We start from the raw sequence: 55,529 nt of genomic DNA on the forward strand, positions 1-55,529 counted from the left end.
CTACTGGCTGCCGCGCCTGGCAGACGGCACCGAAGTGCCTTGCTTCGGGCTCACCAGCCCCGAAGCGGGCTCGGACGCGGCCTCGATGACCGACACGGGCGTAGTGTGCCGCCAGGTGATCGACGGCCAGGAAGTGCTGGGCATCAGGCTGAACTGGCACAAGCGCTACATCACCCTGGGGCCGGTCGCCACGGTGCTGGGCCTGGCGTTCAAGCTGTACGATCCCGACGGCCTGCTCGGCGGGCCCGCCGACGTCGGTATTTCGGTGGCGCTGGTGCCCACGGATGCGCCGGGCGTCACGATCGGCCGCCGGCACCTGCCGTCCATGCAGGCGTTCCAGAACGGCCCCAACCAGGGCAAGGATGTGTTCGTGCCCATCGATGCCCTGATCGGCGGGCCGGCCAAGGCGGGGCAGGGATGGCAGATGCTGATGAGCGCGCTGGCGGCCGGGCGCGGCATTTCGCTGCCGTCGCTGTCGGCCGCGGCGGCCGTCTATTGCGCGCATGTCAGCGGCATGTATGCCCGCGTGCGGCAGCAGTTCGGCATTGCCGTGGGCCGCTTCGAAGGCGTGCAGGAGAAACTGGCCCGCCTGGCAGCCAACGCATACCAGGTCGAGGCGGCGCGCCGCCTGACGTGCGCCGCCCTGAACCAGGGCCACAAGCCGGCCGTGGTGTCGGCCATCATGAAATACCACGCCACGGAACGCATGCGCGAGTCGGTCAACGACGCCATGGATATCCATGGCGGCAAGGCCGTCATCGACGGCCCGTCCAATTACCTGGGCCCGTTGTACCGCGCCGTTCCTATCGCCATTACCGTCGAAGGGGCCAATATCCTGACCCGTTGCCTCATCATCTTCGGTCAGGGCGCCGTACGGGCGCATCCGTACCTGATGCGCGAAATCATGGCGCTGGGCGATAGCGACGAGGCCCGAGGCGCCCAGGCGTTTCACGAGGTTTTCTGGAAACACCTGGCCCACGCCGCATGCAATGCGTTGCGGGCCTGGGGGCGCGCCTGGACGGGCGGCCTGCTGGCGCGGGCGCCCGCCACCGGTCCCACGGCGCGCCACTACCGGCGGCTTGGCCGCTATGCGTCCGCCTTCGCGCTGCTGGCCGACGCGGCCCTGGGGTCAATGGGCGGTGCGCTCAAGCGCCGCGAGATGCTGTCGGCTCGGCTGGGCGACATCCTGTCCGAGCTCTATCTGCTTTCGGCCGTGCTCAAGCGCTGGGAAGACGAGGGACGCCGCCATGCCGACCTGCCGCTGGTGCACTGGTGCATGGATGACGGCTGCGCGCGGCTCGAAGCCCGCATCGACCAGGTGCTGGCCAACCTGCCGGCGCGGCCATTGGCGTGGCTGCTGCGCGCCATGGTGCTGCCGGTACGGCTGAATCGCGGCCCCGGCGACGCACTGACGCGCGAATGCGCTGACCTGCTGCTGGCGCCATCGCCCACGCGCGACCGCCTGGCGGCCGACCTGCAGCGCGGCGACGGGGCCGACGTGCTCGCCCAGCTCGAAAGAGCCTTCTCGCTTGTCAATGCCGTCCAGCCCCTGCACGACCGGCTGCGCCGCGAGGGCGTGCGCGACTGGCGCGATGCCCATCGCGGCGGCGCGATCACCGATGAGCAGGCGCGCCAGATCCAGGCCGCCGAAGAGGCGGTGGCGCAGGTGGTGGCGGTGGATGATTTCGCGCCAGGCGAATTCGCGCGGGCGGCGCCCACGCAAGCCTAGCTTCGTCATGCCCGGGGCCGGGCATGACGCGCCGGCCGGTCAATCGTCGCGGTTCGGGTCCATGCCCGGGAACAGTATTTCGGTAAACCCGAACTTCGAAAAATCTTCGATGCGCGACGGATACAGGCGACCGATGAGATGGTCGCATTCGTGCTGCACGACGCGCGCATGAAAGCCTTCGGCCTCGCGGTCGATGAGGTTGCCGTGGGGGTCGCGGCCGGTGTAGCGGATGTGCCGGTAGCGCGGCACCAGGCCGCGCAGGCCCGGCACCGACAGGCAGCCTTCCCAGCCTTCTTCGCGCTCGTCCGATAGCGGGGTGATGACGGGGTTGCACAACACGGTCTGGGGCACGGGCGGGGCGTCGGGATAACGCTCGTTGTGCTCGAACCCGAAGATCACCAGTTGCAGGTCGACGCCGATCTGCGGCGCCGCAAGGCCCACGCCTTGCGCATGCACCATGGTTTCGAACATGTCGGAGACCAGCGTATGCAGCTCGGGCGTGTCGAATTGTTCGACAGGCTTGGCGACCCGCAGCAGCCGCGGGTCGCCCATCTTGAGGATGGTGTGGATCATCGCGGTCGGCCGTGTGCTCAGTCGTTGCGGCCTTTGCGCTGGATGAACTCGATTTTGTAGCCGTCGGGGTCTTCTACAAAGGCGATCACGGTGGTGCCGTGCTTCATGGGGCCGGCTTCGCGCGTCACCTTGCCGCCTTTTTGCTTGACCTTTTCACAGGCTTCGTAGGCGTCTTCGACTTCGAGCGCGATGTGGCCATAGCCGTTGCCGAGGTCGTAGGTATCGGTGTCCCAGTTGTGGGTGAGCTCGATGACGGCGCCTTCGCTTTCGTCCTGGTAGCCCACGAAGGCCAGCGTGAACTTGCCTTCGGGGTAGTCTTTGCGGCGCAGGACGCGCATGCCCAGCACGTTGGTGTAGAAGTCTAGCGATCGGTCCAGATTGCCGACGCGCAGCATGGTGTGCAGAAGTCGCATGGGGAATTCCTTGTGTTGCTCGATGAGGCCAGGCATGGCCACAATGCCAGGCCACATCGTAGCAAAACCGCGGCGCCTTCCCGCGCGGGCCGGCTCAGTTCGCCGTGGCGCCGGAGGCTTCGACCGCCTTGGCCCAATTGGCGATTTCCTGCTGGATGAACTCGCCGAACGCCTGGGTGTTCAGGCTGGCGGCCTCGGCGCCTTCTTCCAGGAGACGCTGGCGCACCTGTTCCGACGCCAGCGCCCGGGAGAACGCCTGGTTCAGCGTGTCGACGACCGACGCGGGCGTGCCGGCAGGCGCCACGATGCCGTGCCATGAAATCGCCTGGAAGCCCGGCAGCCCGGATTCGGCCATGGTGGGCAGTTCGGGCAGGGCCGGCGAGCGGCGCGGCGACGTTACCGCCAGGGCGCGCAGCGTGCCGGCCTTGATGTTGGGAAGGGCGCCCGGAATCGTGGTGAACAGAAACTGCACCTGGCCGCCGATAAGATCGGCGATGGCAGGGCTGCCGCCCTTGTAGGGCACGTGGACGAATTCAAGGCCTGCGCGCTGCTTGAACATTTCGCCCGCCAGGTGGCCGGGGGTGCCGGCGCCCGCCGAGGCCATGTTGAAGCGGTCGCCGTCGGCCTTGATTTCCGCGATCAGGCCCGGCACGTCGGCAGCCTGTACCTGCTTGCCCACGACCAGCACGTTGGGCACGGTGGCCAGCAGCGTGATGGGCGCGAAGTCCTTGATGGCGTCGTATTGCAGCTTTTTGTACAGCGCCGGGTTGATGCCGTGGGTGCTGGCGGTGGCCAGCAGCAGGGTGTAGCCGTCGGGCGCCGAGGTGGCCACCGACTTGGCGGCGATGGAGCCGTTGGCGCCGCCTTTGTTGTCGACCACGATAGTCTGGCCCAGCGTCTTTGCCGCTTCGGTGGCCAGGGTGCGCGCCAGGATGTCGGAAGTGCCGCCGGCGGAGTGCGGCACGACCAGGGTGATGGAGCGTTCGGGAAAGGCCTGGGCCGCGGCAGCGCCCGGCATACAGAGTCCGGCCGCCAGCGCCGCTGCGAAGGCGGCCCGGGTCAGGGATGTTGTCATGGGGAGTCTCCAGTGTTGCAGTAAGAATGCGCGCCCGCCTGCGCGGACGCGGCGGTCAGTCGGCGCCCAGCTTCAGGGGATCGGGCTGGCGTTTTTCGATGGACCATTTCAACAAGGCCGCGCTGCGGTAGATGCCGTGCGCGAACTTGCCGTAGGGCAGTGTCAGGAACAGGGCCATCACCACGCCCAGATGCACGGCCAGCATCAGGCCCATGGCGCGGGTATCGCGCAGCGCAAGCAGCAGCAGCCCGGTCAGGCTGACCAGGAACAACAGCACGATGAAGCCGCGGTCCATGGGGCGCTGCGCTGCGTCGCCATGCTCGGGGTGGCGTTTCAGGTTCAGCCACAACAGGCCCGCCGGACCGATGAGCAGTCCGATGCCGCCGACGGTGCCCAGCATGACGGGCAGGCTCAGCACCGGGTACGGCGCGGGCCAGCCGAACGCATAGTGGTACAGCGTTGCCACGCAAGTGGCGGCAAAGCAAAGCATGAACCCATAGAAGGTCAGGTGATGGAACCGCCGCCGCGCCAAGGTGTAGGCATCGTCGGCGTTGTTGCAGCCTTCTCCATGGCCGCCATCCAGGTACTTCAGGCGCAACGCGTCGTGCGTGGCTTCGGCCACGGCCGCGCCGCTGGCCCGGCCGGGCGACACATCGCGCCAGAAGCGCGCCACGCCCAGGGCCAGCGCCAGCATGGCAAAGCCGAATACCAGCCCGAACATCAGGGCCAGCGTGTTGTGCGGGAAGATCGCGTAGAAGTTGCCTGCCAGCGGTTCATGCAGCAGGCCGCCTGTGGCAGCGGCCGCCAGGACCAGGAAAAACGCCAACGCCGCCGCGCTGGCCAGCGCGAGCGTCAGGCCGTTGCGCTGGTACAGCTTGCCCAGCGCGGGCGGCCAGGCGTAGTCGGCGTAAGTCTGCACGCGCACGCGGGCCATGGCCTGGGGCACGTTGACGCCGAATTCGTGCGGCGGCGCGTACTGGCAGGCGTGCAGACAGGCGCCGCAGTTGTGGCACAGGTTGGCCAGGTAGTTGACATCGGCCTTGCCGAACTCCAGGCGGCGCGTCATGGCGGGAAACACCGCACAGAAACCTTCGCAGTACCGGCACGCGTTGCATATCTGCATGACGCGTGCCACTTCGGCTTCGTTGTCGCTCAGGGGCGCGGCGGGCTCGCTGGCGCGGGCATGCCAGTGCACGGGTTGTTCGGACGCCATGCGGGCGGCGGAAGGGGCGGCCGCGGCGCGGGCCTGGCGGGTCAGTACTTCAAGCTGCTTCATATTGTGCTCCGCAGGCGCGTTGGGCCAGCGCCGCCGCTGCGGCGCGCGTGCCGGCAATACGGCCGAAGGCAGTTCCGATGGACATGCCCACGCCCGCGGTGTACCCCTTGCCCAGTACGTTGCCGGCCATCATTTCGCCGGCCACGAACAGGTTGTCGCTGGGGCGGTCGCCAAAGCGCACGGCCGCGGTGTCGTCGACCTTCAGGCCCAGATAGGTGAAGGTGATGCCGGGGCGCAACGCGTAGCCATAGAACGGCGGCGTGTCGATGGGCCGGGCCCAGTGCGTCTTGGCCGGCTCGATGCCGACAGTGTGGCAATCGTCCAGCGTGGTGTGGTCGAAGGTGCCTACCCGGCATGCAGCGTTGTATTCGGACAGCGTTTGCATGAACCGGGCCTCGTCCAGGCCCAGCTTGCGTGCGAGCTCGGGCAGCGAGTCTGCCTGCACGCCCGGGAACACCGGGGGCATGAAGCGCCCCACGGCCTTGCTGTCGATGATGGAATAGGCGATCTGCCCCGGCTGCATGGCCGTCAGGCGGCCCCAGATGGCGTAGCGCTTGGGCCAGAAGTCTTCGCCTTCGTCGTAGAAGCGCCGTGCGTCGCGGTTGACCACCACGCCCAGCGATACGCAATCGATGCGCGTACAGATGCCGCCGTCGTACAAGGGCGCGCGGGCGTCGATGGCGACACAATGCGACTGGGACGGGTCGCCGATGATATCGGCGCCCGCGTCCATCATGAATTTCAGCAGCACACCCATGTTGAAGCGCGTGCCGCGGATCAGGAAGTTGTCGGCCGGCCATTCGCCGCGCTCGTTCTGGCCCCAGGCTTCGCGCAGCCACTCGCGGTTGGATTCGAAGCCGCCCGCGGCCAGCACACAGGCGCGCGCCGGGAAGCGCTGGCTGCCCGACCGCGCCGCCACGAAGCGGCCGTCGTCGAGTTCAAGCGAATCCACCGGCGTGTCATAGCGGATCTGTACGCCCAGCGCCTCGGCGCTGCGATAGTAAGCGTTGACCAGCGCCTTGCCGCCGCCCATGAAGAAGGCGTTGGTGCGCGCCACGTGCAGCGCGCCGGACAAGGGCGGCTGGAAGCGCACGCCATGCTTGCGCATCCAGTCGCGGCACGTGGACGATGCGCGAATGACCAGGCGCGCCAGGTGTTCATTGGTCAGGCCGCCGGTGACCTTGAGCAGGTCTTGCCAGTATTCTTCTTCGGGGTAGGCATCGACCAGCACGTCTTGCGGCGCGTCGTGCATGCAGCGCAGGTTGCGCGTGTGCTGCGAATTGCCGCCGCGCCATTCGCGCGGGGCGGCTTCAAGCAGCAAGACGCTGGCGCCCGCTTCGCGCGCCATCAGCGCGGCACAGAGCGCAGCATTGCCGCCACCTATGACCAGTACGTCGAACATCGGAACATCCCTAGAGTCGGTGCCCGACTATAGGGGGGCGCGGCGGGATCCCGCTACGCCCGGTTCGTCAATGGTTGTTCACGCTTTGTGAAGAGTGGCGCCCCGCCAGCCGCCGGACCTGACCAGTTCATGGGCCGTGCGGGCCAGCAGTACGCGGGCCGCCAGCGCGGCGGGCGACAGCTCGTCATCGGACAGGCTGACCAGCAGATTGCGGCGCCGCAGGTTGCGATCGGAAATCAGGCGCACCGCAAGGGGCTCGCCTTGCAGCCGTACGGTAGCCGCGCCGGGCTGGATGGTGGCGCCGAGCCCGTCGCGCACCAGGTCCATCAGCACGTCCAGGCCGTCGATCTCGGCCACGAGATCGGGTTCTACGCGCACGCGGTCGAAGCCGGCATCCACCAGCGCGCGCAGGCCGTGCGAGCTGCCCGGCAACAGGTAGGGCAAGTTGCCGATGTCGCGCATGCGCACGGGCCCTTCGGGGGGCAGGCCCGGCAGATCGGGGCAGGCGATCAGGAAGAGCCGTTCGTCCACCAGGGGCAACACGCTCCAGCGGCGAGCCGATTCCGCGCCGAACACAATGGCCAGGTCGAGCTGGCGCGCATTGAGCATGCTGGTCAGGTAGCCCGACAGCGTGGCCACCAGGCGTACGCGCACATCGGGATAGCGTTCGCGCATTGCGTTCATGAAGGGCCGCGCCAGCACCGTGGCAGTGGTGGCCGGCAGGCCGATACTGACCTGCCCCGTCAGCCGGGATTGTTTGGCGGCCTGCGCGGCGCCGTCGGCGTGACGCAAGGCCAACTGCGCCTGGCGCAGGAAGGCGAGTCCGGCGTCGGTGGGGGTGACGCCGGTGGACGTGCGCGTCAGCAGCCGCGTGGACAGTTCGCTTTCCAGGCGGCTGATCTGCTGGCTGAGCGCCGAGGTGACAACGCCCAGGTCGGCGGCGGCGCGGCCCATGCTGCCGCATTCGGCCACCTTGACGAAATAGCGCAGCTGCCGGAGTTCCATGGCGGCGGCCTAGAACTGCGGCAGCGCGGCCGGATCGTGCCGCCGCAGCACGTTCTTGGCGGCTTCGTAGTCGGGCATGATGTTGCCGACTTCGGCCCAGAAATCGCGGCTGTGATTCATTTCGCGCAGGTGGGCAAGCTCGTGGGCGATGACGTAGTCGATGATGGACGGCGCGAAGTGGATGAGCCGCCAGTTGAGCATGATGTTGCCGTCGCTGGTGCACGAGCCCCAGCGCGTGGCGGCCGACGACAGGCGCCAGCGGCGGATCTTCAGCCCGCTGACCTGCAGGAAGTGGGCCAGGCGGGATCCGAACACGGCGCCGGCGCGTTGTTGCAGCCAGGCCTGTGCGGCATCGCGCACCCGCGACTGATCCGCGTTGGCGGGCAAGGGCAGCCACAGCGTTGCGCCGTCGTGGGGAGCGTCGGCATCGCCGGAAATCGTGGCCTGGCGATGCTCGGCGCTCAGGGCGAGCACGATGCGCTTGCCCAGGTACGGCAGTTCGCCTCCGGCCTGCCAGCGGGTCTGGCCCATGGCCAGTTGTTCTTTGCGCGCTTGCCAGTCGCGCAGCTTGGCGAGTATCCAGCGCGATTTTTCGCGCACGGCGTCATCGATCTGGGCGAGCGTGACCCAGTTGGGCGCCGTGACCCGCAGGCCGTCGTCGGCCACTACAAAGCCGATGCTGCGGCGCCGGGAGCGCAGCAGCACGAAACCGATGGTTTGCTGCTCGGTGGCCACCTCGCGCCAGCGGGCCCCCGCCGGCAGTACGTCGGGGCGGGGCGTGGCAACCGTGGCGGGGGGGGCGGCGGGCGTGGTCAGCAAAGGCGCCGCCTCGGGCGCGCGGGGCGCGGGGGCGGCCGGTTCGGCGAACAGGAGTTCAAGCTGACCGTTGCTGGACATACCTTTCGGGATTGAGTTCGCGCATTTCGCCTTCGATCCAGGCCTGGACCTTGGCGTTCAGTTCTTCGGGCGTGTGTCCCGACGATTCTATCGCGGGCCCGATCGATACCGTGATCATGCCGGGCTTTTTGATGAAGGCGTTGCGGCGCCAGCATTCGCCGGCGTTGAGCGCCACGGGCACCACGACCGCCCCGGTGCGCACGGCCAGCAGCGCGCCGCCCATCTTGAAGCGCGCCGTGGCGCCGGGTGCGACCCGCGTGCCTTCGGGAAACAGCAGGGGCCAGCGGCCTTCCTGCAGGCGCAACGAGCCTTGTCGGATCACTTGCTCGAAGGCGTCGCGGCCCTTGGCGCGGTCGATGGGGATCATGCGCAGCAGCGCCAGGCCCCAGCCGAAGAACGGCAGCATGTGCAGCTCGCGCTTGTAGACGTAGCAGACTTCGCGCGGCATGTGGGCGGGAAAGAACAGGGTTTCCCAGGCCGACTGGTGCTTGGACAGCAGAATGCAGGGGCCGTCCGGCAGGTTTTCGGCGCCCTTGATCTGCCAGCGGATGCCGCAGAAGAACTTGGCCCCCCAGATGGCCAGGCGCGGCCAGCCGACAGTGAGCCTGTAGCGCCAGTGCTGCGGCAGCGGCGCCCACAAAATGCAGGCAAAGGCGTACGGAATGACCGTGACGACCAGGAACACCATATACAAGAACGAACGCAGCCAGGCCATGGGATCAGGCATCCTGCAGCAAGGTATCGGCAACGGCCGACAAGTCGTTGGCAATGCGTGTGCCGGGCGGCAGTTCGCCCTGGCGGGTCTTGGCGCCGTTGCCGGTAAGCACCAGCCACGGCGAGCAGCCGGCCGCGGCGGCGGCCTGCAGGTCGCGCAGCGAATCGCCTACCGATGGCACGCCGGCCAGATTGGTGTCGTAGCGGTGGGCAATGTCGTAATACATGCCCGGCAGCGGCTTGCGACATGCGCAGCCATCGTCGGGCCCATGCGGGCACAGGAAAATGGCGTCGACCATGCCGCCCGCCTGGGCCACTTCACGGTGCAGCTTGGCATGGATGGCATTGAGCGTCGCCATGTCGAACAGGCCGCGCGCCAGGCCCGATTGGTTGCTGGCCACCACCACGGTATACCCGGCCTGCGACAGGCGGGCGATGGCGGCCAGGCTGCCGGGCAGGGCCACCCATTCATCGGGCGACTTGACGAAGGCCGCGCTGTCCTGGTTGATGACGCCGTCGCGATCGAGAATGATGAGCTTCACTGTGCCAGCCTGGAAATGTCAGCAACCTGGTTCATCAGGCCATGCAACTGGGCCAGCAGCGCCAGGCGGTTGGCGCGCACGGCGGGGTCGTCGGCCATGACCATCACATCGGCGAAGAAGGCGTCTACCGGTTCGCGCGCCTGCGCCAGCGTGCTGAGGCTGCCGGCGAAATCGCCGGCCCGCAGTTGCGCCTGCGCCTGGGGTTGCAGCGCCGCGACGGCCGCGGCCAGCGCCTGTTCGGCGGGCTCGGCCAGGCGCGCCGCGTCGACTGCGCCGATTTCGCCTTCGGCTTTCTTGAGCAGGTTGCCGATGCGCTTGTTGGCCGCGGCCAGGCTGGCCGCTTCGGGCAACTGGCCGAATTCGGTGACCGCACGTACGCGCGCGGCCACCTGGTGCAGGGGCGGGGCCACCGCTATGACGGCGTCGACGGCATTGCGGTCGAAGTCGCCGGCCAGTTGGTTGCGATAGCGTTCGTAAATGAAGGCGCGGACCTCGGGCACGGTGGCGGCCGGGATCTTGTCTGCCGCGAAGGTGCCGGCCGCCAGCGCCAGCAGGCCGTCCAGGGTGAGCGGGCCGTCGGCGCTGGGCGCCAGCATGCCGCCGGCGGCCAGCTGTTCGAACGCGCTGATCAGGCCCAGCGCGGCGCGCCGCAGGCCGAATGGGTCGCGTTCGCCGGTGGGCGCCAGCCCGATGCCCCAGATGCCGACCAGCGTTTCGGCGCGTTCGGCGATGAACAGCGCGGTCGCGGCCAGCGTGTCGGGCGTGACGGGCGCGTCCAGGCGGATGCGGTATTGCCCGCGCAGGGCCTGCACCACGGATTCGGGTTCGCCGTCGCCCGCGGCGTAATAGGCGCCCATGATGCCCTGCAGCTCGGGGAATTCGCCCACCATATTGGTGCCCAGGTCAGCCTTGGCCAGCAGGGCGGCGCGGTCGGCCGCGGCGGCGTCGCCGCCCAATTGCTCGGCCACGCCGCGCGCGATGGCGCGCACGCGCTCGACGCGTTCGAGCTGCGTGCCCAGTTTGTTGTGATAGACGATGCTGCCCAGCTGCGGCACGCGCGCGGCCAATGGCGTCTTGCGGTCGGTATCGAAGAAGAACTGTGCGTCGGCCAGGCGCGGGCGCACCACGCGCTGGTTGCCTTCGATGATGTTGGCCGGATCGTCGGTATGCATGTTGCTGACGATCAGGAAGCGATGCGTCAGCTTGCCGGTGGCCGGGTCGAACAGCGGGAAATATTTCTGGTTCAACCGCATGGTCAGGATCAGGCATTCCTGCGGCACCTGCAGGAATTGCTCGTCGAACTGCCCCACGTACACGGTGGGGTGTTCGACCAGGGCGGTGACTTCGTCGAGCAGCGCGGCCACTTCGGGGTCGTCGCCCAGCGTGGCGCCCAGCTGCGCGGCATGTTCTTGCAGCTGGCGGTCGATCTCGGCGCGGCGTGTCTCGAACGAGGCCACCACCCGGCCTTGCTCGGCCAGCGTGGTTTCGTAGGCATCGGCGTGCGACAACGTGATGGCGCCGTCTGCCATGAAGCGGTGGCCCTGCGTGTCGCGGCCTGCCGACAGCCCCAGCGCCGTCACGGGCACCACGTCGGCGCCGTGCAGCGCGACAAGGCTGTGCGCGGGACGCACGAATTTCACGGTGGTGACGCCGTCGGCCAGCTGATAGCGCATGACTTTGGGAATGGGCAGGCCATCGATGGCGGCCTGCAGGCCGTCTTGCAGGCCTTCGGCCAGTCGGGCGCCGGGCGCCGTGCCGCGCGCGACCAGATAGTCCTGTTTGCCATCGGATTCGCGGGCGAGCTGGGCAGGGTCGACGGTGTCGAGCCCCTTGGCCGCCAGCTTTTTCAGCAGCGCGGGCGTGGGCTTGCCGTCGGCGTCCAGGCCCACTTTGACGGGCATGAGCTTCTCGGCGTAGGCCTGGTCGGGCGCCTGGCCGCGCACCTGCGACAGCCGCACCGCCAGGCGGCGCGGCGTGGCGTAGGCGGCCACGTCGCAGCCATCGGCCAGCAGGCCATGCTTGTGCAGTGTGGCGCGCAGGCCTTCGGCAAATGCCTGGCCCAGTTTCTGCAGGGCCTTGGGCGGAAGCTCTTCGGTCAACAGTTCGACCAGCAGGGGGTTGAGGTTTGTTGTCATGTCAGTGTCCATGCTGCGCGGCGGCGTTCGCGTCGCGGGTAGCGTCGGGAATGGATTTCAGTTCAACGGCCAGCCAGCATGGGAAAGCCCAGTCGTTCGCGGGAATCGTAATAAGCCTGCGCCACGGCGCGCGACAAGTTACGGATGCGGCCGATGTACGCCGCGCGTTCGGTGACGCTGATGGCGCCGCGCGCATCCAGCAGGTTGAAGGTATGCGCGGCTTTCAGGGTGGCCTCGTAGGCGGGCAGGGCCAGCGGCACTTCCATCAGGCGCCTGGCCTCGGCCTCGTAGTCGTTGAAGTGCGAGAACAGCATGTCGGCGGACGCATGCTCGAAGTTATACGTGGACTGTTCGACTTCGTTCTGGTGGAACACGTCGCGATACAGCACCCGGTTGCCGTGCGCGCCTTCGGTCCAGACCAGGTCGTACACGCTTTCGACGCCCTGCAGGTACATGGCCAGGCGTTCGAGGCCGTAGGTGATTTCGCCGGTGGTGGGCGTGCAGTCCAGGCCGCCGACTTGCTGGAAGTACGTGAACTGGGTGACTTCCATGCCGTTGAGCCAGACTTCCCAGCCCAGGCCCCAGGCGCCCAGCGTGGGGTTTTCCCAGTCATCTTCGACAAAGCGGATGTCGTGGCGGGCCGGGTCGATGCCCAGCGCCTTCAGCGAACCGATGTACAGGTCGAGGATTTCGGGGGGCGCGGGCTTGAGCACCACCTGGTACTGGTAATAGTGTTGCAGGCGATTGGGGTTTTCGCCGTAGCGGCCGTCCTTGGGGCGGCGCGAGGGCTGCACGTAGGCCGCGCGCCAGGGCTCGGGGCCGATCGCGCGCAGGAACGTCGCGGTGTGAGAGGTGCCGGCGCCGACTTCCATGTCGTACGGCTGCAGCAGGGCGCAGCCCTGCTTGTCCCAGTAGTCCTGGAGCGTGAGGATGATTTGCTGAAAGGTGAGCATAGGATTCTTGGAATTCGGAGCACCGTGCGGAATCGGCCGCCGCACGGGCGTGCGGCAAGCCCGTGGCGCGGGAAACCGGCCATTTTAACTGGCCCGGGCCGGTGCGGGGTTGACGAAGGGCCTGCGGCTTGCGCGATGAGGATCGCGCCGCGGGCCGGCCGCCATAATCGCGCCATTCGCGCGCGGCCGCGGATTTTTCGTTGGCCAGGCGGCGGCGGGCCGGCTAGCATCGGAACTCGATCCATCAATGTGCAAGAGGTACGACACATGTCTTCAGCAATCAGCGCACGGGTCCAGGCGCTGGGCCTGGCCCTGGAGCCGGCCGGCAGCCCGGCCGCCAATTACGTGTCCAGGGTGCAGGTGGGCGACCTGCTGTTCATTTCCGGCCAGGTGCCGCGCAAGGGCGACCAGGCTGTCTGGCTGGGCCGCGTGGGCGACACGCTGACCGAGGATGAGGGCCGCCAGGCGGCGCGGCAGGCCGCCCTGGGCGTGCTGGCGCATCTGGCCGACGCGGTGGGCGACGACCTGGCGCGGGTGCTGCGCGTGGTGCGGCTGGGCGTATTCGTGGCGTGTACGCCGGAATTCAACCGGCAGAGCGCGGTGGCCGACGGCGCGTCCGACCTGATGGTCGAGGTGCTGGGCGAGGCCGGCCGCCATGCGCGCACCGCCGTGGGAGTCGCTTCGCTGCCGCGCGGCGTCGCGGTCGAGGTCGAAGCCATCATCCAGATCGAGTCCTAGCATGGGCGCGCGCCAGGCCGGCGTGTCCGACGCCGATGTCGAACGCCTGCGGCAAGCCACCCCGGGCGTGTCGAGCGTGGTGCATTTCAATCATGCGGGCGCCTCGTTGCCATCGGCGGCCACGGTGGACGCCATGGTCGAGCATTTGCGGCGCGAAGCCATACGGGGGCCCATGGAGGCGGCACAGGCCGTGCGAGACACGCTGGATGCGGCGCGCACCCGCGCGGCCCGGCTGGTTGGCGCTGGGCCGGACGAAATCGCCTTCGCCTCGGGCTGCTCGGACGCCTGGGGCCGCGCTTTCGCGGCCTTGGGCCCCTGGGCCCCGGGCGACCGCATCCTGACGGGGCGCCATGAATGGGGCGGCAACCTGGCCACGATGCAGCAGGTGGCGGGGCGCGCCGGCGCCCGCATAGAACCCATTCCTTGCGATGCCGATGGGCGCGCATCGCCCGAAGCATTGCTGGCCATGCTGGACGAACGGGTGAAACTGATTTCGCTGACCTGGATGCCCGCCAATGGCGGGTTGGTCAACCCGGCGGCCGAGATCGGCGCCATAGCGCGCCGCCACGGCATTCCCTATATCGTGGACGCGGCGCAGGCGCTGGGGCAGTGGCCGGTGGATGTTCGCGCCCTGGGCTGCGATGTGCTGGTGGCGCCGGTCCGCAAGCATCTGCGCGGGCCGCGCGGACTGGCACTGGCGTACGTGCGCGCCGAGACCGTCGCGCGCCTGACGCCGGCGTTCGTCGACACCCTGTCGGCGCCCGTGGGGCAGGATGGCGTGGCCGTGCCGCATGCCGGCGCCCGGCTCCTGGAAAGCAGCGAAAAGCCGGTGGCCCTGGTGTGCGGGCTGGCCAATGCGCTGCAAGAGGCGCTGGATGTGGGCGTGGACGCCATCCGCGCGCGCGTGGATGCCCATGCCGGCCTGTTGCGCGAGCGGCTCCGGGGCATTCGCGGGGTAACGGTGCATGACCTGGGGCCGGTGTGCTCGGGGCTGGTGTCGTTCAACATCGACGGCTGGATGGCGGCAGACGTAAGCCAGGCGTTGGCCTTGCAAGGTATCAACACGACTGCCAATGGCGTGCCGTACACACCGCTGGATATGCGGGCGCGCGGCCTGCACAGCGTGGCGCGCGCCTCGGTCAGCTACCTGACCACGCCAGCGGAAATCGACCGCCTGGCGGCCGCCGTGGGCGGGCTGGCGCGACGCTGAAGCAGGGCGCGCGCGGGGCGCCTGCCGCCACCCGTCGCGGATGGTCGTATGATTAGGCATCCCCCACTCTTATACATAACCGCGGGTACCCATGCCCGCCAGGAGCCCTGCATGTCCGAGCTGATCAAGGTGGAAGTGGTCGACGGTATCCAGATCATTACCATCAACCGTCCCGAAGCCAAGAACGCCATCAACCTGGAAACGGCGCAAGCCATGGCGGCCGCGCTCGATCAACTGGACAGCCGCGACGACATCCGCATCGGCATCCTGACCGGTGCGGGCGGCACGTTTTCGTCGGGCATGGATCTGAAGGCGTTTGCGCAGAGCCGCCAGCGTCCGCTGGTTGAAGGCCGTGGCTTTGCGGGCCTGAACGAGCGTCCGCCGCGCAAGCCGCTGATCGCGGCGGTAGAAGGCTACGCGCTGGCGGGCGGCTGCGAAATGGCGCTGGCCGCAGACCTGATCGTCGCGGCCAATAACGCCAAATTCGGCCTGCCCGAAGTCAAGCGCGGCCTGGTGGCCGGGTCCGGCGGCATGCTGCGCCTGCCGCGCCGTCTGCCGTACCACATCGCCATGGAAATCATCCTGACGGGCGATATGTTCAGTGCCGAACGCGCCCATGGGTATGGCCTGGTAAACCGCCTGACCGAACCCGGCAAGGCGCTGGAAGGCGCGCTGGAGCTGGCCCGGGTCATCGTCGAAAACGGCCCCCTGGCCGTGCAGACCGCCAAGAGCATCGTGTCGCAAGCCACCGACTGGGAGCAGGACGGCATGTTCGACCGCCAGCGTCCGCTGATCGCGCACATTTTCGAGTCTGCCGACGCCAAGGAAGGCGCCACGGCCTTTGCCGAAAAACGCAAGCCCGTGTGGCAGGGCAAATAACCGCTACGCGCAGCGGCCATAAAATAAGACGTTTGTCGCGGGCGGCCTGGCCGCCCGCCGGCCTTGCGCCGCTGCGCCTTTCCTTTACTTTTTTGATCCCGCCCTTATCGTCATGTCCGTCCTCATTAAAGAAGAAGACTTCATCCAGTCTATTGCCGATGGCATCCAGTTCATCAGCTACTACCATCCCGTCGATTACATCCGTCATCTGGCGCGCGCCTACGAGCGCGAAGAAAGCCCGGCGGCGCGCGACGCGATGGCGCAGATCCTGACCAACTCGCGCATGTGCGCCGAAGGCAAGCGCCCGCTGTGCCAGGACACGGGCATCGTGAACGTGTTCCTGAAAGTGGGCATGGACGTGCGCTTCGATACGCGCCGCACCTTGCAGGAACTCTGCGACGAGGGCGTGCGGCGCGGCTACACCAATTCCGACAACCCGTTGCGCGCTTCAGTGCTCGACGACCCCATCTTTGCGCGCAAGAACACGCGCGACAACACGCCCTGTATCCTGCACGTCGAGCTCGTGCCGGGCGACAAGGTCGACGTGCAGATCGCTTCCAAGGGCGGCGGCTCGGAGAACAAATCGAAGTTCGCCATGCTCAACCCCAGCGACTCGCTGGTCGACTGGGTGCTGAAAACCGTGCCCACCATGGGCGCCGGCTGGTGCCCGCCGGGCATGCTGGGCATCGGCGTGGGCGGCACGGCTGAAAAGGCCATGCTGATGGCCAAGCAGTCGCTGATGGAAGACATCGACATGTACGAGCTGCTGGCCCGCGGCCCGCAGAACAAGCTCGAAGAATTGCGCATCGAACTCTACGAGAAGGTGAATGCGCTGGGCATAGGCGCCCAGGGCCTGGGCGGCCTTACTACTGTGCTCGACGTCAAGATCAATACATTCCCCACGCATGCGGCGTCCAAGCCGGTGGCCATGATCCCGAACTGCGCGGCCACGCGCCACGCGCACTTCGTGCTCGACGGTTCGGGCGTCGCGCGGCTGGATCCGCCGTCGCTGTCGGAATGGCCCGAAGTGCACTGGGCGCCCGACTACAACAAGTCCAGGCAGGTAAACCTGGACACCCTGACGCCTGCCGAGGTTGCCAGCTGGAAGCCGGGCCAGACGCTGCTGCTGTCGGGCAAGATGCTGACCGGCCGCGACGCCGCCCACAAGCGCATCCAGGACATGTTGGCCAAGGGCGAGCCCCTGCCGGTGGACTTCACGAACCGCGTCATCTATTACGTGGGGCCGGTGGATCCGGTGCGCGACGAGGTGGTGGGCCCCGCCGGCCCGACCACGGCAACGCGCATGGACAAGTTCACCGACATGATGCTGGCCCAGACGGGCCTGATCGCCATGATCGGCAAGTCCGAGCGCGGGCCGGTGGCCATCGAGGCGATCCGCAAGCACAAGTCGGCCTACCTGATGGCAGTGGGCGGCGCGGCTTACCTGGTGTCCAAGGCCATCCGCGAAGCGCGCGTGCTGGCCTTCGAAGACCTGGGCATGGAAGCCATCTATGAGTTCGACGTGAAAGACATGCCGGTGACGGTGGCCGTCGATTCGGAAGGCACGTCGGTGCATACGACCGGGCCGCAGGAATGGCAGGCACGAATCGGCAAGATCCCGGTTGCCGTGGCCTGATGGCTTGATGGCGGGATTGGCGGGCGCCCTTGATGGGCGCCCGTTTTTTTGTTTGGTGCGAACGAGCCCGATCTGGCGAAATCGCGCACAATGGGGCGCCATGCCGCATCGGCTTGGCCGCGAGCGGCCATATGCCCTACCATGCCATATGGGTTTTCGGCCGGCGCATCGGCGCGTCCAGGCCGGATGCCTTGTGCCCTTCTTGATGGGGATGATCACATGGCAGACAAAACGTCTTCGCGCGCATCCGGGGCGGCGAAACCCGGCAAGCCGCCCAAGCTGTTGTCCGGCGGCAACCCGCAGATTCCCAAAGGCTACGGGGATGAGCCGGTCCAAGCCTATATCGCCGCGATGCCGGGCTGGAAGAGCGCGGTGGGCCGTCGCCTGGACGAGCTTATCGTGCGCGCGGCGCCCAAGGTCAGCAAGGCAGTGAAGTGGAATTCGCCTTTGTATGGCATGGAAGGGCAGGGATGGTTCCTGAGCATCCATTGCTTCAACAAGTACATCAAGGTGGCGTTCTTTCGCGGCGCGTCGCTGGATCCGGCGCCGCCCGTCGAATCGCGCATGGCCGAGACGCGCTATTTCCACATACACGAGGGTGAGGCGCTGGATGAAAAGCAGTTCATGAACTGGGTGCGTCAGGCCAGCAAGCTTCCGGGCGAGAAGATGTAGTGCTGACGTTTTGGTGTCAGACACCATGCGGGTGTCAGACACCTGGAACACCAGAAGATGTAGTGCTGACGTTTTGGTGTCAGACACCCTGCGGGTGTCAGACACCTGGAGCACCTGGAAATGGCCGAACGCCGTGTTCGGTGTCAGACTCCCGCAGGGTGTCTGACACCATCCCGTGCGTGATCCCTCAGGGTGCCTGACACCATGCCCTGCGTGACGGCCGCGCGGCGCTAGGCGGCCCGCGCTATGGCGGCAAGAAGGTCTTCGGGGTGCACCATCAAATCGCGGGCCTGCCGCAGCAATGGATACTGGTGCAATACGCAGCGCCATGCCGGCGTGTGCAGCAACAGGCGCCAGACCGGTTCCAGGGCGCTGGCCTCGACTGGCTGGCCCTGGGCCAGGCGGCCTGCGTAGTCCAGGCTGGCGGGCGCGGACAATAATTGCATGCGGCTGGCCGCGCTCAGCAGGCGCGCGCCGGCGTCGGCGGGGGCGTTGCAGCAATACAGCACGGTTGCGGCCAGAGTCTCGATGCCGGTGGGTAATGCGGCAAGCGAGCTGCCGCGCAAAGCCATCGTTCCTTGGCGGGTGGCGAAGGTATAGGTCGTGTCGGGGCGGGCTTCGGCCATCAGGCGCAGGCCGCGCAACAGCCGCGGCAGGTCCGTGGCCGCGGCGTCTGCCGACGCCTTGGCCTCCACCAGCACACATATGTCCCACGCCGAATCGGCGTGCGGCGCGCCGCGCAGCAACACCGCGTCCCATTCGCTCTTGGCGCGGCGGGCGCTGGCAGGCATCGAGGCGGGCACGCGCATCGAGGTCACGACGCGGTATGCGTTCTCATCGCGATTCAACAGATCGGCCAGCGCTTGCAGTGCGCGGGCGGCCAACGCTTCGACCTCGTCGCCACGTTGGCGCGAGGCCGCGCCCTGGGCCGCGGCCGCGGCGCTGCCTTGGGCGGGCCCGTTCTGGTCCCAAAGCTGCCGGTATCGCTGTACCTGGGGGGCGGCTTGCAGAGACTCCATGCGGCACAGCCGCGCCAGCGCAGGGTCGTCCAGCAGGCGGCCGAGCGCTTGCGAGATATGCGGATGCATCGAACTGGCGGGCATGGCGCGTACGGCGCGAGCCATGTCGGCCAACTGCGTCCATGTTGGCGCGGCGTGCAGGGCGGCCAGCGCGTCGCGCAAGGGCGTGTGCGCCATGCGCGCCAGGCGCGCCGGGTGTGCCACCGCATCTGCCGCGATGCGTATCGCTCGCCGGTCGCGCCGCGCCCGCGCCTGCAGCGACGCGTACTCCCGTACGGGTGCGGCGATGTGGCGCAGCACCAGGGCCTGGTATGCGGCGTCGCCCGGCGCATCGCCCATGGCTTCATCTATCAGCCTGGCCAGCGCGGCAACGAAGCCGCGCTGCAGATCGTCGTCGGGCGGCGCACCCGCTTCAACGGCAAGACGGGCGTTTTCGATGATGGCGGCCAACGCCGTCGAAGGCGGGGCATGCTGCCGCGCCGCCGGCGGCTGCATAGCGTGCGGCAGGCGGAAGCGCCGCTTCACGCTGCGCAGCACGCCTTCCAGGCGCGCGGAGGTCGTTGGTGGGCACATAGCGGCTAAGCATACGCCACGCGCCGGCCGCCGTGGCGGGCCCGTGCCGCTTCGCTATCCGCCCAGCCCCTGGCGTTTCAGCACCAGGACCTCGCTGCTGCCGTCCTGCGCGGTTTCGCCGCGCTGGTTGATCAGTCGCAGGCGGCGGTCGATGGCGCCGACGCGGGCGCTGGCGCCGGGGTTGACGGCCAGGATGTCCAGCACCAGGTGCAGCGTATCGCCCACCAGAATGGGTTTCAGGAATTTCCATTCACGCAGCGACAGCATGGCCACGACCGATCGGTGGAAGATGCCCAGCTCGTGCATCATGCCCGTGGCGATGGCGATGCCCAGGGCGCCGTGCACCAGCCGCTGGCCCGCCTTGGTGCCGGCGGCGTACACGGCGTCGGCGTGGATGGGGTTCCAGTCGCCCGAAATCATCGAGAACATCGTCAGGTCGGCCTCGGTGATGGTGCGGCCCCCGCTCTGGAAGCTCTGGCCGGGCTGAAAGTCTTCGTAGTACAGCGAATGGTCTGTCATGGCGTAGCGGTTCAGGCCGGGCGTCAGGCCGGCGTTTCCTGTCGCAGGCGTTCTTCGGCCATCTGGCGCAGGCGCACCCGCTGGATCTTGAACCCGTTGGCGCTGGCGGCCATGGGGAACTCATCTACCAGCCAAAGCCGGGCCGGCACCTTGAACGGCGCGAGCGTGGCGCGCAGGGGGGCCAGCAAGGCCTCGGGGTTGGTGTCCGCCTGCGCGATGACGAATGCCGCCGCCCGCGGCTGGCCGTCCAGCGTGATGCCCACCACCTGCGCGTTCTGTACGCCGGGCTGGCTGGCCAGCGCGTGTTCGATCTCGGCGGGGTCTACCAGGAAACCGCCCAGGCGCAATGCGTCTCCCATGCGCGCCAGATAGACGAAGCTGCCGTCAGGGCGCAGGTAGCCCAGGTCGCCGGTGCGGAAGTAGCCGTCCGGCGTCAGGGCAGCGGCGGTCGCTTCCGGGTTGTCCAGGTAGCCGATGAAATTGCCGGGCGCGCGGATTTCGATTTCGCCCTGCACGCCGGCGGCGCACAGTTCGCCCGTGGCCGGGTCGCGCACCCGCACTTGCGCGTCGCGCGCCGCGGGCATGCCGCCGCCCAGCGCCCGTTCGGCCACCGGCAGGTGCGCCGCCTGCAAGGCAAACAGGGCCTGCACCTCGCTGGACCCGTACAGGCCGCGCAGCGGCATTCCGCGTTGCTGCAGGGATTCGACCAGTTCGGCGGCGCCGGGGCTGAAGCTGGCAAAGCCGATCACGCGCGCGTGCGGAAACGGGCGTTCGTCGGGTAGGGCTTCGGCGATGCGGCGCATCATTTCGTCGCTGCCGAAGGTGTGCGTGATGCGCTCATCGCGCAGCAGGTTCGCGGCGCGGGGCGCGTCGAACAGGTCCATCATCACGATGGCCGCGCCGGCGTGCAGGGCGGCCAGCACCCCGTTCAGGCCGAACACGCCGCACAGCGGCAGCGCCGCCAGCAGGCGCGCGCCGGGCGCGCCCAGCTCGTAGGCGGCGGCAACGGCGACGTTGTGGGCCAGCAGCGTGGCGGCGCTGTGCATGACAAGCTTGGGCCCGCGCGTGGTGCCCGACGTGGTGAACAGAATCACGGGGCGCATGGGCTCGCGCGCAGCCGCGGGCGGCATGGCGTGCGTCTGTGCGTCGAGCCGGCACGCTACGGTGGGCAACCCCAGCACGGATACGGGGGTGTCGCCGCCGGCGTCAAGGACGGCCACGCTGCGAAGCTCGGGCAGCTTGCCGGTGTCTACGCCGGCCAGCACTGCCGGGAAATCGATCTTGCGGAATGACGGTTGCATGACAAGCATGCGCGCGCGCGAGCGGCCCAGGATGTATTCGAGCTCGCCGCTGCGATAGCGCGTGTTGACCGCCACCAGCGTGCCCCCCAGCCGGTCCAGCGCAAACAGCAGCGCCAGCCATTCGCGGCGGTTGGGCAGCCACACGGCCACCCTGTCGCCGGCCGCGATGCCTTGCGCGGCCAGCCATTGCGCAGTGCGGGCGGCCAGCGCGTCGAATGCGCGGTAAGTCAGCGGGCCGGTCTCGTCGATGAGTGCGACTTCGTCGGGCCGCATCCGCAGGTGTGTCTCATACAGATCCGCCAGGGCGGCGGCCGCTGGCGCGGCATCGGCCTGCATCAGTACAGCTCCATCAATTCCGCATTGTTGGCGAAATCGGCCGGCACGCCGCTGCGGATCAGCGCGCCGGATTTCATCACGATGACGCGATCGGCGATCTTGAGCGCCTCGCGCACATTCTGTTCCACGATCAGGATCGACATGCCGCGCTGTTGCTGCAGCGCGCGGATGGGCCCCATCAGGTCCTGGAACAGTTTGGGGGCCAGGCCGATGGAAGGCTCGTCCAGCAGCAGGCAGCGGGGCTGGCTGAGCAGCGCGCGGGCCAGCGACACCATCTGCTGTTGCCCGCCCGACAGGGTGCCGGCGCGTTGCCCGTAAAAATTGCGCAGCGCGGGCAGTACCTGCATGACCCATTCCAGGCGTTCGGCGTGGTCCGCCTTGGGTACGCCGGCAGACCACAGGCCCAGGCGCATGGTCTCGGCCACCGTCAGGCCGGGGAAGATCCCGCGGCCTTCCGGCACCATCGAGATGCCGGCGGCGGCCAGCCGGCGCGGATCCGGTCGCGAGACGGGCTGGCCGTCCAGCAGCACGCTGCCGCCTTCGGGAACGATCAGGCCGAACAGCGCTTTCAGCAGGGTCGACTTGCCGGCGCCATTGTGGCCGATCAGGCAGAGCACTTCGTTGGCGTCGAGCCGCATGTCCAGGCCGTCGAGCACGGGACGTTCGCCATAGCCGGCGCGCAGGCCGCGCGCTTCCAGCACCGGGGGCGTGGCGGCGCTCATGTGCGTTCTCCGAAGTAAATCGCGGCCAGGTCCGGGTCGGTGAGAATGTCGCCCGGATCGCCGCAGGCCAGCAGCTTGCCCTGATCCAGGAACGCCACCCGGTCGGACAGTTGGGTGACGAGGTCCAGGTTGTGTTCGATGATGCAGATGGTGATGCCGCGCGAGGCATAGTCGCGCAGCAGCGCCACGAAGCGGTCGAAAGAGCGGGGGTCCAGCCCGGATGCGGGCTCGTCCAGCAGCCATAGCGAGGCGTCGCAGGCCATGATGCGCGCCAGGCTCAGAAATTTGCGCTCGGCATAGGCAAGGTCGGCCGCGCGCTCATGCCGCTTGTCCCACAGGCCGGCGTCCTGCAGCACGGCCTGTATGCGGGCCGGATCGGTGCGGCGTTGCCACAGCCAGCTGCCGCGCTCGGTGACCGTGGCCACGTTTTCCTGCACGCTCATGTGGGTAAACAGCCGCAAGTCCTGGAAGGTGCGGCCGACGCCGCGCCGCGCAATCTGCCAGGGCGCCATGCCGGCCAGCGGCCTGCCGTGCAGGTGCACGGTGCCGGCGGTGGGCGGCAGATGGCCGGTAATGACATTGAAGAGCGTCGTCTTGCCCGCGCCGTTCGGGCCCACCAGCGTGGTGATCATTCCGGCCGGCAAGTCCAGGGTGACGTCGGTCAGGGCCTGCAGGCCGCCGAACCGCTTGGACACGCCCTGCATGCGCAGCAGCACCGGCGCGGCGCCGTCGGGGGCTGCCGCGCCCGCGGCCTGGGATACGTGCGGCGCCGCGCTCATGCCTTGCCCTCCATGCGGCGGCCGCCCACCAGGCCGCCGGGGCGGAACATCATCAGCAGCACCATGGTGGCGCCGTAGACAATCTGCTGCACAGTGCCCAGTTCAGACGGCGGCAGGAAGGGCAGGTAGGTCAGCGCGGCAGGCAGCAGCATCAGCAGCGCCGCGCCGATGATGGGGCCGGCGACGGTGCCGGTGCCGCCGATGATGACCATGGCCATCAGCAGGATGGAGGTCTCCAGCATGAAGCCCTCGACGTTGATGAAGCTCATGTAGAACGCATAGATGGCGCCCGCCACGGCCGCCAGCCCCGCCGACACTGCGACCGACAGGGTCTTGATGGCGGCCACCCACTTGCCGGCGGCCTGCGCGGCAGATTCGCTGTCGCGGATGGCCATCAGGCTGCGCCCGAAACTGCCCCGCAACAGCGCCGTGGTGATCAGCAGTACGGCCGCCAGGCCCGCCACGGCCAGGCACAGGAACGCCGCGGGCGTGGCGAGCGTGTAGCCGAAAAGTGTCGGCGGCGGTATGCCCACCAGCCCGCCCAGTCCGCCGGTGACGCCTTTCCATTCCGAAAAAATGGTCACGCCGATGACTTGCAGCCCGAGCGAGGCCGCCACGAAGTACTCGCCGCGCACGCGCAGGGCGGGCAGGGCCAGCACCATGGACAATGCGCCCGACACCAGCATTGCCGCGCCTATGCACAGCAGCAGGGAATCGCTGAAATGCATGGCGATGTTCGCGGCGGTGTAGGCGCCCACGCCAAAGAAAATGGCATGGGCCAGCGAGAAAATTCCCGCGTAGCCCATGATGAAGTTCAGCGTCACCGCCAGCATGGCGTTCACGCAGAAGAGCACGGCGATGTTCAGCAGATATGCCAGCATGGGGTTGCCTTGTTGACGTGCCTAGGACGTGATTGCGCGCCCATAGACGCCACCGGGTCGGAACAGGATGAACAGGAACAGCACCACGAATGTGACTGCCTCGCTCCATTGCGGGTCGATCCAGGCCAGCGACAGGTTCTCGGCCATGCCCAGCAGCAGGCCTGCGACGGCCGCGCCGCGCAGGCTGCCCACGCCGCCGACGATCGTGGCGGCGATGCTGATCAGCATGATGTGGTGTCCCATCGACGGATTCAGGCCCGAGGTCGTCGCCGTCAGGATGGCGGCAGGCACGGCCAGCAGCGAGCCGATCAGGAACACATACTGCGACAGGCTGCGCGGGGTGAGCCCGTAGACGCGCACCAGTTCGGGGTTTTCGCCCAGCGCGCGCAGCGCCAGCCCCAGGTTGGTGTGCGTCAGCAGCCAGTGCAGGGCGCCGAAGGCCAGGATGGCGCACAGCACGGCCACCGCCGCCATGGGCGCGACGTACAGGCCGGGTAGTACTTCCAGGCTCTTGCTCAGGGGCGTGGGCACGGTGACCAGCCCGCGGCCGAAGCCGATGGCAATCAGGTTCTGCACGACGATGGCAATGCCGAACGAGGCCACGAACACGGTGAAGAATGCGGCCTCGTGGCGCTGGATCACCGAATACACATAGCGGTCGACCAGCACGCCGAATGCGGCGGCCGCCAGCGCCGCGCCAGTGGCCGCCAACGGCCAGGCCCACCCCAGCACCGTATACAGCTCATAGAACACGAAGCCGGCAAGCGTGAACGTGGCGCCGTGGGCCACGTGGAAGACCCGCGTGGTGCCGAAAATCAGCGAGAAACCCGCGGCGATCAGCGCGTACAGCGCGCCCGTCTGTATGCCGTTGATGAACAGCTGGATGAACAGCATGGCCGGGCCGGGCGATTATTGGGCGGCGTCGGCAATGGGCTTGGCGCCGCCTTCGCCGATTTCGTTGATCTGTATGGGCGCCTGGATGGTGCCGTTATCGGCGAACGATACGGTGGCCCCCACGAAGTCGAAGGTCTTGGTGGCCTTGCGCTGCGCCAGCAGGTTTTCGCCGGTGACGGGCTTGCCGGCCTTTTCCAGCGCCGCGGCCAGCACACCGAAAGTACGTACGGCGTTGTAGTAGTTCAGCACGTACATATTGGGCTCTTTGCCATGCTGTTTCTTGTAGTCTTGCAGCATGCGCTTGGTGATGTCGTCGGCCTTTTCCCAGTCGACCTTCTGGCTGGTGAAGATCGCCCCCTTTGCTTCGGGAAGCGACAGCGTCGACGGGATGGCGAACGCCGAATAGCTGGCGATCTGCTGCGACACGCCGTTGTCGCGCAACTGCTTCACGATCTGCCCTTGCTGGCTGCCGTACGAGGCAATGTAGACGGCGTCGGGCTTGACGTCGCGCACGCGGGCCGCCACGCCTGAAAATTGCTGCGCCGTGGCGGGCACCGAGAAGCTGCCCACCAGTTCGCCTCCCACCTTGCCCAGTTCTTCCTGGAGTTCTTTCACCACCGACTGGCCCAGGGGGTCGTCCACGTATACCAGCGCGACGCGCTTGAGGCCGCGTTCCTTGACCAGGTAGGGCACGACGGCCCGCACTTCGAAGTCCACCAGCGGGATCGTGTTCCAGAAGTAATCGCCCAGCTCCGCCAGGTCGGGGCCCACGCCGCCGCCGTTGACCATCACCGTCTTCGAACGCGTGCCGATGGGCGCGATGGCTTTGGATACGCCGGTGAACGCGCTCAGCACGAACGGCACCTTGGTCACGTTGACCAGCTTGTTCATGCCGATCACGCCCTGCATGGGTAGCGCCTGGCTGTCTTCGTACACGATGGAAAGCTTGCCCGACAGCATCTTGTCGGCATTGATGTGCTCGACGGCCAGGTTGGCCCCGGAGCTGAAGATCTGCCCGTATTCGGCATTGCTGCCGCTCAGGGGGAACAGGGCGCCGATGGCAAGATCGGTTGCGTGGCCCAACGAGGACAGGGTAAGGCCTTGGCACAGAGCCAGTCCGGCGAGCAGCTTTTTCATTGATGTCTCCACACGTTGTCGTGGTTATTGTGCGCCGCAGCGGCAAGCAGGCGCCCGGCCGGCGGCTTCAAAAATGCTAGCGACACTCCATGATGCGACCTATTCGGATTTGCTTAACTGCGGGTTTTCCCTCCCGCGCCATTGGTCTGGCCTGCGGTTCTGCCCAGCACGTCGCGCAGGATCTCGGCGGTGTGTTGCCCCAGCAACGGCGGCGCGCTGCGATAGACGACGGGCGAGGCGGAAAAGCGCAGCGGGCTGGCCGTGACGCTGGCGGTGCCGCCCAGGGGGTGCGGCATTTCGCGGCGCAGCTGGCGCGCCTGGGCCTGCGGGTGGGCGAATGCCTGGGCGATGTTGTTGATCGGGCCGCATGGCACGCCGGCGGCTTCCAGCCTGGCGATCCAGTCGTCGCGCCGACCCTGCTTCATGATGCCGGCAAGCAGCGGAACAAGTTCGTCGCGGTGGGTGACGCGCAGCTTGTTGGTCGCAAAACGGGGGTCGTCGCCCAACTCGGGCGCGCCGATCGCATTGCAGTAGGCGCGGTATTGCGATTCGTTGCCGGTGGCCACGATCAGGTGCCCGTCGCTGGCCGCAAACACCTGGTAGGGCACGACGTTCTGGTGGGCGTTGCCCGCCCGGGCGGGCGCCACGCCCGACGTGAAATAGTTGGAATTCTGGTTGGCCAACATCGCCACGTGGCAGTCGAACAGGGCGATATCCAGGTGCTGCCCCAGTCCGCTGCGGTGACGCTCTTGCAGCGCAGCAAGAATCGCCACGCTGGCATACATGCCGGTAATGATGTCCGTGACCGCCACGCCGGCTTTCTGCGGGCCGCCGCCCGGCAGGTCGTCGCGTTCGCCGGTAATGCTCATCAGCCCGCCCAGGCCTTGGATCATGAAGTCGTAGCCCGGCAGGTGCGCGCAGGGGCCGTCCTGGCCGAATCCCGTAACCGAACAATATATGAGCCGCGGGTTGATCGTGCGCAGGCTTTCGTAATCCAGCCCGTACTTGCGCAGGCCGCCCACCTTGAAGTTCTCGACCAGAATGTCGCAGTGCGCCACCAAGTCGCGTACCAGGCCGGCGCCGGCCGGCGTGGCGATGTCGGCCTCCAGCGAGCGCTTGTTGCGATTGGCGCTCAGGTAGTAGGCAGCTTCCGCCGTGTCGTGGCCTTGCGGGTCTTTCAGGTAGGGCGGGCCCCAGTGGCGCGTGTCGTCGCCTGTGCCCGGACGTTCCACTTTGATGACGTCGGCGCCCAGGTCCGCCAGGTTCTGGGTGCACCAGGGGCCGGCCAGGATGCGGCTCAGGTCGAGCACGCGGATGCCATCCAGCGGTGGGGGTCGTGTAGCCATGGGTAGCCTGCTCTTTGCGCGGCGGCGCAGTCAAGGGGTAATGGTGGCCGTGCCGTGGCTCATGACCACGACGTCTCGCGCGGCGGCCCGTACGATGAATTGCAGCCCGGCGGACTCGCCGCGCCACATGTCGACCTGCAGCGTCTCGCCGGGGTACACCGGCGCCGAAAACCGCGCATTCAGGCTGGTGAGCCGCGCGGCGTCGTAGTCGCACCAGGTTTTCACGATGGCGTGGGCAGCCATGCCGTAGGTGCACAGGCCATGCAGGATGGGCTGCGGATAACCCGCGTCGCGCGCCACGTCGGGGTCGGCATGCAGCGGATTGCGATCGGCGCTCAGGCGATACAGCAGGGCGGCGTTGGGCGCCGCGGCCAGCGTGCAGCTGCGGTCGGGCGCGCGTGTGGGCGCGGCAGGCAGGGCGGGCGGGCTCGCATCGCCGTTTCCGAAGCCGCCGTCGCCCCGGCAGAAGGTGGTTTGCTGCAGCGTGGCCAGGTGCGCGCCGGCCTCGTCGTGCAGCGTGCGTTCGGTAATGACCAGCGCGCCCTTGTCCGCCCCTTTGTCGATGACGTGTGTGACGCGGCTCTTGCCTATTACCGTGCCGCTGGCCGGCAGCGGGGCGTGCATCGTCAGGCGCTGTTCGCCGTGCACCAGCCGCACCCAGTCGATGCCCGCGCGCGGGTCGCTCATCCAGAAGCCGGGGTAGCCCAGCACCGTGGCCTGGGTGGGAAAGCACTGCAAGTCCTTCTCGTAGACGTAGCGCAGCTGCCCTGCGTCCAGCGGGTCTTGCCCCAGCCCGATGCCCAGGGCATAGAGCATGGTGTCTTTCTCGTCGTAGCGATGGCGGACATCGTCGAACCGCCAGTTCTTGATGGTGGCGTAATCCATGTGGCGCGGCCTCAGATGGGGTCCCAGTCGATGACGTCCGGCGAGCGCTCCAGTGCATAGAACTGCTTGCGCATGGCCGGAATGGCGATGTCGGCGATGAGTTCCGGCGTCCAGCCCTCGCTCTGGTGCACGCTGCGCACCGGGCGCGGCTGGCTGAAAAGCATGATTTCGTTGGCGCGCACGGCGAAGATCTGCGCCGTGACCTCGCTGGCTGCGTCGCTGGCCAGGTATACCGCCAGCGGGGCAACCTTGCCCGCCTCCATTTTCTTGAGTTTTTCGACGCGCGCTTTTTCGGCGTCGGTCTCGGCGGGGATGGAGCTGGTCATGCGGCTCCAGGCGAACGGCGCGATGCAGTTCGAGCGCACGTTGTAGCGCGCCATGTCCAGGGCGATGGACTTGGACAGTGCCACGATGCCCAGTTTTGCCGCGGCGTAGTTGGCCTGGCCGAAGTTGCCGATCAGGCCCGAGGTGGACGTCATGTGCACGAAAGCGCCCGATTCCTGCTCGCGGAAATAGGGCGCCGCCGCGCGGCTCATGAAGAAGGTGCCGTTCAGGTGCACGTCGAGCACCTGCCGCCATTCTTCTTCGCTCATCTTGTGAAACACCCGGTCGCGCAGGTTGCCGGCGTTGTTGACCACCGCGTCGATGCGGCCATAGGTGTCGACCGCCGTCTTGATGATGTTGTGCGCGCCTTCATACGAGGCGACACTGTCGGTGTTGGGGCATGCCTGGCCGCCTGCGTCCAGGATTTCCTGCGCCACCGACTGCGCGGGGCCCGCGCCCCCGCCTTCGCCCTGCAGCGATACGCCGATATCGTTGACGACCACCTTGGCGCCCGCGGCCGCCATGGCCAGCGCGATGCCGCGCCCGATGCCGCCGCCGGCGCCCGTTACGACCACTACTCTCCCTGCAACAATGCCGCTCATGGTGTCTCCTTAAGAGGGGCGTATACGCCCAGGTTATGCTGCATGGTAGATTTCACGACAGGGCAGCGGAATTCAAAATTAAAGACCCCCCCCTTTTGCGTGCTGGAACATGAGACATGACCTCACCGACCTGCGTCTATTTGTAAACGTAGGCGAGACCCTTAATCTGACGCGTGCCGCCGAGCGCACGTTTCTTTCCCTGCCTGCCGCCAGCGCGCGCATCAAGAACATGGAAGAAGCCTTCAAGGCGCGCCTGCTGGTGCGCCAGGCTACCGGCGTGTCGCTCACGCCCGCCGGCGAAGTGCTGCTTCGGCACGCGCATGCGGTCTTCCGCCAGCTCGAATGCCTGAACGCCGACCTGCAGCCCTATGCCAGCGGCATCAAGGGGCGATTGCGGCTGCTGGCAAATACTACCGCCACGAACTCGTTCCTGGCTGACGCCATGTCCACTTTCCTGGCCGGGAATCCCGACGTGGATATCGAGCTCGAAGAAAAGATCTCGGGCGATATCGTGCTGGCCATCCGGGCCGGCGCGGCCGACCTGGGCATTGTGGCGGGCAATATCGATGTCGAAGGCCTGGACGTGATGCCTTTGTTCCGCGATGAGCTGGCCATCGTCACATCGCTCACCCATCCGTTGGCGCAGCTCGCGTCGGTACGTTTCGTGGACGTGGTCGACGACTACCAGTTCGTGGGCATACACCCCAACAGCGCGATCCAGACTTTCCTGGAAGACATTGCATCGGGCCTGGGCAAGCGCCTTTGCCAGCGTGTGCACGTAGGCAGTTTCGAGGCGGTGTGCCGCATGGTCGAGGCGGGAGCGGGCATCGCCGTGGTGCCGCGCGCCTGCGCGGCGCGCTACAGCAGGGCCCAGGCCCTGCATGTGGTGCGTCTGCAAGACGCGTGGGCGCAGCGCGACCGCCTGCTGTGCCGCCAGCGCGGCCGCGACATGCCGCGTTTTGTCGAAGAGTTCATCACCCACGTACAGGCAGCCGCCCGCGCCTCGTGAAGGCCTTTGTCAGCTGCGTTGCTTTTTTTGGGGGGGTGTCTGACACCTTTGTGAACTGACCCCACAAAGTTGGACGGTTTTGACCGTTATGTGGCCAGGAGCTGAGTTCTGTATTGCACGGGGCTCAGCCCGTTGAGTTTAAGCTTGATGCGCTCGTGATTGTAGTAATGGATATATCGGGCGATTCCGTCCTTTAGCTGCTCAATGGTCTGGAAGGTGCTCAGGTGGTAGAACTCGGCCTTGAGAGTGCCGAAGAAGCTCTCGATGGCCGCATTGTCCAGGCAGTTGCCTCGTCGTGACATGCTAGGGGTCACGCCGTGTTGCGCCAACAGTTCGCGGTAGGCGGGCATCTGGTACTGCCAGCCCTGATCCGAGTGCAGGATGGGACGCTCGGACGGGCCCAGCCGCGTGCAAGCCTGTTTGAGCATGTTGGCAACCATGGCAAAGCTTGGCCGGGTGGCCATTTCGTAGGCAAGGATCTCGCCGTTACAAAGGTCCATCACCGGCGAGAGATACAGCTTCTGCGCGCCGACTTTGAACTCGGTCACATCGGTGGCCCACTTCTTGTTCGGCTGCGCGGCCTGGAATTGGCGTTGCAGCACATTGGGGGCAAGCTGGTTGAGTGCGCCACGATAAGAGCGATATTTCTTGACCCGCACGCAAGACTTCAACCGCAGCAAGCCCATCAAGCGCTGCACGGTCTTGTGATTAACCGGCCAGCCTTGCTGGCGCACGACTTCGGTGATGCGCCGATAGCCATAGCGTCCTTGGTGCTGTTCAAAAATGGCGCAAATCCGGGCCTTCAACGACGCATACTTGTCACCGGCTTGCCCGGCCCGCCACTGGTAATAAAAGGTGCTGCGCGGCAGGCCTGCCACCGACAACAGGTCGGCCAGGGGAAAGTGTTGCCTTAGTTCAAGCACTATTTGCGCTTTTTCTGCTGCGCCGATTTCTGTTTGGCTTGAACCAAGGCATCGAGCTTTTTTAGGTACGCGTTCTCCGTGCGCAAGAACTGCAGCTCCTTGAGCAGGTCTTCGCGGGTGCGTGCGGCGTCAGGCAGCGCCGGCTTCTTGGGTAAAACCATCCTGGGAGGCCCTCCTGTATATGTTCGGGCTGAACCCTGTACATCATACTGGCGCTCCCAGCGAGCGATGATATTGAAGTTACGGATGTCGAACCACGCCGCCGTCTGGCGGTACGACAGCTCATGCTGCTTCATGTGCAGCAGAACCTTCCATTTGAACGCCTCGTCATAGCGGACACGCTTGGTACGGAGGCCGGCCACACCATGGATCCGATAGGCCGCCACCCAGCGGCGCAGCGCATGTCGACTCACACCATGACGTTGCGCTACCGCCGCAATCCCGGCATTGCCCTCGCAATACTCCTGAGCCGACGCCAGTTTGACCGATTCACTGTACTTCTCCATGAAATAACCCCAAAGTTGATATCCAACTTTTGGGGGTCACTTCACTTTGGTGTCAGACACCGTCAAGAGCGGAGAGGCCTTTTCACCCTTGGTGTCAGACACCGTCAAGAGCGGAGAGACCTTTTGTCGGTTGCGTTGCTTTGGTGTCAGACACCGGCAAATGATGGCGGGCGTCTGGGGGCGTCCCTCCGGGCCGAACTGAACGGGGGGTTCGGCAAAAAAGAATCGGAATTTCGATCTTCCGCGCGAATAATATCCGGCAAGCGCGGCGCGGCAGCGACTGCGCGCACCAAGAAAATCGGAGACTCCCCTATGCAAAATGTGCAACGCCGGCGCCTGGTCACTGCATTGGGCGCCGCCTGGGCGGCCGCCTGCCTGCCGCTGCAGGCCCATGCAGCCAAATGGCCCGAGCGCCCCGTCAATTTCATCGTGCCCTTTCCGCCTGGCGGCCCGGTGGACACCACCGCGCGCCTGACGACCCAGCCCATGGCGCAGGCCTGGAACGTGGCGGCGGTGGTCGACAACAAGGCGGGGGCGGGCGGCATTGTGGGCGCGCAGGCCGCGGCCAAGACCGAGCCCGATGGTTATCACTACTTCTTTGCGTCGATCCACCACGCGGTGCTGCCCAGCCTGCGCGGCAATCTGAGCTACGACATCACGAAAGATTTCGTGCCGGTAGGCATGGCGGCGGTGTTTCCCATTGTGCTGGTGGTGCACGAGTCGCTACCGGTAAACACCGTGCAGGAACTGATCGCCTACGCCAAGCAGAACCCGGGCAAGCTGTCGTTCGGCTCGTCCGGCACGGGCGGCGGCACGCATCTGGCGGGCGAGCTGTTCAACAGCATGACGGGCACTCGGATCCAGCACGTGCCGTATCGCGGCAGCGCGCCCGCAATGCAGGACCTGCTGGGCGGCCAGGTGCAGGTGATGTTCGCAGACGGCCCCTCGGCCCGTCCGCACCTGCAGGGCGGCAAGATCCGCCCGCTGGGCGTGGGCAACCCGCAGCCCTCGGCACTGTTCCCCGGCATCCCGACCATCGCGTCATCCGGCGTGCCGGGATACGAGGCGTATTCGTGGTCGGGCCTGCTTGCTCCGGCCGGCACGCCCGCCGATATCGTCAAGCAGGCCAATGCCGACATGGTGCGCGTGCTGCGCGATCCGGAAGCCGCCAAGAGCATGCTGGCCGCCGGCGCGGAGCCCAAGCCCGGCACGCCCGCGGAATTCGGCGCTTTCCTGCAGGCCGAAATCGATAAATGGGGCAAGGTGATCAAAGAGGCGGGAATCAAGGTGGAATAACCGGCGGGCCGGCGGCAAAGCCGGCGCGGGCGCCCATTCGCATTGCGTCGGCGCCTGGCCTCCAGCCTGGGGGCCAGGCGCCTGTCGTTTGCGGGGTGGCGACGGGCCGGCCGGGCCGGCGCATCGTTCAGGCCGGCGCCAGCGCGCCGATGGCCTGGCGGGCCTCGTTGAACTCGCCGGCCAGCTGGTCTACCAGGGCCCGAGTCGAAAGGATTTCCTGCACCGCGCCCACGCCCTGGCCGGCGCTCCATATATCTTTCCAGGCCTTGGGCCGATTGCGCTTGTCCAGGTCCACCGTGTCGTTCTGGCGTGTGCGCACATTGTCGGGGTCGAGTCCCGCGGCGGCGATGCTGGGAATCAGGTAATTGGCCGGAACCCCCGAGAAGAACGGCGTGTAGAGCACGTCGTCCACGCCGGCCTGCAGCACCATCTCACGGTACCGATCCGAGGCCAGCGATTCCTGCGTCGCAATGAAGCGCGTGCCCATATAGGCGAAGTCGCATCCCATGGCCAGCGCCGCAAGCACATCCTTGCCGTGGCTGATGCAGCCCGACAGGGCCAGCGGGCCATCGTAGAAAGAGCGGATTTCGTTCACCAGCGCCATCGGATTGAGCACGCCGGCGTGGCCGCCCGCACCGGCGGCCACCAGGATCAGCCCGTCTACGCCCGCGTCCAGCGCACGACGCGCGTGGCGTACGGTGGTGACGTCGTGGAACACCAGGCCGCCATAGGGCCGCACGGCCTGCACGACGGCATCGGGCGCGTGCAGCGATGTGACGATCAACGGCACCTTGTGGTCTACGCAGATCTGCAGGTCGCCTTGCCAGCGGGCGTTGCTGGGGTGCACGATCAAGTTGACGCCGTAGGGCGCCACCAGCGCGCCGGGATGCTCCCGGCGGTGCGCCGCCAGCCCGGCTTCGATGCGGGTCAGCCAGTCGCCCAGTGCATCCTGGGGGCGCGCATTGAGCGACGGAAACGTGCCGACGATGCCCGCGGCGCACTGTGCAATGACCAGGTCCGGCCCGGACACCAGGAACATGGGCGCGCCGATAACCGGCAGGCGGGTGCAAGATCGCAGGAATTGCAAGGCGGACATCGGCAGCAGGCGGGGTCAGTTGGTCTGGATGTTGGCCGACTTGATGACGTCGGCCCACATGGCGTATTCGCGCTCGATACGGTCTTGCACGGCCTTGCCGTCGCCGTCATTGACGGTGTAGCCGCCGTCGACCATGGCCTTGCGGAAGGCGGGATCCTGCGACACCGCCGACAAAGCCTCCGCCAACCGGTTCCTGACGTCATCGGGCAGCTTGGGCGGGGCCATCAGCGCATACCAGCCGACCACTTCGTAGTCTTTCAGGCCGGCTTCGATCATGGTGGGCACGTCGGGAAGTTCCGGGTTGCGCGTGCGCGAGGTCACCGCCAGCGCGCGCGCCTTGCCGCTCTGGATGAACGGAATGGCCGTGCTGGTGATGTCGAACATGAAGGTGATCTTGCCGCTTACCACGTCCATCATGGCTGGCGAGTTGCCGCGATAGGGCACATGCAGCATTGGCGCGTCGGCCTGCAGCTTCAGCAGTTCGGCCGACAGATGGTTCGATGCGCCCACGCCGGCCGATCCGAAGCTGACCGCTTCCGGGTTCGCCTTGGCGAACTGGATCAGTTCTTCAACCGTCCTGGCCTTGACTTGCGGGCCCACCAGCAGCACGTTCGTATAGTCGACCACCATGCCGATGGGGGTGAAATCCTTGCGGGGATCGAACAGCTTGCTGTTCTGCACCAGGGGCGAGATCGTCAGCGACGGGCTGGCGGCAAAGCTGAGCAGATAGCCGTCGGGCGAGGCCTTGGCGACGGCGTCGGACGCGATCATGCCGCTGGCGCCTGCGCGGTTTTCAACGACCACCGACTGGCCGAGCTTGTCGCCCAGGTATTTGGCGAACACGCGCGCCGTGGTGTCTACCGGCCCGCCCGGCGCGTAGCCCACCAGCAGCCTGATGGGCCGCTCGGGATACTTGCCTTGGGCCTGGGCCGCGGTGCCCATGGCGCACAGCGTCATGGTAAGCGCGGTGGCGCGCAGCAGGTTTCTGATGTTCATGATTGTCTCCTTGTTGTGCTGTTATTGCGGGGAGTGTTGCTCTGTCATCCCAGCCGTTCCCGCAGCGGCTGCTTGAGTATTTTTCCGCTTACCGTCGTAGGCATGGCTTCGATGGAAATGATGCGCGCGGGGCGCTTGTACGGCGCGAGCTGGCTGCGCAGGTGTGTCATCAGGGCGTCGGTATCCACCGGTGCGCCGGGTTGAGGTTCCACGAACGCCACCACCTCTTCGTTCTGGTCGGCTTCCAGGCGGCCCACCACCGCCGACATGCGTACGCCCGGAAAGGCGTTGATGACGGCTTCTACCTCGGCCGGATACACGTTAAAGCCCGAACGGATGATCAAGTCCTTGGACCGCCCCGCGATGAACAGCGCGCCTTCTTCGTCCACGTAACCGATATCGCCGGTATTGAGCCAGCCGCCGGGCAGCAGCGCCTTCGCCGTCTGCTCCGGGTTGCGGTAATAGCCCAGCATCACGCCCGGCCCGCGCACCAGGATGTCGCCCTTTTCGCCTGCCTTGGGAGGGCCCGCATCGGGCGAGCCGAGCCGCAGTTCCACGCCCTCTACCGCATAGCCGGCGGTGCAGTCGTCGCGCGGTGCGTCGGCGCGGGTAATGAAGAGCGACCCCGCGTATTCGGTGATGCCATAGCCATGGTGCAGCGGCAGGCCGAAGTAATTTTCCATCTGGCGCTTGAGCGTGGGGTCCAGCGCGGCGCCGCCCGCATACAGGTAACGCAGGCGCGGGGCGGGTACGCCCTGCTCGGGCGCCACGGCAAGCAGGCGGGTGAACATCGTGGGCACGCCCTGCAGGATGCTCAGGCCGGGCGCCTGCAGCGCGCCGAGCACGTCCTGGGGGTCGTAGCGGCTGCGCAGCACCAGGCGTGCGCCGGCATGCACCGTGGCCAGCAGCACCGTGGCAATGCCGAAAATATGCGACATCGGCAGCGCTGCGTAGCTGATGTCTTCCGGCCCCAGGCGGCGCGAGGTGGCCGACACGCGCGCGAAATGCAGCAGGCCGCGATGCGGAACCATGACGCCCTTGGGCGCGCCGGTGGTGCCCGATGTGTAGATCAGGGTGGCGACCTGGCCTGCCAGGTCGCCGGTTTCGGGGGCAGGGCGCTGCGCCGGCAAGGCGTATTCGATGTCGCCGTTCCATACTTGCGCGTCGGCGGGGCGCGCCCCGGCCGCGCGCGCGTGGCTCGCAGCGGCGCTGGAGATATGGCTGGTGTACAGGGTCAATGCCGGTTCGGCATGCGTCGCGATGACATCGATCTCGCGCGGGCTCAGTCGCGCGTTCAGTCCCAGGGGCCACGCGCCCAGCAGGCTGCAGGCGAACAGCGCCTGGATCATCTGGGCGCAGTTCTCGCCCACGACGGCCACGCGGTCGCCGGGCTGCACGCCCTGGCCGGCCAGCCATTCCCGCGCCGCCTGTACGCGGGCCCACATTTCGCCATAGCGCACCGTGGCGCCGCTTTCTTCGTACAGGAAAATGGCCTGCTGGCGCTCGGCCTGTTGCTGCAACAAATGATGAATACGATCGGACATCGAAAACCACAAAACCAGGGTTGAAGACAATGGCGGAAGTGTCCGGCCCGCCGGCAGGCTTGACCATTCTTCATTGCCGAAGCAGGGGTTTTGTGTGGCCATACGCTGCGGCCCCGTGCTTCATTTGCGCAAAACCCCCGGTTCCAGAGAGCCAGATTGCCGCGGCGCCTGCGTCGTGGCTAGATATGGCTTGAAGGAGACAAACATGGACCTGAGCTGGACGCCGGAAGAACGCAGCTTCCGCGAAACCGTGCGCGCGTTCGCGCAAGGAAAACTGCCGCAAGATATCCGCGACAAGGTGCTGCGCCACCAGCGCCTGGAGCGCGACGACTATGTGCGCTGGCATCGCGTGCTGGCCGACCATGGCTGGGGCGCGCCCACCTGGCCCGTAGCGTTCGGCGGCACGGGCTGGAACGCCATCCAGCGCCTGATCTTCGAGGTCGAGTGCTTCAAGGCGGGGGCGCCCCGCCTGCTGCCGTTCGGCCTGACCATGATAGGCCCGGTGCTTATGAAATTCGGCAGCGCCGAGCAACAGCGGCGCCTGCTTCCCCGCATCATCCGCGTAGACGACTGGTGGTGCCAGGGCTACTCCGAACCGGGGTCGGGGTCCGACCTTGCCTCGCTGAAAACCCGCGCCGAACTCGACGGCGACCATTACCTCGTCAATGGCCAGAAAACCTGGACTACATTGGCGCAGTATGCCGACTGGATGTTCTGCCTGGTGCGCACCGACCTGCAGGCCAAGCCGCAGCGCGGCATATCCATGCTGCTCATCGACATGCGTTCGCCGGGCGTTAGCGTCAGGCCGATACGCACGCTGGACGGCGGTCACGACGTCAACGAAGTCTGGCTCGAAAACGTGCGCGTGCCGGCGGCGAACCTGGTGGGCGAGCCCGGCCAGGGCTGGACCTACGCCAAGTACCTGCTGGGCCACGAGCGCACCGGCATCGCCGGCCTGGGGCATTGCTATCGCGAGCTCGGAATCCTGAAAGACATGGCCGCGCGCACTCAGCTGCGCGGCCGGCCCATTCTGCAGGACAGCCGCATGCGCGACCGCATCTCGCGCGTCGAGACCGACATCATGGCGCTGGAAATGCTGTTGCTGCGCGTGGCGGCGGCGCGCGGCGACACGCCGGGGCCGGAGGCCTCGGTGCTGAAAATCCGCGGATCCGAGATCCAGCAGGACCTCGCGATGCTGCAGATGGAAATCGCCGGGCCGGATGCCTGGCCCTACGATCCCGACTGGATGTTCGCCGACGCGACATTCCAGGGGCCCGGCCCCGATATGGCGGCCGCGTCGGGGGCGGGCTACGCCGACATGCGCAAGACTTCGATCTATGGCGGCACCACCGAGGTGCAGAAGGGCATCATCGCCCGCATGATGCTGGGCCTGTAAGGCCCCTATCGCAACGGGACACGACTATGGATTTCGCGTATACCGAAGAACAGCGCATGCTCGCAGACAGCCTGCGGCGGCTGATGCAGGAAGAATGGAATTTCGCGGCGCGCCGCGCCCGCGCCGCGAGCCCGGGGCTGGACATGCGCGCCTGGAACCAGCTGGCCGGGCTGGGCGTGCTGGGCCTGAACGTTGCGGCCGAGCATGGCGGCTTCGGCGAGCCGCCGGCGAGCCTGCTGCCGGTGCATCTGGAACTGGGCCGCGGCCTGGTGTCCGAACCGGTGATTCCCAGCGCCGTCATGGGGGCCAGCCTGATTGCGGCCTGCGCCGGCGCCGCCGCGCAGCGCGACTGGCTGCCGGCCGTGGCCAGCGGACAGGCCATTGTGGCGCTGGCTTACCAGGAACCCGGCCGGCGCTACGACACCGAACCCGAACTGTGCCGCGTGCAGCCGGCCGCCGACCGCATTCTGCAGCTATCCGGCGTGAAGCATCTGGTCTGGCATGGCGCGGCGGCGCACGCGTGGATCGTATCGGCCCGCGACCTCGACGACGAACCGGTGCTGTTGCGCGTGCCGGCCGACGCGCAGGGCGTCACGGTGCTGGACACGCCCACACTGGACCGCACGCGATGCGCGCGCATCGAGTTCAACGCCACGCCGCTGGATGCGGACGCGTTGCTGGCGCAGGGCCAGGCCGCGCGTGACGCGCTGGCCTGCGCGCTGGAATGGGGCACGGCGGCCCTGTGCGCGCATGCGGCCGGCGCCATGGAGCGTCTGCTCGAGATCACCATCGACTACCTGAAGACGCGCCGCCAGTTCGGCCAGCCATTGGCCGCGTTCCAGGTGTTGCAACATCGCCTGGCCGACATGCTGGTCGCCAAGGAAATGGCCCTTTCCATGGCCTATGTGGCGGCTGCCGCGCTGAGCGAACCCGATGCCCGCCAGCGCCGGCGCATGCTGGCTGCGGCCAAGCTCGAAGCTGCGCGTGCCGGGCGCTTCGTGGCGCAAAGCGCCGTGCAGCTGCATGGCGGCATGGGCATGACCGACGAGCTCGAAGTCGGCGACTACTTCAAGCGCCTGACGATGATCGACCAATTGCTTGGCGATACGGCCGAACAGTACGCGCTACTCGAGGAGCTGGCATGACGCAGGCATATGAGCAGATCCGTTTTGCGCTGGAAAACGGGGTGGGCGTCATCACCCTGAACCGCCCCGAGCGCCTGAACAGCTTTACCGCCGTCATGCACGCGGAGCTTGCGCGCGCGCTGGACGCCCTCGAGGCTTGCGCCGGGCTGCGCGGCCTGGTCATTACCGGCGCGGGGCGGGGCTTTTGCGCGGGGCAGGACCTGGGCGAACGCAAGCCCTTGCCGCAAGGGCAGCGCCGCGATCTGAGCCTGGGCCTGCGCAATCATTATCAACCCCTGATCACGCGACTGCGCGCGCTGCCCGTGCCCGTGGTGTGCCTGGTCAATGGCGTGGCGGCCGGGGCAGGGGCCAGCCTGGTCCTGGCCTGCGATGTCGTTTATGCCGTGGAATCGGCGCGTTTTGTACAGGCCTTCAGCAAGATCGGGTTGCTGCCCGATGCCGGCGGCACCTGGTTCCTGCCCCGGCTGGTGGGTTCGGCGCGCGCGATGGGCATGGCGCTTTTCGGCGACGCGGTGTCGGCGCGCCAGGCCGAGCAATGGGGGCTGATCTGGCGCTGCATACCCGATGACGCGCTGGACGCCACGCGCGAGCAGGTGGTGGCCACGCTTGCGGGCGGGCCCACGCGGGCATACGGGGCCGCCAAGCAGGCCCTGCATTCGGCCAGCGGCAATACCCTGGCGCAGCAGTTCGACCTGGAATGCGAACTGCAGAAGCAGCTGGGTTATACCGATGATTATCTCGAAGGCATACGCGCTTTCGCCGAAAAGCGCGCGCCGCTGTTCCAGGGGCGATGAAAATGCCGGGGCCGGTCCGGGCGCCGGCGCGGATTCCGGCCTCTTGAACCCGGCCTTGTAGAAATACGAATTCACAAATGGCCTGGGGGCGGGCATCCTTGGGCCTGCAACGACATAGCCAAGGATCCCAACATGACGTCTTCCAACCCCGCGGACTGGATCGGCCGCGGCGAGTCAGTGGCCGACAATCTCGACGCCAGCCACGCAGCCCGTATCGCCGCCACGCTGGGCGGCCCGGCGTCGGCAGCCGGCGCGCCGCTGCCGCCGCTGTGGCACTGGGCCTACTTCATCAACCCGGTCGGCCTCGAAGGCGTGGGCCCGGACGGGCATCCGGCCCGTGGCGGCTTCCTGCCCCCCGCCGACGACCGCAACCGCATGTGGGCCGGCGGCCGCCTGGAATTCCATGCTCCCTTGCGCGTGGGCGTGCCGGCCGAACGCCGATCCACCGTTGCCGACGTGCGCGAAAAAACCGGCCGCACCGGCTCGCTGCTGTTCGTGACCGTGCGCCACGAATACCACCAGGAAGGCACGCTGGCCATCCACGAAGAACAAGACATCGTCTACCGGCAGCCCTCGCCGCCCCGGCTGGTGGGCACCGAAGCCCCGCCGCCGGCACAATGGAGCGAAACCATCGAACCCTCGCCGGTGCTGTTGTTCCGCTATTCGGCGGTCACGTTCAATGGCCATCGCATCCATTACGATCATCCCTACGTCACCGGCGCCGAAGGCTATCCCGGCCTGGTGGTGCATGGCCCCATGCTGGCCACCCTGATGGTCAACGCATTTCGCCACGCGCATCCGTCTGCGACGCTGCGGCACCTGTCGTTCCGCGGGTTGCGGCCGCTTATCGCGCCCGCGCCGTTCCAGGTTGCCGGCCGTGTCGGCGAACCGGGCGTGGCCGACCTGTGGGCCGAACAAGACGGCACGCTGGCCCACCAGGCACAACTGAGGTTCTCCGCATGAGCGCCGGCATTCCCGTCCGTCCCCTCGACGGCATTACGGTCGTAAGCCTCGAGCACGCCATCGCGGCTCCCTTCTGCACGCGCCAGCTGGCCGACATGGGCGCGCGCGTCATCAAGATCGAACGCCCCGGGGCCGGCGACTTCGCCCGCGGCTACGACGAACGCGTGCGCGGCCTGTCGTCGCACTTCGTCTGGACCAACCGCTCCAAGGAAAGCCTTACGCTCGACCTCAAGCACCCCGACGCCGCCGACGTCATGCGGCGCCTGCTGGAGTCGGCCGACGTGCTGGTGCAGAACCTGGCGCCGGGCGCCGCCGAGCGCCTGGGGCTGTCGTTCGAGGCCCTGCATGTGCGCCACCCGCGCCTGATCGTCTGCGACATCTCCGGGTACGGCGAGGGCGGGCCCTACGAACGCAAGAAGGCCTACGATCTGCTCATCCAGAGCGAAAGCGGGTTTGTCTCGGTTACCGGCTCGCCCGACGATCCGGCCAAGGCGGGCTGCTCCATTTCCGACATCGCCGCCGGCATGTACGCCTACTCGGGCATCCTCAACGCGTTGCTGCTGCGCCAGCGCACCGGCGTGGGCAGCCGCCTGGACGTGTCCATGCTCGAAAGCATGGTCGAATGGATGGGCTATCCCATGTACTACGCGTTCGACGGCGCCACGCCGCCCGCGCGCGCCGGCGCGGCCCACGCCACCATCTACCCGTACGGCCCCTTTCCGGTGGGCGACGGCGCCACCATCATGCTGGGCCTGCAGAACGAGCGCGAATGGCGCGTATTCTGCGACCGCGTGCTGGGGCAGCCTGCCCTGGCCGACGACGAGCGTTTTGCGTCGAATTCCCGGCGCGCCGCGAATCGCGACGCCTTGCGCGCCCTGATCGTGCAGGCGTTCGCCAGCCTGACCATCGAGCAGGTCACCGAACGCCTCGAGGCCGCGCAGATCGCCAATGCCCGCGTCAATGAAATGAAAGACGTCTGGGCGCATCCCCAGTTGCAGGCGCGCCAGCGTTGGCGCGAAATCAACAGCCCCGCGGGCGCCCTGCCATCGCTGCTGCCGCCGGCGTCCAGCAACGCCTACACGCCGCGCATGGACCCGGTTCCCGCCGTGGGCGAACACACCGATGCGGTGCTAGCATGGCTGGGGTACGCGCCCGACGCCGTGGCGCGCCTGCGCGCCTCGGAGGTCGTGTAATGTCCAACGTAGTCCGTACTGCCCTGTTCGTGCCGGCCAGCCGCCCCGAACGCATCCCCAAGGCGCTGGCCAGCGGCGCCGATACCGTCATCGTCGACCTCGAAGACGCGGTCGAGCACCTGGCCAAGGCCAGCGCCCGCGAAGCGCTGTGCGATTTCCTGGGCACGCAGCCCGGCGTGCGTCTGTGGGTGCGCATCAACGACGCATCCACCCCCTGGCACGACGACGATCTGGCGGCCTGCCGCAACCATCCCGGTGTGACGGCCATCGTGCTGCCCAAGGCCGAAACCGCCGCACATGTGCGGCATGCTGCGCAAACGGGCATTGGCATCGTGCCCATTCTGGAAACCGCCGACGGCATCCTCAACGCGGCCGAAATCGCACGCACGCCGGGCGTGCGGCGCCTGGCCTTCGGCAGTCTCGACTACGGCCTGGACCTTGGGCTTACCCCCGATTCCGAAGGCGCCACGGTCGTGCTCGATCATGCCCGGGTGCAGGTGCTGCTGCAAAGCCGGTCCGCCGGTCTGGCTGCGCCGCTCGACGGCGTGTTTCCCGGCGTGCAGGACACCTCCGGCATGCAGGCGGCTGCCTGCCGGTCGCGCGACATGGGGTTTGGCGGCATGCTGTGCATCCATCCCACGCAGGTCGCCATCATCCACGGCGCGTTCGCCCCGCCCGCCGCCGACCTGGAATGGGCCCGCCGAGTGGTGGCCGTGCATCGCGACAGCGGAGCGGGCACTTTCATGCTCGACGGCAAAATGGTTGACGCCCCCGTCATCGCGCGCGCGCGGCAACTGCTGCAACGCGCCGGCGAACAATCGTAACGCCCGCATAGCCCGTTCGCGTTGCCGAACACGTGCCTGGTGTCTGACACCCTACGGGAGTCAGACACCGGATGAAAGGACGTCTGCCTTCGCGTCGAGACGTATACATGGTGTCTGACTCCCTACTGGAGTCAGACTCCGGATGAAAGGGCGTCTGCCTTTGCGTCGAGACGAATACATGGTGTCTGACACCCTACGGGAGTCAGGCACCGGATGAAAGGACGTCTGCCTTCACGTCGAGACGTATACACGGTGTCTGACTCCCGAAGGGTGTCAGACACCTTCACGTCCAAACGAATACACGGTGTCTGACATCTTCAGGTCAACACGCCGTTTCATGCCTCGCCCTGCCTGCCGCCCCCGCTCACGGTGGCTACTACAGGCGTTCAATCGGCTGGTCGGTCAGCGCCGCCAGCAGTGTCGGCAACGGCCCCTGCGGCAGCACCAGCGCGGGCGTCAATTCCTGCAAGGGCGCCAGCACAAAGGCGCGCTGGTGCATGCGCGGGTGGGGCAGGGTCAGGCGTTCGGACTGCATGGCGGTGTCGCCATGCATCAGCAAGTCCAGGTCCAGCGTGCGCGGCGCATTTCTGTACGGGCGCTGCCGTCCATGACGGGCTTCCAGCGCCTGCAGCACATCCAGCAACGCCAGCGGCGCCAGCGTGGTATCCAGCGCGGCCACCGCATTGATGAAATCCGGGCCGCCGGCATCGACCGGAGCCGTGCGATAAAACCCCGACGCCTGGCACCCCTGGATGCCGGGCGTGGCGGCCAATTCGCGCAATACGGTGTGCAGCGTACCCGCGGCGTCGCCCAGGTTGGCGCCCAGGCCCACATAGGCGCGCACCGGCGCGTTCATTCGGACGGCGTGGCGTGGGCCGCCGGCGGACGGCGCGGCCGGCGGCGCCGCTTGCGTGGCGCACTGGCTTCGGCCGGGTCGCGAGGCAGACGGGCGAGCTCTTCGATCATCTCGGCGCGGCCGGCGTCGTCGGCGTTGGCCAGGTCCATCCACCACTGCGCCAGCACGCTGTCGAACTCGCCGGCGGCGGCGCGCAGTTGCAGGAAATCGCAGGCGGCGCGAAAGCGCGGTTGTTCAATCATGCGGTAAACCGCCTTGCCCGAGCGTCGTTCGAAACGCGGCTGCATGAACCAGATTTCGCGCATGTCGGACGAGAACCGGCGCTGGATCGCCAGCTTTTCGGTCTGTTCGTCCAGCACCGAATCGGCCGCGCGCACCAGCGCGGGTATCGTGTGCTCGCCCTGGGCGCGCAATTGCTTCCACCGCGAATCGACCTGCTGCCACAGCAGCGCCGCGAACAGAAAGCTGGGGCTGATGCTCTTGCCCGCGCGCACTCGCTTGTCGGTGCGTTCCAGTGCCAGTTCGACAAAGTTCTCGCCGCCCGGCTGCTCCAGCACGACGTCCAGCAGGGGCAGCATGCCGTGGTGCAGGCCGTCGGCGCGCAACTGGCGCAGGCAGTCCATGGCGTGCCCGCAGGTCAGCAACTTGAGCATTTCGTCGAACAGGCGCGAGGCCGGCACGTTTTCGATCAGGCTTGCCATGGTGCCGATGGGTTCGCGCGTGGCCGGATCGATCGTGCCGTTGAGCTTGGCCGCGAAACGCACGGCGCGCAGCATGCGCACAGGATCTTCGCGATAGCGTTGCGCCGGGTCGCCAATAATGCGCACCTGCCGCTTTTTCAGGTCGTGCACGCCCTGGTGGAAGTCGATGACTTCTTCCGTATGGGGGTCGTAGTACAGCGCGTTCATGGTGAAGTCGCGTCGCGCGGCGTCTTCTTCGTGGCTGCCGAACACGTTGTCGCGCAGGATGCGGCCGTGCTCATCGGTTTCCTGGTCCTGGGACGCGGGCGCCCGGAAGGTGGACGTTTCGATGATTTCCGGGCCAAACACCACGTGCACCAGCTGGAAGCGCCGGCCGATGATGCGGGCGCGCCGGAACAGCGGGCGGATCTGTTCGGGCGTGGCGTCGGTGGCCACGTCGAAGTCCTTGGGCTCCAGCCCCACGATCAGGTCGCGCACCGCGCCGCCCACGATATACGCCGAATAGCCATGCTGGCGCAATACGTCGCATACCTTGATGGCATGCCGCGATACGTTGCGGCGGTCAATGCCGTGCTTGTCGCGCGGGATGCGTTGCGGCCCGCGGGCTACCGGCTTGAACAGCCGGCCGACGAATTTTTTTATGGTTTCGGTGATCATTTAGGATTTGGCATCTTCCATGTGCTCGAACAGATCGAGCACCTGCCAGCCGCGTGCCCGCGCGATTTCTCGCAACGACGGGCTGGGATTGGTGGCTACCGGCCGGGTCACGGCCTCGAGCAGCGGGACATCGTTGGTGGAATCACTATAAAAGTACGATTCGGAAAAATCGGCAAGCTTCAACCCCATGCCGGCCAGCCATTCGTTGACGCGCACGACCTTGCCATGCTGGAAACTGGGCGTGCCGTGGATGCGGCCGGTGTAGCGTCCGTTGCGGTATTCGGGCTCGGTGGCGATCAGGTGGGGCACCCCGAATGCGCGGGCAATGGGCGCGGTGACAAAGCTGTTGGTGGCCGTGACCAGTGCGCACAGGTCGCCTGCGCCCAGGTGCTGGTCGACCAGTTGCAGCGCCTGCGGCGCGATGTCGGGGCGCACGACTTCGGCCATGAATTCTTCGTGCCATGCCGCCAGGTCGAACGGCGTGTGGGCCGCCAGCAGGCCCAGCATGAATTCGGCCGCCTGATCGGCGCTGAGCTGCCCCTGGTTGTAGCGCACCATCAGGTCATCGTTGCGGCGGCGCGCTTCTTCGGGGTCGCCCGCCCGGCCGGTGCGCGCCAGGAAGTCGGCCCATTGATAGTCGCTGTCCAGCGGCAGCAGCGTATGGTCCAGGTCGAACAGCGCGAGTCTTCGGGGCGTCATGGTGTTTGTGTGTCGGGGTCTGCAAGCATGGCGCGCAGCAGCGGAATGGTAATGGCCCGGCCGGTGGCCAGGGAATAGCGGTCCAGGGCGTCGAGCAGCGCGGCAAGCTTGCGGATGTCGCGTTCGCGGTGCGTCAGCATCCACTGTATGACTTCGGGCGCAAGTTGCAGCCCGCGTTCGGCGGCCTGCGTAGCCAGTGCTGCCAGTTTGTCGGCATCGGAAAGCGGCTCGAGCCGGAAGACCAGGTCCCAGCCCAGGCGCGTGCGCAGGTCTTCGCGCAACGGCATGGACAAGGGTGCGCGATCGCCCGCAACGGCCAAGGCGAATGCGCGGCTGGTGGCCGCGCATTCGCGCCACCGATTGTACAAGGCGAACAGCGCGGCCTGTTGTGCGTCGCTCATGCGATGCACGTCGTCTACCGCGATGCGCGGCGGCATGGGGGTCGCGGAATCGGCATCGGCCAGACGGCGAAGCGCCCGGGGGTCTTGCGACGCATCGATATACACCGCGCCCGGCAAGGCGGCCAGTCCGCGCAGCAGATGGCTGCGGCCGCAGCCTGCGGCGCCCCACAAATACAGCGCGCGGCCCGGTTCCAGCCCGATGGCGGCAGCCAGGGCTTGGCTGTTGGGGCCGGCGATATAGTTCTGCAGCGTGGGGGCGGGGGCGGGCAGTACGTCGAGCAGCAGCTGGCGGGTCATGGACGAAAATAAGGACGAAGCGGGACGGTCAGGCCGTTGCCGGCCGCATCGCACGATAACAAACGCCAGGGCATCGTAAAATGCCGGCTCGGCACCCCGTAAACCCCGCAATTGTTACATACCCCACGGTTTTTCTCATGACTAATCAACCTTCCGCCCCCTTGACGTACCGCGACGCCGGCGTCGATATCGATGCCGGCGACGCCCTGGTCGACCGCATCAAGCCCCTGGCTGCGCGCACCATGCGTCCCGGCGTGCTGGCCGGCATAGGCGGATTCGGCGCCTTGTTCCAGGTGCCCGGGAAGTACCGCGAGCCGGTGCTGGTGTCGGGCACCGACGGAGTCGGCACCAAGCTGCGGCTGGCCTTTGAATGGAACCGCCACGACACCGTGGGCATCGACCTGGTCGCCATGAGCGTCAACGATATCCTGGTGCAGGGTGCCGAGCCGCTGTTCTTCCTGGACTACTTCGCCTGCGGAAAGCTGGCGGTGGACACCGCGGCTGCCGTGGTCGGCGGTATCGCGCGGGGCTGCGAACTCGCCGGTTGCGCCCTGATCGGCGGCGAAACCGCCGAAATGCCGGGCATGTATCCCGATGGCGAATACGACCTGGCCGGCTTTGCAGTAGGGGCGGTGGAAAAGTCCGAAATTCTCGACGGCAAGTCGATTCAGCCGGGCGATGTGGTGCTGGGCCTGGCGTCCAGCGGCGCGCATTCGAACGGCTATTCGCTGGTGCGCAAGATCATCGAGCGGGCCGGCGCACGTGCCGACCAGGATTTCCACGGCCAGCCGCTGGCCGACGTGGTCATGGCGCCCACGCGCATCTACGTCAAGCAGGTGTTGGCGGCCATGGCGGCGCATCGCGGCGGCATCAAGGGGCTGGCGCACATCACCGGCGGCGGCCTGCTCGAGAACGTGCCGCGCATTCTGCGCGCCGGCCTCTCGGCCCGGCTGCATCGCGATGCGTGGCAAATGCCGCAGCTGTTCCAGTGGCTGCAGCAGCAGGGCAACGTGGCCGATACCGAAATGCACCGCGTCTTCAACTGCGGCATCGGCATGGTGATCGTGGTCGCCGCCGACCAGGCCGACGCAATTGCCGCCACCTTGACGGCGCAAGGCGAAACAGTCAGCCGCCTTGGCGAGATCGTCGACCAGCAGCCCGGCATGGCCCCGACCGTGGTGGTCTGACGGGCATAAATGGCGTGCGCGGTGCCCGCAGGCGCTTGGGCCGCGCCGTGCACACAGCAGGCGGTGTCTGACACCTTCGGAGTCAGACACCTGGTTGAGAAGCTGACGTTGATGACGGTACCCTGTTCGGTGTCTGACTCCGAAGTGCACTGACCTCACAAAGTTTCGGTGTCTGACTCCGAAGGTGTCAGACACCCTCCGGCAAGCATCAGGCGCCGAAGCGCGCCACGCGGTTCAGGCGCGGTCGGGCTCCGCGCCGATGTTCAGGGCTGCTGCCACGGCATCGACTGCGCGGGCCGCCGCGTCGGCCGCCAGGCAATCCACGATGGTTCGTTGGGGCTGGGCGCGCAGCCAGGTCAGCTGGCGTTTGGCCAGTTGCCTTGTGGCGGCGATGGCCTGCTCTCGGGCCGCGGCCAGATCTGTCGCGCCGTCCAGATGCTCCCACATTTGCCGGTAGCCCACGCAGCGTATCGATGGCAGCCCGGGATGCAGGTCGCCCCGCGCATGCAGGGTGCGCACCTCGTCCAGCAGGCCGCGCGCCAGCATGGCGTCGAACCGTTGCGCAATGCGCGCATGCAGCGCGGCTCGGTCAGACGGCTCCATGCTGACGGTGACGTACCGGTACTCTGACGAAGGGTCCGTCCGGCCTGGCCGGCCGGTCAACAGCGCCGACATGGGTTGGCCGCTCAGTATGCAGATTTCCAGTGCGCGCTGGATGCGTTGGCTGTCGTTGGGCGCCAGGCGCGCCGCCGTCGGCGGATCGAGCGCGGCGAGCTCGGCATGCAGCGCCGGCCACCCCAGCCGACCCGCCCTGTCTTCGAGTTCGGCGCGCAGCGTCGGGTCCGCCTGCGGCAGGTCGTCCAGGCCGTCGCGCAACGCCTTGTAGTAGAGCATGGTGCCGCCGGCCAGCAGCGGCATGCGGCCGCGCGCGCGGATATCGGCGATCAGTCGCAGCGCATCGGCGCGGAACTCCGCCGCCGAATACGATTGCGCGGGGTCGCGGATGTCGAGCAAATGTTGCGGCACCCGGGACTGTTCGGCGGGCGTAGGCTTGGCCGTGCCGATATCCATGCCGCGGTAGATGGTGGCCGAATCGACGTTGATGATTTCTATCGGCCAGCGTTGCGCAAGCGCCAGTGTCGCCGCGCTCTTGCCGGCCGCGGTGGGTCCGGCCAGGCAGATGATGGGCGCGCCGGCGTTCATGAGGGCATGGCCGCTGCGAGCGGGCAAGTCAGATGATCGGGCATGGCTATTGCCCGCGCAGGAACAGTTTGTCGAGGTCGGATAATGACCACTGCACCCATGTAGGGCGTCCGTGATTGCACTGATCGGCGCGCTCCGTCGTTTCCATCTGGCGCAACAGCGCGTTCATTTCTTCGATGGTAAGGCGGCGGTTGGCGCGCACCGAACCATGGCAGGCCATGGTGGCCAGGAGTTCGTTGCGCTGCTCGGTCATCAGGCGCGATACGCCCACGGTGGCCAGGTCGCGCAATACGGCGCGCGCCAGCGTTTCGATGTCGCCGCGCGCGAGCAGGGCGGGTACGGAGCGCACCGCGATCGACGCGGGCCCCGACGGCCGCATGTCGAACCCCAGGCCGGCGAGCTGTTCCTGGTTTTCTTCGACCAGCGCCACGTCCTTTTCGTGCGCGTGGAATACCACGGGCACGAGCAAGTCCTGGCGGGGCAGTTCCCGGGCATCCAGTGCATTCTTGAGCTGTTCGTACACCACCCGTTCGTGCGCTGCATGCATGTCCACCAGCACCAGGCCCCGGCGGTTCTGCGCCAGAATGTATATGCCATGCAGCTGCGCCAGCGCCATGCCCAGCGGATGTTCCTCGTCCATCGGCAGCGAGGCCGGCGCCGGCTGCGGTTCGCGCGTGGTGGCGGCTTGCGGGGGCGGCGCCGCATCGAGTGGCCGGTACAGCGAGCGCCAGTCGGCGGCGGGCACGCCGGCGGGTTCGGCATGCAGGCGGAATGGCACCTGGGTGTGCGGGCGTGCGGCGCGCCCATCCGTCGACGTCTGCGCATGGGGGCGATCATGCGTCGGGGCAAGGGGTTGTTCGCCCGGCACGAGACGCCGCGCGTCAGCCGCGGTTTCCGCGGCCGGCTGCGCTGGCAGCGCGGTTGCCGGGGCCGCGACGGCCGAGGCGCCGCCAGTCTGCGCCAGCGCCTGCGCCACCACCTGGCCCACGAACCGATGCACCGCCCCGCTGTCGCGGAAGCGCACTTCGTGCTTGGCCGGATGCACGTTGACATCCACGGCGCCGGGGTCGATATCCAGGTACAGCACATAGGCCGGCTGCCGGTCGCCATGAAGCACATCGGCATAGGCGGCGCGCAATGCGTGGCTGACCGTGCGGTCGCGCACAAAACGCCCGTTGACGTACAGGTACTGGCGGTCGGCCCGCGCACGGGCCGCGGTGGGGCGGGTGATCATGCCGGCCAGGCTGATGGCGCCGGCCGCGGCGCTGAGCGGCAGGCCATGCTCGACGAATTCGGCGCCCAGCACGTCGCGGATACGCTGCCCCGCGTCGGCGGGCAGCCACTGGCGTTGCGCGCGGTCGTGGTGAAACAGCCGGAACGCAATGCCGGGATGGGCAAGCGCGATACGTTCCAGCGCGTCGACACAGTGGCCGAACTCGGTGGCTTCGGCGCGCAGGAACTTGCGTCGCGCCGGCACGGAATCAAACAGTTGGCGCACGTCCACGGTGGTGCCCGGCGGGCCGGATGCGGGGGTCACCTGAAGGCTGTGGCCGTCGATCTGCCAGGCGTGCTGCGCCTGGCGCGTGCGCGAAATCAGCGTAAGCTGCGCCACCGAGGCAATCGAGGCCAGCGCCTCGCCGCGAAACCCCATAGAACCGACGGATTCCAGTTCGTCCAGCGAGCGAATCTTGCTGGTGGCATGGCGGGTCAGCGCCAGCGGCAGTTCTTCGGGCGGGATGCCTGCGCCGTCGTCAGTGACGGCAATGCGCCGGATACCGCCGCCTTCCAGCCGCACCTCGATGGCACGGGCGCCGGCATCAATAGCGTTTTCGAGTACTTCTTTCAGCACCGACGAAGGCCGTTCGATGACTTCGCCTGCGGCGATCTGGCTGATCAGCAGGTCGGGCAGGGCGGCGATCGCGCGGCGTTCTGACATGGAATGCGGCTGGGTGGAATCGGGCATGTGGTGATTTTAGCCGCCCGCCGGCGCGGGCCCGCCACGAGGCGCCGACGGACCGCCCGCGGGCCTTGCGCTATAGTCTGCACGCCCGGTGTCATGATCTACGGTAACGGCATGCTCGACTTTCTTCAGATGGTGCTGCACATCGACCAGGCGCTGGGCGTCTGGGTGCAGCAGTATGGCGCGGGTGTTTACCTGGCGCTGTTCGTGATTGTTTTCGCCGAGACCGGGCTGGTCATCGCGCCATTCTTGCCGGGGGATTCGCTGCTGTTCGTCGGTGGCGCGTTCGGGGCCACAGGCGCGCTCGACCCCTTGTGGCTGGGCGGGTTGCTCATGATGGCGGCAGCCGCGGGCAATACGGTGAACTACTTCATCGGACGCGCCATCGGGCCGCGCGTGTTCAGTCAGAACGCGCGCCTTCTGGACCGCGCCGCGCTGCTGCGTGCGCGCCTGTTCTGCAGAAGGCACGGCGGCAAGGCCATCGTGATGTCACGCTTCGTGCCCGTGGTACGCACGTTCGCGCCGTTCGTGGCGGGCGTGGGCCGCATGAACCTGCTGCGCTTCCAGTTGTTCAATGCAGGGGGCGCGGCGCTGTGGGTGGGCGGGCTGGTTGCGGCAGGGTATTTTTTCGGCAATATCCCGCTGGTCAGAGATCACTTGAACACGATCGTGCTGGCGGGGCTGGCGGCGGCCATGGCGCCGGTGACGGGCGCGGCATTGTTCAGGCTGGCGCGAGCCCGCCGCTTGCGAGACTGACCGGGCGCGACAAGCGCGCTTATTGCTGTGCCGGCGGGTTGCCGGTCTTGGGCCAGTAAGTGCCGAACGTCCACAGGTTGAGTTCCGGGTCGCGGCACGAAAATTCGCGGCTGCCGAAATCGGTGTCGGCGATTGCCCTTTCGATGTGCGCGCCCGCACCCCGCAGGGTTTCGTATAGGGCGTCGGCGTCGTCCACCGCCAGGTACAGCGAATCGGTGCGGCGTCCTTCCAGGCTGCCGACCAGTTGGCTGTACGCATGATCGCGATGCTGGCCCAGCATCAATATCGACGATCCGAAGGCCAGTTCGGCGTGCACGACCACGCCGCCATGCCGGTACACCACATGTTCCGTGAAACCCACTGTGTCGACCAGCCACTGGATCATCCGTTCGGCGTCATTGCATAGCAGGGTGGGAAAAAGACGCGGCGGCTCGCTGGCAGGCGATGTCATGATCAGTCTCCGGCTGGGGAAATGATGTCAGTCGTCGGCTCTGCGTCCGCGCGCGTCTTGCGTCTTGGACGATTATTTTGCGGGCGCTAGCTGGCGTCGGCAATATGCGCGATGGGAGGATTGGCAACGAAGTATTGCTGGATGCCCGTCATCATCGCCTCGGCCAGTTTCTGCTGGTGGCTGGAAGAGCGCAACAGCGCTTCTTCGCGCGGATTGCTGATGAACGCTGTTTCAACCAGGATAGAAGGGATGTCGGGAGCCTTGAGCACCGCGAAACCCGCTTGCTCGACCTGGCGCTTGTGCAGCCGGTTGATTTTCTTGATTTCGTCCAGGAAAGCCGCGCCCAGCCGTAGCGAATCGTTGATCTGCGCCGTGGTGGACAGATCAAGCAGCACCTTGGCGACGTTTTTGTCGTGGCTGCCCAGATTGACGCCGCCTATCAGGTCGGCGGCGTTTTCTTTGTTGGCCAGCCAACGTGCCTGCGTGCTCGAGGCGCCCCGCTGTGACAGCGCAAATACCGACGAGCCGCTGGCGGTGGGCTTGATCCACGCATCGGCATGGATGGAAATGAACAGGTCGGCGCGCACGCGGCGCGCCTTCTGGACGCGCACATGCAGCGGCACGAAATAGTCGTCGTCGCGCGTCAGGTAGGCCCGCATATTGGGCTGTGCGTCGATCAGCGTTTTCAGGCGCCGGGCAATGCGCAGCACCACGTCTTTTTCGCGCAGGCCGCTCTTGCCGATGGCGCCCGGATCTTCGCCGCCATGGCCGGGGTCCAGCGCGATGGTGAGCATGCGCTTGCGGCGCGCCGGACGGGCGGGCTCGGGCGCCGGCTTGGGCATGGCGATGGCCGGCGGCGGTTCCTGCCCCTGCGCCTGCGGGGCGGGAGCGGGGGGCGCGCCGGGATTGCGTGCGATGTCTTCGAGAATGCGCGCCAGCGGATCGTCGACGTCGGGGCCGGCCTGCTTTTTCAGCATCGCCATCAGGGGGTCTTGCGCCACCTTGGGATACAGGTCGAGCACCAGGCGGTATTGATAGTCGCCCACCGGCTTGAGCGTGAATACCTGGGGCGCCACGCCCTGTTTCAGGTCGAAGACCAGGCGCACGACATTGGGGCGGTTCTGCGCCACCCTGAGCGCCTGGATGTACGGGTCGTCGGGGCGCACCTTGGAGATCAGCTGGTTCAGCGCGCTGCTGACTTGCAGGCCTTCCAGGTCGACCACCAGCCGGTGCGGATTTTCCAGCGTGAAATGTTCTGCCTTGAGTTCGCTGTCGAGTTCAAGGGTGACGCGGGTGTATTCCTCGGCCGGCCAGGTGCGCACGGCCAGGATGGTGGCGGCGCTGGCCAGCCGCGGCAGTACGGGAAGGACGAGCAGCGTGGTGGCGACGCTGATCAGGCGTCGGCGCTGGGCGCCGCGGGAGGAGAGGGCGCCTGGGGCGTTGGGACAATCGCGTTCAACCATGTTTGTCCTCGGGCGGTATGGGCGGTGAGGGTGGCATCGCGGCCCGGGCCGGCATAGGCCAGGGAAATCTGCATGTCCGGAGGGGGTAATAAGCCTTCGGCACGCTCGGGCCATTCGATCAGGACAACCGCGTCATCGCGCAGCAAATCGCGAAAACCTGCGTCCAACCATTCGCGCGGATCGCTAAATCTATAAAAATCAAAGTGATAGAAGTATAAGTTAGAAACTTTATAAGATTCAAGCAGGGCATAGCTTGGGCTCTTGATGCGGCCCTGGATGCCGCATGCACGCAACAGTGCCCGGGTGAACGCGGTTTTGCCTGCGCCCAGGTCGCCCTGCAGATGAATGCGCCCGCCTGCCGGCAGGCCGCCCGCGCCACCCACCAGCGGCGCAAACTGGCGCGCCAGCGCCTCGGTGGCGGCCTCATCGGGCAAATGCAGGGTCAGGTTGCGCGGCGGAACGGACATGGCGTGGGCGGAGTGGTAAAACGGATGGACGTGCCCGGATTATAGGTAGCCAGGCGGTCTGCTATCATCGTATTGATTTTTATTCTCGTTTGAGCTCGGCTCGCGGCGTTCGTTCCGTGGGCGATCCCAGGAAGCCTCCGACATGAAAACCCGTATCGAGAAAGACACCTTTGGTCCCATTGACGTTCCCGCCGACCATCTGTGGGGCGCCCAGACGCAACGCTCTTTGCAGTTCTTCGCCATTTCAACCGAGCGCATGCCGGCGCCGCTGGTACACGCCATGGCCAGCCTGAAGCGGGCAGCCGCCAAAGTCAACGCCGATCTGGGCGAGCTCGACCGCCAAATTGCCGACGCGATCGTCAAGGCGGCCGATGAAGTCGTCGCCGGCAAGTGGCCCGACGAGTTTCCGTTGTCGGTCTGGCAGACAGGCTCGGGCACGCAGAGCAACATGAACATGAACGAGGTGCTGGCCAACCGCGCGTCCGAGTTGCTGGGCGGCGAGCGAGGCGAAGCGCGCAAGGTGCATCCCAATGACCACGTCAACCGCGGGCAATCGTCCAACGACACCTTCCCCACGGCCATGCATGTGGCCGCGGCGCTGCAGATCGAACATCACCTGTTGCCGGCGCTGAAGGCGCTGCGCGGCACGCTGGCCGCCAAGAGCGCGGCGTTCTACGACATCGTGAAAATCGGCCGCACGCACCTGCAGGACGCAACGCCCCTGACGCTGGGGCAGGAATTGTCCGGGCACGTCGCGCAGCTTGACCTGGCCGAACAGCAATTGCGCGCAACGCTGCCCGGACTGCACCAGCTGGCCATCGGCGGCACGGCGGTCGGCACGGGGCTGAACGCGCATCCCGAATTCAGCGCGCGCGTGTGCGCCGAACTGGCGCACGACACCGGATCGGCCTTCGTATCGGCGCCCAACAAGTTCCAGGCGCTTGCGTCCCACGAGGCCTTGCTGTTCGCCCACGGCGCGCTCAAGGCGCTGGCGGCCGCGCTGATGAAAATCGCCAACGATGTGCGCTGGCTGGCCAGCGGACCGCGGTCGGGCCTGGGTGAAATCAGCATTCCCGAGAACGAGCCGGGCAGCTCGATCATGCCGGGCAAGGTCAACCCCACCCAGTGCGAAGCCATCACCATGCTGGCCGCGCAAGTCATGGGCAACGATGTCGCCATTAACATAGGCGGAGCCAGCGGCAATTTCGAGCTCAACGTATTCAAGCCGCTGGTGATCCACAACTTCCTGCAATCCGTGCGCCTGCTCGCCGACGGCATGGCAAGTTTCGACCAGCACTGCGCCGCCGGCATCGAACCCAACCGCGAACGCATCGCCGAACTCGTCGAACGCTCGCTGATGCTGGTGACCGCCCTGAACCCCCACATCGGCTACGACAAGGCCGCCCAGATCGCCAAAAAAGCGCACAAAGAAAACCTATCCCTCAAAGACGCCGCACTGGCCCTGGGCTACGTCACAGAAGAACAATTCGCGCAATGGGTCGTACCGTCCGCAATGACAAACGCCGGCAGGTAGGGGCGGCGCACGTTGTCGGTTGGGAACAGCGCGGAGAGGCGGAAG

The 55,529-nt window shown here is 67.0% G+C and carries 52 protein-coding genes (1 of these 52 running past the window's edge); 17 read left to right on the top strand and 35 right to left on the bottom strand.

The features are described 5' to 3' along the window. Nucleotides 1–1,729 carry the 3' portion of an acyl-CoA dehydrogenase gene (locus tag CAL19_RS02855; RefSeq protein WP_081745759.1) on the top strand. 497 nt of this gene lie to the left of the window's left edge, so 1,729 of the gene's 2,226 nt are visible here — the last part of the coding sequence; the start codon falls outside the window, past its left edge; its stop codon occupies nt 1,727–1,729. 39 nt (nt 1,730–1,768) lie between these two features. Here the strand turns inward: CAL19_RS02855 and def are convergent, their stop codons facing one another. The 11 genes from def to glyQ all read right to left on the bottom strand — a co-directional run bounded on the left by def (nt 1,769) and on the right by glyQ (nt 12,714). Then, on the bottom strand, nt 1,769–2,302 hold the full coding sequence (def, locus tag CAL19_RS02860; RefSeq protein WP_026640981.1) for a peptide deformylase: 534 nt from the start codon (nt 2,300–2,302) through the stop codon (nt 1,769–1,771). A 17-nt stretch (nt 2,303–2,319) separates the two neighbouring features. Further along, nucleotides 2,320–2,715 carry a lactoylglutathione lyase gene (gene gloA / locus CAL19_RS02865; protein ID WP_026640980.1) on the bottom strand — a complete coding sequence of 132 codons (396 nt, stop codon included), beginning with the start codon at nt 2,713–2,715 and terminating at the stop codon, nt 2,320–2,322. Nucleotides 2,716–2,809: 94 nt separating this feature from the next. Beyond that, on the bottom strand, nt 2,810–3,790 hold the full coding sequence (locus tag CAL19_RS02870; protein ID WP_026640979.1) for a Bug family tripartite tricarboxylate transporter substrate binding protein: 981 nt from the start codon (nt 3,788–3,790) through the stop codon (nt 2,810–2,812). Nucleotides 3,791–3,845: 55 nt separating this feature from the next. Beyond that, the gene (tcuB, locus tag CAL19_RS02875; protein WP_094795979.1) at nt 3,846–5,066 is read right to left on the bottom strand and encodes a tricarballylate utilization 4Fe-4S protein TcuB; all 1,221 of its coding nucleotides are present in this window, start codon (nt 5,064–5,066) and stop codon (nt 3,846–3,848) included. Next, nucleotides 5,053–6,468, bottom strand: coding sequence for an FAD-dependent tricarballylate dehydrogenase TcuA (gene tcuA / locus CAL19_RS02880; RefSeq protein WP_026640977.1), 1,416 nt, complete (start codon nt 6,466–6,468; stop codon nt 5,053–5,055). Before tcuA ends, tcuB begins: the two co-directional genes overlap by 14 nt. Before the next feature lie 78 nt (nt 6,469–6,546). Then, nucleotides 6,547–7,473 carry a LysR family transcriptional regulator gene (locus CAL19_RS02885; RefSeq protein ID WP_094795980.1) on the bottom strand — a complete coding sequence of 309 codons (927 nt, stop codon included), beginning with the start codon at nt 7,471–7,473 and terminating at the stop codon, nt 6,547–6,549. 9 nt (nt 7,474–7,482) lie between these two features. Continuing rightward, the gene (locus CAL19_RS02890) at nt 7,483–8,370 is read right to left on the bottom strand and encodes a M48 family metallopeptidase (RefSeq protein ID WP_026640975.1); all 888 of its coding nucleotides are present in this window, start codon (nt 8,368–8,370) and stop codon (nt 7,483–7,485) included. After that, a complete protein-coding gene (locus CAL19_RS02895; protein ID WP_094796380.1) occupies nt 8,348–9,085 on the bottom strand; it encodes a lysophospholipid acyltransferase family protein in 738 nt (245 codons plus the stop codon). Before CAL19_RS02895 ends, CAL19_RS02890 begins: the two co-directional genes overlap by 23 nt. A gap of 4 nt (nt 9,086–9,089) precedes the next feature. Next, nucleotides 9,090–9,626 carry a D-glycero-beta-D-manno-heptose 1,7-bisphosphate 7-phosphatase gene (gene gmhB / locus CAL19_RS02900; RefSeq protein WP_026640973.1) on the bottom strand — a complete coding sequence of 179 codons (537 nt, stop codon included), beginning with the start codon at nt 9,624–9,626 and terminating at the stop codon, nt 9,090–9,092. Further along, nucleotides 9,623–11,761 carry a glycine--tRNA ligase subunit beta gene (gene glyS / locus CAL19_RS02905; protein WP_094796381.1) on the bottom strand — a complete coding sequence of 713 codons (2,139 nt, stop codon included), beginning with the start codon at nt 11,759–11,761 and terminating at the stop codon, nt 9,623–9,625. Before glyS ends, gmhB begins: the two co-directional genes overlap by 4 nt. 62 nt (nt 11,762–11,823) lie before the next feature. Beyond that, nucleotides 11,824–12,714 (bottom strand): glycine--tRNA ligase subunit alpha, encoded by an 891-nt coding sequence (gene glyQ / locus CAL19_RS02910; RefSeq protein WP_026640971.1) that lies wholly within the window; start codon nt 12,712–12,714, stop codon nt 11,824–11,826. A 267-nt stretch (nt 12,715–12,981) separates the two neighbouring features. On the opposite strand from glyQ, the gene CAL19_RS02915 reads away from it, so the two are divergent. From CAL19_RS02915 to CAL19_RS02935, 5 genes are all read left to right on the top strand, one after another. After that, complete coding sequence (locus tag CAL19_RS02915) at nt 12,982–13,452, top strand: RidA family protein (protein ID WP_026640970.1); 471 nt, start codon at nt 12,982–12,984, stop codon at nt 13,450–13,452. A gap of 1 nt (nt 13,453) precedes the next feature. Beyond that, on the top strand, nt 13,454–14,662 hold the full coding sequence (locus CAL19_RS02920; protein ID WP_094795981.1) for an aminotransferase class V-fold PLP-dependent enzyme: 1,209 nt from the start codon (nt 13,454–13,456) through the stop codon (nt 14,660–14,662). Nucleotides 14,663–14,773: 111 nt separating this feature from the next. Further along, nucleotides 14,774–15,541 (top strand): crotonase/enoyl-CoA hydratase family protein, encoded by a 768-nt coding sequence (locus CAL19_RS02925; RefSeq protein WP_026640968.1) that lies wholly within the window; start codon nt 14,774–14,776, stop codon nt 15,539–15,541. A 112-nt stretch (nt 15,542–15,653) separates the two neighbouring features. Next, complete coding sequence (locus tag CAL19_RS02930) at nt 15,654–17,177, top strand: fumarate hydratase (RefSeq protein WP_094795982.1); 1,524 nt, start codon at nt 15,654–15,656, stop codon at nt 17,175–17,177. 219 nt (nt 17,178–17,396) lie between these two features. Continuing rightward, the gene (locus CAL19_RS02935; RefSeq protein WP_026640966.1) at nt 17,397–17,849 is read left to right on the top strand and encodes a DUF1801 domain-containing protein; all 453 of its coding nucleotides are present in this window, start codon (nt 17,397–17,399) and stop codon (nt 17,847–17,849) included. A gap of 230 nt (nt 17,850–18,079) precedes the next feature. On the opposite strand, the gene CAL19_RS02940 is transcribed toward CAL19_RS02935, so the two are convergent. The 11 genes from CAL19_RS02940 to CAL19_RS02990 all read right to left on the bottom strand — a co-directional run bounded on the left by CAL19_RS02940 (nt 18,080) and on the right by CAL19_RS02990 (nt 29,167). Then, nucleotides 18,080–19,441 (bottom strand): 3-deoxy-D-arabino-heptulosonate 7-phosphate synthase, encoded by a 1,362-nt coding sequence (locus tag CAL19_RS02940; protein ID WP_094795983.1) that lies wholly within the window; start codon nt 19,439–19,441, stop codon nt 18,080–18,082. 54 nt (nt 19,442–19,495) lie between these two features. Further along, nucleotides 19,496–19,960 carry a MaoC/PaaZ C-terminal domain-containing protein gene (locus CAL19_RS02945; RefSeq protein WP_026640964.1) on the bottom strand — a complete coding sequence of 155 codons (465 nt, stop codon included), beginning with the start codon at nt 19,958–19,960 and terminating at the stop codon, nt 19,496–19,498. Between the two features lie 23 nt (nt 19,961–19,983). Beyond that, nucleotides 19,984–21,597 (bottom strand): AMP-binding protein, encoded by a 1,614-nt coding sequence (locus tag CAL19_RS02950; RefSeq protein ID WP_094795984.1) that lies wholly within the window; start codon nt 21,595–21,597, stop codon nt 19,984–19,986. Then, nucleotides 21,597–22,319: an ABC transporter ATP-binding protein gene (locus CAL19_RS02955; protein WP_026640962.1), complete on the bottom strand. Its 723-nt coding sequence runs from the start codon at nt 22,317–22,319 to the stop codon at nt 21,597–21,599. Before CAL19_RS02955 ends, CAL19_RS02950 begins: the two co-directional genes overlap by 1 nt. Beyond that, complete coding sequence (locus tag CAL19_RS02960; protein ID WP_094795985.1) at nt 22,316–23,098, bottom strand: ABC transporter ATP-binding protein; 783 nt, start codon at nt 23,096–23,098, stop codon at nt 22,316–22,318. The genes CAL19_RS02955 and CAL19_RS02960 overlap by 4 nt, the downstream gene beginning before the upstream one ends. Next, entirely contained in the window at nt 23,095–23,979 is an 885-nt protein-coding gene (locus tag CAL19_RS02965) for a branched-chain amino acid ABC transporter permease (protein ID WP_026640960.1), read from the bottom strand. Before CAL19_RS02965 ends, CAL19_RS02960 begins: the two co-directional genes overlap by 4 nt. A gap of 21 nt (nt 23,980–24,000) precedes the next feature. Next, entirely contained in the window at nt 24,001–24,873 is an 873-nt protein-coding gene (locus tag CAL19_RS02970) for a branched-chain amino acid ABC transporter permease (RefSeq protein ID WP_026640959.1), read from the bottom strand. A gap of 15 nt (nt 24,874–24,888) precedes the next feature. Next, nucleotides 24,889–26,010, bottom strand: coding sequence for an ABC transporter substrate-binding protein (locus CAL19_RS02975; protein ID WP_094795986.1), 1,122 nt, complete (start codon nt 26,008–26,010; stop codon nt 24,889–24,891). A 113-nt stretch (nt 26,011–26,123) separates the two neighbouring features. After that, nucleotides 26,124–27,356, bottom strand: a complete 1,233-nt coding sequence (locus tag CAL19_RS02980) for a CaiB/BaiF CoA transferase family protein (protein WP_094795987.1) — start codon at nt 27,354–27,356, stop codon at nt 26,124–26,126. A gap of 30 nt (nt 27,357–27,386) precedes the next feature. Then, nucleotides 27,387–28,241 carry a MaoC/PaaZ C-terminal domain-containing protein gene (locus CAL19_RS02985; RefSeq protein ID WP_094795988.1) on the bottom strand — a complete coding sequence of 285 codons (855 nt, stop codon included), beginning with the start codon at nt 28,239–28,241 and terminating at the stop codon, nt 27,387–27,389. A gap of 11 nt (nt 28,242–28,252) precedes the next feature. Next, nucleotides 28,253–29,167, bottom strand: a complete 915-nt coding sequence (locus CAL19_RS02990; protein ID WP_094795989.1) for an SDR family NAD(P)-dependent oxidoreductase — start codon at nt 29,165–29,167, stop codon at nt 28,253–28,255. A 109-nt stretch (nt 29,168–29,276) separates the two neighbouring features. Between CAL19_RS02990 and CAL19_RS02995 the strand changes: the two genes are divergently transcribed. Beyond that, nucleotides 29,277–30,176, top strand: coding sequence for a LysR substrate-binding domain-containing protein (locus tag CAL19_RS02995; RefSeq protein ID WP_026640954.1), 900 nt, complete (start codon nt 29,277–29,279; stop codon nt 30,174–30,176). 86 nt (nt 30,177–30,262) lie between these two features. On the opposite strand, the gene CAL19_RS03000 is transcribed toward CAL19_RS02995, so the two are convergent. Then, nucleotides 30,263–31,605 (bottom strand): IS3 family transposase gene (locus CAL19_RS03000; protein WP_094795990.1). Its coding sequence is split into 2 segments (ribosomal slippage): nt 30,263–31,164 and nt 31,164–31,605, totalling 1,344 coding nucleotides; the frame shifts between segments, so codons are not numbered across the junction. A 312-nt stretch (nt 31,606–31,917) separates the two neighbouring features. Between CAL19_RS03000 and CAL19_RS03005 the strand changes: the two genes are divergently transcribed. Next, nucleotides 31,918–32,901, top strand: coding sequence for a Bug family tripartite tricarboxylate transporter substrate binding protein (locus tag CAL19_RS03005; protein ID WP_094795991.1), 984 nt, complete (start codon nt 31,918–31,920; stop codon nt 32,899–32,901). A gap of 127 nt (nt 32,902–33,028) precedes the next feature. Here the strand turns inward: CAL19_RS03005 and CAL19_RS03010 are convergent, their stop codons facing one another. From CAL19_RS03010 to CAL19_RS03020, 3 genes are read right to left on the bottom strand one after another with little or no spacing between them, the layout of a single operon-like run. Continuing rightward, nucleotides 33,029–33,997, bottom strand: coding sequence for an NAD(P)H-dependent flavin oxidoreductase (locus tag CAL19_RS03010; protein ID WP_094795992.1), 969 nt, complete (start codon nt 33,995–33,997; stop codon nt 33,029–33,031). A gap of 15 nt (nt 33,998–34,012) precedes the next feature. Continuing rightward, nucleotides 34,013–34,993, bottom strand: coding sequence for a Bug family tripartite tricarboxylate transporter substrate binding protein (locus CAL19_RS03015; protein WP_026640951.1), 981 nt, complete (start codon nt 34,991–34,993; stop codon nt 34,013–34,015). A 44-nt stretch (nt 34,994–35,037) separates the two neighbouring features. Continuing rightward, the gene (locus tag CAL19_RS03020) at nt 35,038–36,537 is read right to left on the bottom strand and encodes a class I adenylate-forming enzyme family protein (RefSeq protein WP_094796382.1); all 1,500 of its coding nucleotides are present in this window, start codon (nt 36,535–36,537) and stop codon (nt 35,038–35,040) included. A 205-nt stretch (nt 36,538–36,742) separates the two neighbouring features. Between CAL19_RS03020 and CAL19_RS03025 the strand changes: the two genes are divergently transcribed. From CAL19_RS03025 to CAL19_RS03050, 6 genes are all read left to right on the top strand, one after another. Then, entirely contained in the window at nt 36,743–37,933 is a 1,191-nt protein-coding gene (locus tag CAL19_RS03025; protein WP_094795993.1) for an acyl-CoA dehydrogenase family protein, read from the top strand. A 26-nt stretch (nt 37,934–37,959) separates the two neighbouring features. Further along, nucleotides 37,960–39,078, top strand: a complete 1,119-nt coding sequence (locus CAL19_RS03030) for an acyl-CoA dehydrogenase family protein (protein ID WP_026640948.1) — start codon at nt 37,960–37,962, stop codon at nt 39,076–39,078. Next, complete coding sequence (locus CAL19_RS03035; protein ID WP_094795994.1) at nt 39,075–39,872, top strand: enoyl-CoA hydratase; 798 nt, start codon at nt 39,075–39,077, stop codon at nt 39,870–39,872. The genes CAL19_RS03030 and CAL19_RS03035 overlap by 4 nt, the downstream gene beginning before the upstream one ends. Before the next feature lie 132 nt (nt 39,873–40,004). Continuing rightward, nucleotides 40,005–40,835: an FAS1-like dehydratase domain-containing protein gene (locus tag CAL19_RS03040; RefSeq protein ID WP_094795995.1), complete on the top strand. Its 831-nt coding sequence runs from the start codon at nt 40,005–40,007 to the stop codon at nt 40,833–40,835. Next, nucleotides 40,832–42,028, top strand: coding sequence for a CaiB/BaiF CoA transferase family protein (locus CAL19_RS03045; protein WP_094795996.1), 1,197 nt, complete (start codon nt 40,832–40,834; stop codon nt 42,026–42,028). The genes CAL19_RS03040 and CAL19_RS03045 overlap by 4 nt, the downstream gene beginning before the upstream one ends. Next, entirely contained in the window at nt 42,028–42,852 is an 825-nt protein-coding gene (locus CAL19_RS03050; protein WP_170941496.1) for an HpcH/HpaI aldolase/citrate lyase family protein, read from the top strand. Before CAL19_RS03045 ends, CAL19_RS03050 begins: the two co-directional genes overlap by 1 nt. Nucleotides 42,853–43,228: 376 nt before the next feature. Here the strand turns inward: CAL19_RS03050 and CAL19_RS03055 are convergent, their stop codons facing one another. From CAL19_RS03055 to hda, 4 genes are read right to left on the bottom strand one after another with little or no spacing between them, the layout of a single operon-like run. Next, nucleotides 43,229–43,708: a 2-amino-4-hydroxy-6-hydroxymethyldihydropteridine diphosphokinase gene (locus CAL19_RS03055; protein WP_094795998.1), complete on the bottom strand. Its 480-nt coding sequence runs from the start codon at nt 43,706–43,708 to the stop codon at nt 43,229–43,231. Continuing rightward, nucleotides 43,705–45,066 carry a polynucleotide adenylyltransferase PcnB gene (pcnB, locus tag CAL19_RS03060; RefSeq protein WP_026640942.1) on the bottom strand — a complete coding sequence of 454 codons (1,362 nt, stop codon included), beginning with the start codon at nt 45,064–45,066 and terminating at the stop codon, nt 43,705–43,707. Before pcnB ends, CAL19_RS03055 begins: the two co-directional genes overlap by 4 nt. Continuing rightward, nucleotides 45,067–45,765, bottom strand: coding sequence for an HAD family hydrolase (locus CAL19_RS03065; RefSeq protein ID WP_026640941.1), 699 nt, complete (start codon nt 45,763–45,765; stop codon nt 45,067–45,069). It abuts the gene before it with no gap. Further along, nucleotides 45,762–46,463 (bottom strand): DnaA regulatory inactivator Hda, encoded by a 702-nt coding sequence (gene hda / locus CAL19_RS03070; protein ID WP_026640940.1) that lies wholly within the window; start codon nt 46,461–46,463, stop codon nt 45,762–45,764. The genes CAL19_RS03065 and hda overlap by 4 nt, the downstream gene beginning before the upstream one ends. A 137-nt stretch (nt 46,464–46,600) precedes the next feature. Between hda and purM the strand changes: the two genes are divergently transcribed. After that, the gene (purM, locus tag CAL19_RS03075) at nt 46,601–47,650 is read left to right on the top strand and encodes a phosphoribosylformylglycinamidine cyclo-ligase (RefSeq protein WP_094795999.1); all 1,050 of its coding nucleotides are present in this window, start codon (nt 46,601–46,603) and stop codon (nt 47,648–47,650) included. Nucleotides 47,651–47,884: 234 nt separating this feature from the next. On the opposite strand, the gene miaA is transcribed toward purM, so the two are convergent. Both miaA and mutL read right to left on the bottom strand, forming a co-directional pair. Next, the gene (gene miaA, locus CAL19_RS03080; RefSeq protein WP_026640938.1) at nt 47,885–48,853 is read right to left on the bottom strand and encodes a tRNA (adenosine(37)-N6)-dimethylallyltransferase MiaA; all 969 of its coding nucleotides are present in this window, start codon (nt 48,851–48,853) and stop codon (nt 47,885–47,887) included. A 46-nt stretch (nt 48,854–48,899) separates the two neighbouring features. Further along, a complete protein-coding gene (gene mutL, locus CAL19_RS03085) occupies nt 48,900–50,789 on the bottom strand; it encodes a DNA mismatch repair endonuclease MutL (RefSeq protein ID WP_094796383.1) in 1,890 nt (629 codons plus the stop codon). A gap of 138 nt (nt 50,790–50,927) precedes the next feature. On the opposite strand from mutL, the gene CAL19_RS03090 reads away from it, so the two are divergent. Further along, complete coding sequence (locus CAL19_RS03090) at nt 50,928–51,569, top strand: VTT domain-containing protein (protein WP_094796384.1); 642 nt, start codon at nt 50,928–50,930, stop codon at nt 51,567–51,569. A 19-nt stretch (nt 51,570–51,588) separates the two neighbouring features. Here the strand turns inward: CAL19_RS03090 and CAL19_RS03095 are convergent, their stop codons facing one another. The 3 genes from CAL19_RS03095 to tsaE all read right to left on the bottom strand — a co-directional run bounded on the left by CAL19_RS03095 (nt 51,589) and on the right by tsaE (nt 53,950). Beyond that, complete coding sequence (locus CAL19_RS03095) at nt 51,589–52,020, bottom strand: VOC family protein (protein ID WP_026640935.1); 432 nt, start codon at nt 52,018–52,020, stop codon at nt 51,589–51,591. Nucleotides 52,021–52,106: 86 nt separating this feature from the next. Continuing rightward, a complete protein-coding gene (locus tag CAL19_RS03100; RefSeq protein WP_026640934.1) occupies nt 52,107–53,483 on the bottom strand; it encodes an N-acetylmuramoyl-L-alanine amidase in 1,377 nt (458 codons plus the stop codon). Beyond that, on the bottom strand, nt 53,414–53,950 hold the full coding sequence (gene tsaE / locus CAL19_RS03105) for a tRNA (adenosine(37)-N6)-threonylcarbamoyltransferase complex ATPase subunit type 1 TsaE (RefSeq protein ID WP_094796000.1): 537 nt from the start codon (nt 53,948–53,950) through the stop codon (nt 53,414–53,416). The genes CAL19_RS03100 and tsaE overlap by 70 nt, the downstream gene beginning before the upstream one ends. Nucleotides 53,951–54,092: 142 nt before the next feature. Between tsaE and fumC the strand changes: the two genes are divergently transcribed. Beyond that, entirely contained in the window at nt 54,093–55,484 is a 1,392-nt protein-coding gene (gene fumC / locus CAL19_RS03110) for a class II fumarate hydratase (protein WP_026640932.1), read from the top strand. Nucleotides 55,485–55,529 lie beyond the last annotated feature (45 nt).

The sequence above is a fragment of the Bordetella genomosp. 7 genome (assembly GCF_002261265.1).
In the GTDB taxonomy this organism is placed as follows: Bacteria; Pseudomonadota; Gammaproteobacteria; order Burkholderiales; family Burkholderiaceae_B; genus Bordetella_A.

Excerpts from the sequence above, each read along its gene's own strand:
- def (WP_026640981.1), bottom strand. The coding sequence starts at position 2,302 with ATGATCCACACCATCCTCAAGATGGGCGACCCGCGGCTGCTGCGGGTC.
- gloA (WP_026640980.1), bottom strand. The coding sequence starts at position 2,715 with ATGCGACTTCTGCACACCATGCTGCGCGTCGGCAATCTGGACCGATCG.
- CAL19_RS02870 (WP_026640979.1), bottom strand. The coding sequence starts at position 3,790 with ATGACAACATCCCTGACCCGGGCCGCCTTCGCAGCGGCGCTGGCGGCC.
- tcuB (WP_094795979.1), bottom strand. The coding sequence starts at position 5,066 with ATGAAGCAGCTTGAAGTACTGACCCGCCAGGCCCGCGCCGCGGCCGCC.
- tcuA (WP_026640977.1), bottom strand. The coding sequence starts at position 6,468 with ATGTTCGACGTACTGGTCATAGGTGGCGGCAATGCTGCGCTCTGTGCC.
- CAL19_RS02885 (WP_094795980.1), bottom strand. The coding sequence starts at position 7,473 with ATGGAACTCCGGCAGCTGCGCTATTTCGTCAAGGTGGCCGAATGCGGC.
- CAL19_RS02890 (WP_026640975.1), bottom strand. The coding sequence starts at position 8,370 with ATGTCCAGCAACGGTCAGCTTGAACTCCTGTTCGCCGAACCGGCCGCC.
- CAL19_RS02895 (WP_094796380.1), bottom strand. The coding sequence starts at position 9,085 with ATGGCCTGGCTGCGTTCGTTCTTGTATATGGTGTTCCTGGTCGTCACG.
- glyS (WP_094796381.1), bottom strand. The coding sequence starts at position 11,761 with ATGACAACAAACCTCAACCCCCTGCTGGTCGAACTGTTGACCGAAGAG.
- glyQ (WP_026640971.1), bottom strand. The coding sequence starts at position 12,714 with ATGCTCACCTTTCAGCAAATCATCCTCACGCTCCAGGACTACTGGGAC.
- CAL19_RS02915 (WP_026640970.1), top strand. The coding sequence starts at position 12,982 with ATGTCTTCAGCAATCAGCGCACGGGTCCAGGCGCTGGGCCTGGCCCTG.
- CAL19_RS02920 (WP_094795981.1), top strand. The coding sequence starts at position 13,454 with ATGGGCGCGCGCCAGGCCGGCGTGTCCGACGCCGATGTCGAACGCCTG.
- CAL19_RS02925 (WP_026640968.1), top strand. The coding sequence starts at position 14,774 with ATGTCCGAGCTGATCAAGGTGGAAGTGGTCGACGGTATCCAGATCATT.
- CAL19_RS02930 (WP_094795982.1), top strand. The coding sequence starts at position 15,654 with ATGTCCGTCCTCATTAAAGAAGAAGACTTCATCCAGTCTATTGCCGAT.
- CAL19_RS02935 (WP_026640966.1), top strand. The coding sequence starts at position 17,397 with ATGGCAGACAAAACGTCTTCGCGCGCATCCGGGGCGGCGAAACCCGGC.
- CAL19_RS02940 (WP_094795983.1), bottom strand. The coding sequence starts at position 19,441 with ATGTGCCCACCAACGACCTCCGCGCGCCTGGAAGGCGTGCTGCGCAGC.
- CAL19_RS02945 (WP_026640964.1), bottom strand. The coding sequence starts at position 19,960 with ATGACAGACCATTCGCTGTACTACGAAGACTTTCAGCCCGGCCAGAGC.
- CAL19_RS02950 (WP_094795984.1), bottom strand. The coding sequence starts at position 21,597 with ATGCAGGCCGATGCCGCGCCAGCGGCCGCCGCCCTGGCGGATCTGTAT.
- CAL19_RS02955 (WP_026640962.1), bottom strand. The coding sequence starts at position 22,319 with ATGAGCGCCGCCACGCCCCCGGTGCTGGAAGCGCGCGGCCTGCGCGCC.
- CAL19_RS02960 (WP_094795985.1), bottom strand. The coding sequence starts at position 23,098 with ATGAGCGCGGCGCCGCACGTATCCCAGGCCGCGGGCGCGGCAGCCCCC.
- CAL19_RS02965 (WP_026640960.1), bottom strand. The coding sequence starts at position 23,979 with ATGCTGGCATATCTGCTGAACATCGCCGTGCTCTTCTGCGTGAACGCC.
- CAL19_RS02970 (WP_026640959.1), bottom strand. The coding sequence starts at position 24,873 with ATGCTGTTCATCCAGCTGTTCATCAACGGCATACAGACGGGCGCGCTG.
- CAL19_RS02975 (WP_094795986.1), bottom strand. The coding sequence starts at position 26,010 with ATGAAAAAGCTGCTCGCCGGACTGGCTCTGTGCCAAGGCCTTACCCTG.
- CAL19_RS02980 (WP_094795987.1), bottom strand. The coding sequence starts at position 27,356 with ATGGCTACACGACCCCCACCGCTGGATGGCATCCGCGTGCTCGACCTG.
- CAL19_RS02985 (WP_094795988.1), bottom strand. The coding sequence starts at position 28,241 with ATGGATTACGCCACCATCAAGAACTGGCGGTTCGACGATGTCCGCCAT.
- CAL19_RS02990 (WP_094795989.1), bottom strand. The coding sequence starts at position 29,167 with ATGAGCGGCATTGTTGCAGGGAGAGTAGTGGTCGTAACGGGCGCCGGC.
- CAL19_RS02995 (WP_026640954.1), top strand. The coding sequence starts at position 29,277 with ATGAGACATGACCTCACCGACCTGCGTCTATTTGTAAACGTAGGCGAG.
- CAL19_RS03005 (WP_094795991.1), top strand. The coding sequence starts at position 31,918 with ATGCAAAATGTGCAACGCCGGCGCCTGGTCACTGCATTGGGCGCCGCC.
- CAL19_RS03010 (WP_094795992.1), bottom strand. The coding sequence starts at position 33,997 with ATGTCCGCCTTGCAATTCCTGCGATCTTGCACCCGCCTGCCGGTTATC.
- CAL19_RS03015 (WP_026640951.1), bottom strand. The coding sequence starts at position 34,993 with ATGAACATCAGAAACCTGCTGCGCGCCACCGCGCTTACCATGACGCTG.
- CAL19_RS03020 (WP_094796382.1), bottom strand. The coding sequence starts at position 36,537 with ATGTCCGATCGTATTCATCATTTGTTGCAGCAACAGGCCGAGCGCCAG.
- CAL19_RS03025 (WP_094795993.1), top strand. The coding sequence starts at position 36,743 with ATGGACCTGAGCTGGACGCCGGAAGAACGCAGCTTCCGCGAAACCGTG.
- CAL19_RS03030 (WP_026640948.1), top strand. The coding sequence starts at position 37,960 with ATGGATTTCGCGTATACCGAAGAACAGCGCATGCTCGCAGACAGCCTG.
- CAL19_RS03035 (WP_094795994.1), top strand. The coding sequence starts at position 39,075 with ATGACGCAGGCATATGAGCAGATCCGTTTTGCGCTGGAAAACGGGGTG.
- CAL19_RS03040 (WP_094795995.1), top strand. The coding sequence starts at position 40,005 with ATGACGTCTTCCAACCCCGCGGACTGGATCGGCCGCGGCGAGTCAGTG.
- CAL19_RS03045 (WP_094795996.1), top strand. The coding sequence starts at position 40,832 with ATGAGCGCCGGCATTCCCGTCCGTCCCCTCGACGGCATTACGGTCGTA.
- CAL19_RS03050 (WP_170941496.1), top strand. The coding sequence starts at position 42,028 with ATGTCCAACGTAGTCCGTACTGCCCTGTTCGTGCCGGCCAGCCGCCCC.
- CAL19_RS03055 (WP_094795998.1), bottom strand. The coding sequence starts at position 43,708 with ATGAACGCGCCGGTGCGCGCCTATGTGGGCCTGGGCGCCAACCTGGGC.
- pcnB (WP_026640942.1), bottom strand. The coding sequence starts at position 45,066 with ATGATCACCGAAACCATAAAAAAATTCGTCGGCCGGCTGTTCAAGCCG.
- CAL19_RS03065 (WP_026640941.1), bottom strand. The coding sequence starts at position 45,765 with ATGACGCCCCGAAGACTCGCGCTGTTCGACCTGGACCATACGCTGCTG.
- hda (WP_026640940.1), bottom strand. The coding sequence starts at position 46,463 with ATGACCCGCCAGCTGCTGCTCGACGTACTGCCCGCCCCCGCCCCCACG.
- purM (WP_094795999.1), top strand. The coding sequence starts at position 46,601 with ATGACTAATCAACCTTCCGCCCCCTTGACGTACCGCGACGCCGGCGTC.
- miaA (WP_026640938.1), bottom strand. The coding sequence starts at position 48,853 with ATGAACGCCGGCGCGCCCATCATCTGCCTGGCCGGACCCACCGCGGCC.
- mutL (WP_094796383.1), bottom strand. The coding sequence starts at position 50,789 with ATGTCAGAACGCCGCGCGATCGCCGCCCTGCCCGACCTGCTGATCAGC.
- CAL19_RS03090 (WP_094796384.1), top strand. The coding sequence starts at position 50,928 with ATGCTCGACTTTCTTCAGATGGTGCTGCACATCGACCAGGCGCTGGGC.
- CAL19_RS03095 (WP_026640935.1), bottom strand. The coding sequence starts at position 52,020 with ATGACATCGCCTGCCAGCGAGCCGCCGCGTCTTTTTCCCACCCTGCTA.
- CAL19_RS03100 (WP_026640934.1), bottom strand. The coding sequence starts at position 53,483 with ATGGTTGAACGCGATTGTCCCAACGCCCCAGGCGCCCTCTCCTCCCGC.
- tsaE (WP_094796000.1), bottom strand. The coding sequence starts at position 53,950 with ATGTCCGTTCCGCCGCGCAACCTGACCCTGCATTTGCCCGATGAGGCC.
- fumC (WP_026640932.1), top strand. The coding sequence starts at position 54,093 with ATGAAAACCCGTATCGAGAAAGACACCTTTGGTCCCATTGACGTTCCC.